Source organism: Aminobacter sp. 01T433 (genome assembly GCF_056398585.1).
The window spans coordinates 56,328-112,692 of sequence record NZ_JBFTPR010000017.1 but is presented as its reverse complement, the minus strand read 5'-3'; the positions used below and the strand labels follow the sequence as shown (position 1 = coordinate 112,692).

The 56,365-nt window shown below is 60.9% G+C and carries 56 protein-coding genes (2 of these 56 only partly in view); 43 read left to right on the top strand and 13 right to left on the bottom strand.

Annotated elements, in window-relative coordinates:
• From ntrC to hflX, 7 genes are all read left to right on the top strand, one after another.
• Positions 1-255 carry the end of a nitrogen regulation protein NR(I) gene (gene ntrC / locus AC1DLV_RS24405; RefSeq protein WP_476802637.1) on the top strand. The gene continues 1,203 nt to the left of window position 1, outside the view, so 255 of the gene's 1,458 nt are visible here — the last part of the coding sequence; the start codon falls outside the window, past its left edge; its stop codon occupies positions 253-255.
• Positions 256-336: 81 nt separating this feature from the next.
• Positions 337-2,673: a sensor histidine kinase NtrY-like gene (locus AC1DLV_RS24400; protein ID WP_476802636.1), complete on the top strand. Its 2,337-nt coding sequence runs from the start codon at positions 337-339 to the stop codon at positions 2,671-2,673.
• On the top strand, positions 2,663-4,024 hold the full coding sequence (gene ntrX, locus AC1DLV_RS24395; RefSeq protein ID WP_476802635.1) for a nitrogen assimilation response regulator NtrX: 1,362 nt from the start codon (positions 2,663-2,665) through the stop codon (positions 4,022-4,024). Before AC1DLV_RS24400 ends, ntrX begins: the two co-directional genes overlap by 11 nt.
• A 71-nt stretch (positions 4,025-4,095) precedes the next feature.
• Entirely contained in the window at positions 4,096-5,472 is a 1,377-nt protein-coding gene (gene trkA, locus AC1DLV_RS24390) for a Trk system potassium transporter TrkA (RefSeq protein WP_476802634.1), read from the top strand.
• A 77-nt stretch (positions 5,473-5,549) separates the two neighbouring features.
• Entirely contained in the window at positions 5,550-6,413 is an 864-nt protein-coding gene (locus AC1DLV_RS24385; protein ID WP_476802633.1) for a D-amino-acid transaminase, read from the top strand.
• Positions 6,414-6,552: 139 nt separating this feature from the next.
• Positions 6,553-6,798 (top strand): RNA chaperone Hfq, encoded by a 246-nt coding sequence (gene hfq / locus AC1DLV_RS24380; protein WP_006202172.1) that lies wholly within the window; start codon positions 6,553-6,555, stop codon positions 6,796-6,798.
• A complete protein-coding gene (gene hflX / locus AC1DLV_RS24375) occupies positions 6,799-8,190 on the top strand; it encodes a GTPase HflX (RefSeq protein ID WP_476836272.1) in 1,392 nt (463 codons plus the stop codon).
• A 6-nt stretch (positions 8,191-8,196) separates the two neighbouring features.
• Here the strand turns inward: hflX and mazG are convergent, their stop codons facing one another.
• Complete coding sequence (gene mazG, locus AC1DLV_RS24370; RefSeq protein WP_476802631.1) at positions 8,197-9,021, bottom strand: nucleoside triphosphate pyrophosphohydrolase; 825 nt, start codon at positions 9,019-9,021, stop codon at positions 8,197-8,199.
• A 167-nt stretch (positions 9,022-9,188) separates the two neighbouring features.
• Between mazG and crcB the strand changes: the two genes are divergently transcribed.
• The 6 genes from crcB to AC1DLV_RS24340 all read left to right on the top strand — a co-directional run bounded on the left by crcB (position 9,189) and on the right by AC1DLV_RS24340 (position 14,365).
• A complete protein-coding gene (gene crcB / locus AC1DLV_RS24365) occupies positions 9,189-9,566 on the top strand; it encodes a fluoride efflux transporter CrcB (RefSeq protein ID WP_476787121.1) in 378 nt (125 codons plus the stop codon).
• Positions 9,567-9,601: 35 nt separating this feature from the next.
• Positions 9,602-10,585, top strand: coding sequence for an RluA family pseudouridine synthase (locus AC1DLV_RS24360; protein ID WP_476802630.1), 984 nt, complete (start codon positions 9,602-9,604; stop codon positions 10,583-10,585).
• Positions 10,586-10,620: 35 nt separating this feature from the next.
• Positions 10,621-11,271: an HAD-IA family hydrolase gene (locus tag AC1DLV_RS24355; protein WP_476802645.1), complete on the top strand. Its 651-nt coding sequence runs from the start codon at positions 10,621-10,623 to the stop codon at positions 11,269-11,271.
• 118 nt (positions 11,272-11,389) lie between these two features.
• The gene (locus AC1DLV_RS24350) at positions 11,390-12,316 is read left to right on the top strand and encodes a DMT family transporter (RefSeq protein ID WP_476836271.1); all 927 of its coding nucleotides are present in this window, start codon (positions 11,390-11,392) and stop codon (positions 12,314-12,316) included.
• A gap of 2 nt (positions 12,317-12,318) precedes the next feature.
• A complete protein-coding gene (locus AC1DLV_RS24345) occupies positions 12,319-13,113 on the top strand; it encodes an ATP12 family chaperone protein (protein WP_476802628.1) in 795 nt (264 codons plus the stop codon).
• 211 nt (positions 13,114-13,324) lie between these two features.
• Positions 13,325-14,365: a glutamine synthetase beta-grasp domain-containing protein gene (locus AC1DLV_RS24340; protein WP_476802627.1), complete on the top strand. Its 1,041-nt coding sequence runs from the start codon at positions 13,325-13,327 to the stop codon at positions 14,363-14,365.
• Between the two features lie 147 nt (positions 14,366-14,512).
• Here AC1DLV_RS24340 and glnA read toward each other — a convergent pair whose 3' ends face one another.
• Together glnA and AC1DLV_RS24330 are read right to left on the bottom strand one after the other, a co-directional pair.
• Entirely contained in the window at positions 14,513-15,922 is a 1,410-nt protein-coding gene (glnA, locus tag AC1DLV_RS24335; protein ID WP_476802626.1) for a type I glutamate--ammonia ligase, read from the bottom strand.
• A gap of 44 nt (positions 15,923-15,966) precedes the next feature.
• Positions 15,967-16,305, bottom strand: coding sequence for a P-II family nitrogen regulator (locus AC1DLV_RS24330; RefSeq protein ID WP_091913600.1), 339 nt, complete (start codon positions 16,303-16,305; stop codon positions 15,967-15,969).
• A 327-nt stretch (positions 16,306-16,632) separates the two neighbouring features.
• On the opposite strand from AC1DLV_RS24330, the gene AC1DLV_RS24325 reads away from it, so the two are divergent.
• Complete coding sequence (locus tag AC1DLV_RS24325; protein ID WP_476802625.1) at positions 16,633-18,132, top strand: NAD(P)H-hydrate dehydratase; 1,500 nt, start codon at positions 16,633-16,635, stop codon at positions 18,130-18,132.
• 952 nt (positions 18,133-19,084) lie between these two features.
• Here AC1DLV_RS24325 and AC1DLV_RS24320 read toward each other — a convergent pair.
• Complete coding sequence (locus AC1DLV_RS24320; RefSeq protein WP_476802624.1) at positions 19,085-19,858, bottom strand: SDR family NAD(P)-dependent oxidoreductase; 774 nt, start codon at positions 19,856-19,858, stop codon at positions 19,085-19,087.
• A gap of 96 nt (positions 19,859-19,954) precedes the next feature.
• On the opposite strand from AC1DLV_RS24320, the gene AC1DLV_RS24315 reads away from it, so the two are divergent.
• Positions 19,955-20,590, top strand: a complete 636-nt coding sequence (locus AC1DLV_RS24315; RefSeq protein ID WP_476802623.1) for a TetR/AcrR family transcriptional regulator — start codon at positions 19,955-19,957, stop codon at positions 20,588-20,590.
• A 14-nt stretch (positions 20,591-20,604) separates the two neighbouring features.
• Here AC1DLV_RS24315 and AC1DLV_RS24310 read toward each other — a convergent pair whose 3' ends face one another.
• On the bottom strand, positions 20,605-21,405 hold the full coding sequence (locus AC1DLV_RS24310) for a DUF72 domain-containing protein (protein ID WP_476802622.1): 801 nt from the start codon (positions 21,403-21,405) through the stop codon (positions 20,605-20,607).
• A gap of 241 nt (positions 21,406-21,646) precedes the next feature.
• Here AC1DLV_RS24310 and AC1DLV_RS24305 point away from each other — a divergent pair, with 241 nt between their 5' ends.
• The gene (locus AC1DLV_RS24305) at positions 21,647-22,729 is read left to right on the top strand and encodes a hypothetical protein (RefSeq protein ID WP_476802621.1); all 1,083 of its coding nucleotides are present in this window, start codon (positions 21,647-21,649) and stop codon (positions 22,727-22,729) included.
• Positions 22,730-23,014: 285 nt separating this feature from the next.
• Positions 23,015-23,644 (top strand): MBL fold metallo-hydrolase, encoded by a 630-nt coding sequence (locus AC1DLV_RS24300; RefSeq protein ID WP_476802620.1) that lies wholly within the window; start codon positions 23,015-23,017, stop codon positions 23,642-23,644.
• Between the two features lie 55 nt (positions 23,645-23,699).
• Here the strand turns inward: AC1DLV_RS24300 and uvrA are convergent, their stop codons facing one another.
• A complete protein-coding gene (gene uvrA / locus AC1DLV_RS24295) occupies positions 23,700-26,624 on the bottom strand; it encodes an excinuclease ABC subunit UvrA (protein ID WP_476836270.1) in 2,925 nt (974 codons plus the stop codon).
• An 891-nt stretch (positions 26,625-27,515) separates the two neighbouring features.
• Here uvrA and AC1DLV_RS24290 point away from each other — a divergent pair.
• Together AC1DLV_RS24290 and AC1DLV_RS24285 are read left to right on the top strand one after the other, a co-directional pair.
• Positions 27,516-28,229, top strand: coding sequence for an aspartate/glutamate racemase family protein (locus AC1DLV_RS24290; protein ID WP_476802618.1), 714 nt, complete (start codon positions 27,516-27,518; stop codon positions 28,227-28,229).
• Between the two features lie 133 nt (positions 28,230-28,362).
• The gene (locus AC1DLV_RS24285; RefSeq protein ID WP_476802617.1) at positions 28,363-28,734 is read left to right on the top strand and encodes a nuclear transport factor 2 family protein; all 372 of its coding nucleotides are present in this window, start codon (positions 28,363-28,365) and stop codon (positions 28,732-28,734) included.
• A 362-nt stretch (positions 28,735-29,096) separates the two neighbouring features.
• Here AC1DLV_RS24285 and AC1DLV_RS24280 read toward each other — a convergent pair whose 3' ends face one another.
• Complete coding sequence (locus AC1DLV_RS24280; protein ID WP_476802616.1) at positions 29,097-29,471, bottom strand: MmcQ/YjbR family DNA-binding protein; 375 nt, start codon at positions 29,469-29,471, stop codon at positions 29,097-29,099.
• Positions 29,472-29,535: 64 nt separating this feature from the next.
• Here AC1DLV_RS24280 and AC1DLV_RS24275 point away from each other — a divergent pair, with 64 nt between their 5' ends.
• Positions 29,536-29,697, top strand: coding sequence for a hypothetical protein (locus tag AC1DLV_RS24275; protein WP_476802615.1), 162 nt, complete (start codon positions 29,536-29,538; stop codon positions 29,695-29,697).
• A 49-nt stretch (positions 29,698-29,746) separates the two neighbouring features.
• Here the strand turns inward: AC1DLV_RS24275 and AC1DLV_RS24270 are convergent, their stop codons facing one another.
• The gene (locus AC1DLV_RS24270; protein WP_476802614.1) at positions 29,747-30,715 is read right to left on the bottom strand and encodes a diguanylate cyclase domain-containing protein; all 969 of its coding nucleotides are present in this window, start codon (positions 30,713-30,715) and stop codon (positions 29,747-29,749) included.
• Positions 30,716-30,995: 280 nt separating this feature from the next.
• Here AC1DLV_RS24270 and AC1DLV_RS24265 point away from each other — a divergent pair, with 280 nt between their 5' ends.
• The 4 genes from AC1DLV_RS24265 to AC1DLV_RS24250 all read left to right on the top strand — a co-directional run bounded on the left by AC1DLV_RS24265 (position 30,996) and on the right by AC1DLV_RS24250 (position 34,448).
• Positions 30,996-31,304 carry an EthD family reductase gene (locus AC1DLV_RS24265; protein WP_476836269.1) on the top strand — a complete coding sequence of 103 codons (309 nt, stop codon included), beginning with the start codon at positions 30,996-30,998 and terminating at the stop codon, positions 31,302-31,304.
• A 206-nt stretch (positions 31,305-31,510) separates the two neighbouring features.
• Positions 31,511-32,098, top strand: a complete 588-nt coding sequence (gene ssb, locus AC1DLV_RS24260; protein ID WP_476802613.1) for a single-stranded DNA-binding protein — start codon at positions 31,511-31,513, stop codon at positions 32,096-32,098.
• A 261-nt stretch (positions 32,099-32,359) separates the two neighbouring features.
• Positions 32,360-33,859, top strand: a complete 1,500-nt coding sequence (locus tag AC1DLV_RS24255; protein WP_476802612.1) for an MltF family protein — start codon at positions 32,360-32,362, stop codon at positions 33,857-33,859.
• Positions 33,860-33,935: 76 nt separating this feature from the next.
• Positions 33,936-34,448 (top strand): ClbS/DfsB family four-helix bundle protein, encoded by a 513-nt coding sequence (locus tag AC1DLV_RS24250; protein WP_476802611.1) that lies wholly within the window; start codon positions 33,936-33,938, stop codon positions 34,446-34,448.
• A 120-nt stretch (positions 34,449-34,568) separates the two neighbouring features.
• Here the strand turns inward: AC1DLV_RS24250 and AC1DLV_RS24245 are convergent, their stop codons facing one another.
• Positions 34,569-35,198, bottom strand: coding sequence for a MarC family protein (locus tag AC1DLV_RS24245; protein WP_476802610.1), 630 nt, complete (start codon positions 35,196-35,198; stop codon positions 34,569-34,571).
• 252 nt (positions 35,199-35,450) lie between these two features.
• Between AC1DLV_RS24245 and gyrA the strand changes: the two genes are divergently transcribed.
• Positions 35,451-38,228 carry a DNA gyrase subunit A gene (gene gyrA / locus AC1DLV_RS24240; protein ID WP_476802609.1) on the top strand — a complete coding sequence of 926 codons (2,778 nt, stop codon included), beginning with the start codon at positions 35,451-35,453 and terminating at the stop codon, positions 38,226-38,228.
• Between the two features lie 110 nt (positions 38,229-38,338).
• Here the strand turns inward: gyrA and AC1DLV_RS24235 are convergent, their stop codons facing one another.
• On the bottom strand, positions 38,339-38,491 hold the full coding sequence (locus tag AC1DLV_RS24235) for a hypothetical protein (RefSeq protein WP_476802608.1): 153 nt from the start codon (positions 38,489-38,491) through the stop codon (positions 38,339-38,341).
• Positions 38,492-38,696: 205 nt separating this feature from the next.
• On the opposite strand from AC1DLV_RS24235, the gene coaD reads away from it, so the two are divergent.
• The 8 genes from coaD (at position 38,697) to AC1DLV_RS24195 (ending at position 45,021) form a co-directional block, all read left to right on the top strand.
• The gene (coaD, locus tag AC1DLV_RS24230) at positions 38,697-39,197 is read left to right on the top strand and encodes a pantetheine-phosphate adenylyltransferase (RefSeq protein ID WP_476782386.1); all 501 of its coding nucleotides are present in this window, start codon (positions 38,697-38,699) and stop codon (positions 39,195-39,197) included.
• 17 nt (positions 39,198-39,214) lie between these two features.
• Entirely contained in the window at positions 39,215-39,802 is a 588-nt protein-coding gene (locus AC1DLV_RS24225; protein ID WP_476802607.1) for a peptidylprolyl isomerase, read from the top strand.
• Between the two features lie 27 nt (positions 39,803-39,829).
• Complete coding sequence (locus tag AC1DLV_RS24220) at positions 39,830-40,345, top strand: peptidylprolyl isomerase (RefSeq protein WP_476802606.1); 516 nt, start codon at positions 39,830-39,832, stop codon at positions 40,343-40,345.
• 7 nt (positions 40,346-40,352) lie between these two features.
• The gene (locus AC1DLV_RS24215) at positions 40,353-40,802 is read left to right on the top strand and encodes a DMT family transporter (RefSeq protein WP_476802605.1); all 450 of its coding nucleotides are present in this window, start codon (positions 40,353-40,355) and stop codon (positions 40,800-40,802) included.
• On the top strand, positions 40,802-41,878 hold the full coding sequence (queA, locus tag AC1DLV_RS24210) for a tRNA preQ1(34) S-adenosylmethionine ribosyltransferase-isomerase QueA (RefSeq protein WP_476802604.1): 1,077 nt from the start codon (positions 40,802-40,804) through the stop codon (positions 41,876-41,878). Before AC1DLV_RS24215 ends, queA begins: the two co-directional genes overlap by 1 nt.
• Positions 41,875-43,014, top strand: coding sequence for a tRNA guanosine(34) transglycosylase Tgt (tgt, locus tag AC1DLV_RS24205; protein ID WP_476802603.1), 1,140 nt, complete (start codon positions 41,875-41,877; stop codon positions 43,012-43,014). The genes queA and tgt overlap by 4 nt, the downstream gene beginning before the upstream one ends.
• A 76-nt stretch (positions 43,015-43,090) precedes the next feature.
• The gene (locus AC1DLV_RS24200) at positions 43,091-44,065 is read left to right on the top strand and encodes a threo-3-hydroxy-L-aspartate ammonia-lyase (RefSeq protein ID WP_476802602.1); all 975 of its coding nucleotides are present in this window, start codon (positions 43,091-43,093) and stop codon (positions 44,063-44,065) included.
• 188 nt (positions 44,066-44,253) lie between these two features.
• Positions 44,254-45,021 (top strand): class I SAM-dependent methyltransferase, encoded by a 768-nt coding sequence (locus AC1DLV_RS24195; RefSeq protein ID WP_476802601.1) that lies wholly within the window; start codon positions 44,254-44,256, stop codon positions 45,019-45,021.
• Here AC1DLV_RS24195 and AC1DLV_RS24190 read toward each other — a convergent pair.
• Entirely contained in the window at positions 45,018-45,461 is a 444-nt protein-coding gene (locus AC1DLV_RS24190; protein ID WP_476802600.1) for a DUF4864 domain-containing protein, read from the bottom strand. The genes AC1DLV_RS24195 and AC1DLV_RS24190 overlap by 4 nt on opposite strands.
• 163 nt (positions 45,462-45,624) lie before the next feature.
• Here AC1DLV_RS24190 and AC1DLV_RS24185 point away from each other — a divergent pair, with 163 nt between their 5' ends.
• The 7 genes from AC1DLV_RS24185 to AC1DLV_RS24155 all read left to right on the top strand — a co-directional run bounded on the left by AC1DLV_RS24185 (position 45,625) and on the right by AC1DLV_RS24155 (position 52,270).
• On the top strand, positions 45,625-45,861 hold the full coding sequence (locus AC1DLV_RS24185; protein WP_109576006.1) for an Lrp/AsnC ligand binding domain-containing protein: 237 nt from the start codon (positions 45,625-45,627) through the stop codon (positions 45,859-45,861).
• Positions 45,862-46,014: 153 nt separating this feature from the next.
• Positions 46,015-47,427: a circularly permuted type 2 ATP-grasp protein gene (locus AC1DLV_RS24180; RefSeq protein ID WP_476802599.1), complete on the top strand. Its 1,413-nt coding sequence runs from the start codon at positions 46,015-46,017 to the stop codon at positions 47,425-47,427.
• Between the two features lie 17 nt (positions 47,428-47,444).
• Positions 47,445-48,386, top strand: coding sequence for an alpha-E domain-containing protein (locus AC1DLV_RS24175; protein ID WP_476802598.1), 942 nt, complete (start codon positions 47,445-47,447; stop codon positions 48,384-48,386).
• 12 nt (positions 48,387-48,398) lie between these two features.
• Complete coding sequence (locus AC1DLV_RS24170; protein WP_476802597.1) at positions 48,399-49,193, top strand: transglutaminase family protein; 795 nt, start codon at positions 48,399-48,401, stop codon at positions 49,191-49,193.
• Positions 49,194-49,226: 33 nt separating this feature from the next.
• Positions 49,227-49,958, top strand: a complete 732-nt coding sequence (locus tag AC1DLV_RS24165) for a proteasome-type protease (protein WP_476802596.1) — start codon at positions 49,227-49,229, stop codon at positions 49,956-49,958.
• Positions 49,959-49,987: 29 nt separating this feature from the next.
• Positions 49,988-51,400: a pyridoxal phosphate-dependent decarboxylase family protein gene (locus AC1DLV_RS24160; protein ID WP_476802595.1), complete on the top strand. Its 1,413-nt coding sequence runs from the start codon at positions 49,988-49,990 to the stop codon at positions 51,398-51,400.
• 93 nt (positions 51,401-51,493) lie between these two features.
• A complete protein-coding gene (locus AC1DLV_RS24155) occupies positions 51,494-52,270 on the top strand; it encodes a DeoR/GlpR family DNA-binding transcription regulator (RefSeq protein WP_476802594.1) in 777 nt (258 codons plus the stop codon).
• A gap of 31 nt (positions 52,271-52,301) precedes the next feature.
• Here the strand turns inward: AC1DLV_RS24155 and AC1DLV_RS24150 are convergent, their stop codons facing one another.
• Positions 52,302-52,835: a BA14K family protein gene (locus AC1DLV_RS24150; protein WP_476802593.1), complete on the bottom strand. Its 534-nt coding sequence runs from the start codon at positions 52,833-52,835 to the stop codon at positions 52,302-52,304.
• Positions 52,836-53,034: 199 nt separating this feature from the next.
• Positions 53,035-53,448: a BA14K family protein gene (locus AC1DLV_RS24145; RefSeq protein WP_476802592.1), complete on the bottom strand. Its 414-nt coding sequence runs from the start codon at positions 53,446-53,448 to the stop codon at positions 53,035-53,037.
• Between the two features lie 283 nt (positions 53,449-53,731).
• On the opposite strand from AC1DLV_RS24145, the gene AC1DLV_RS24140 reads away from it, so the two are divergent.
• The 3 genes in view from AC1DLV_RS24140 to AC1DLV_RS24130 are tightly spaced (each overlapping or abutting the next) and all read left to right on the top strand, a layout consistent with a single transcriptional unit that may run on beyond the window.
• Entirely contained in the window at positions 53,732-54,115 is a 384-nt protein-coding gene (locus AC1DLV_RS24140) for a GtrA family protein (RefSeq protein ID WP_476802591.1), read from the top strand.
• Entirely contained in the window at positions 54,108-55,067 is a 960-nt protein-coding gene (locus AC1DLV_RS24135) for a glycosyltransferase family 2 protein (RefSeq protein WP_476802590.1), read from the top strand. The genes AC1DLV_RS24140 and AC1DLV_RS24135 overlap by 8 nt, the downstream gene beginning before the upstream one ends.
• Positions 55,064-56,365: the 5' portion of a DUF6056 family protein gene (locus tag AC1DLV_RS24130; protein WP_476802589.1), read on the top strand. The gene runs 51 nt beyond the window's last position; 1,302 of the gene's 1,353 nt are visible here — the first part of the coding sequence; its start codon is at positions 55,064-55,066; its stop codon lies off the right edge, out of view. Before AC1DLV_RS24135 ends, AC1DLV_RS24130 begins: the two co-directional genes overlap by 4 nt.

Below are 56,365 nucleotides of genomic sequence, written 5' to 3'. Positions count from 1 at the left end.
GATCTGTCGGTCGGCCAGGCGGTCGAGCATTTCCTGCAGCGCTACTTTGCCATGTTCGCCGGCGACCTGCCGCCGCCCGGGCTCTACCAGCGCATTCTGGCCGAGGTCGAATATCCCCTTGTGCTGGCCTCGATGACGGCGACGCGCGGCAACCAGATCAAGGCGGCGGAGCTTCTGGGACTCAACCGCAATACGCTGCGCAAGAAAATCCGCGAACTCGGCGTCAACGTCTTCAAGTCGTCCCGGCCCGCCTGAGGCGACGAAAGCCAAACGTTAATCTGTCGAAAGCCTGCCGAAACATTTCGCTTGCGTCGAAAATGTTGCATAATCGCCACAATGCGTTGCATAGATGCGCCGCAATCAATGTCTCTACACGGCAGCATGGCGAGCCAGGCACAACCTCAGAACGAAACGCTCTTTCCCGAACGGGGCCGGCAGGAAGGTCGTCGCCTTCTTGCGCTTCCGGGCGTGGTGGCAATCGCCGCCGCGTTGGTTTCGGCTGCGGTCTCGTTCGCCATCCTCATCGGTGTCACGCCGATCACGCCTGATTCGACGACGACACTTGTGCTGATCGGCATCAACGCGGTGTTCGTCCTGATCCTCATCGGACTGATCGTCGTCGAAATCCAGCGCATCGCCATGGCGCGCCGGCATGGCAAGGCGGCCTCGCGGCTGCATGTACGCATCGTCACCATGTTTGCGCTGGTGGCGGCATTGCCGGCATTGCTGGTTGCCATCGTTGCGTCGATCACGCTGGATATCGGCCTCGACCGCTGGTTCGAGATCAGGACCAGGACCATCATCAATTCCTCGCTGTCGATCGCCGAAGGCTATGTCCAGGAAAACGCGCGAAACCTGCAGAGCACGACATTGTCGATGGCCAACGACCTCGACAATGCGCGCGCGCTCTACGGCCTCGACCGCAGCGGCTTCCTCGATTTCATGGGCAGGCAGGCGCAATTGCGTGCACTCGCCCACGCAGCGCTGATCAGGCCCGACGGTTCGTTTGTCATGAGCGCCAAGACGGGCGCTGACTTTGCCATGCCCGAGCCGCCGCAAGCGGCGGTGGCAGCTGCCGCCGACGGCAAGCCGGTGCTGATCGATCCAAGGACGCGCAATATCGTCGGCGCCATCGTCAAGCTGCGCGAGATCGAAGGGCTCTACCTCTACACGATCAGGCTGGTCGATCCTGATGTGATCAGGGCACGCCAGATCGTTACCGCCAACACAGATGAATATCGCGACCTCGGCGCTAACCGGCGCACGACGCAAATTGCCTTTGCGCTGCTTTATCTCGGCCTGACGCTGATCGTGGTCTTGTCGGCGATCTGGACCGGCATCGCGGTTGCCGACCGCCTTGTGCGGCCGATCCGCCAGCTTATCGGCGCCGCGGACGAGGTGGCGACCGGCAATCTCGACGTTTCGGTGCCTGTGCGCCAATCGGATGGCGATGTCGGCGCGCTCAGCGACACGTTCAACAACATGCTGCTCGAGCTCAAGTCGCAGCGTAACGAAATCCTGACCGCCAAGGACGTCATCGACGAGCGGCGACGCTTTTCGGAGGCCGTGCTTTCGGGCGTGACCGCAGGCGTCATCGGCGTCGATCCCTATGGCAGTATCACCATCGTCAATCCGTCGGCCGAGGAGATGCTGGCGATCTCGGCGTCCGAGTCGCTCGGCCAGAACCTGTCGATCCTGCTGCCGCATGTCGGCCGTGTCTTCGAAATCGGCCGCAAATCAGGCCGCGCCGTCTATCGCGAGCAGGTGACCTTTTATCGCGCCGGCGCCGAGCGTACCTTCAACGTCCAGGTGACGGTCGAGGAAGGCGAGAGTGAAGTCGGCGACAAGTCTTATGTCGTCACCATCGACGACATCACCGATCTTGTCACTGCGCAGCGCACCTCGGCCTGGGCGGATGTCGCCAGGCGCATCGCCCATGAGATCAAGAACCCGCTGACCCCGATCCAGCTGTCGGCCGAGCGTCTCCGCCGCCGCTACGGCAAGGTGATCACCGAGGACCGCGAGGTCTTCGACCAGTGCACCGAGACGATTATCCGCCAGGTCGGCGACATCGGCCGTATGGTCGACGAATTCTCCGCCTTTGCGCGCATGCCGAAGCCGGAAATGAAGGTAACCGACATTCGCGAGCCGCTGCGCGAGGCCTCATTCCTTGTCGAGGTCAGCCGTGCCGACATCGCCTTCGAACGCGACATCACAGCCGGTCCGCTCAAGGGAACCTTCGACAGCCGCCTGATGGCCCAGGCCTTCGGCAATGTCATCAAGAATGCTGCCGAGGCGATCGAGGCGGCAGAACGCCAGACCGGCGAACCCGGTGTCATAAGAATCCGAGCACGCCGGGACGGCAACTCGATCCGGATCGATGTCATCGACAACGGCAAGGGCCTGCCGCGCGAAAATCGCCAACGGCTTCTCGAGCCCTATATGACGACCCGCGAGAAGGGCACGGGCCTCGGCCTCGCTATCGTCAAGAAGATTGTCGAGGACCACGGCGGAAGATTGGAACTTCACGACGCACCAGCCGATTTCCACGGCGGGCGCGGCGCGATGATCAGCATGATCCTGCCTGCGACAGCCGAAGAGGCTGCGGCACCCAAGGGGGCCGGGGACACAGTGCAGGTCAGAGAAAACGAAAAGGTCAGAAATGGCATCTGATATTCTCATCGTTGACGACGAGGAAGACATCCGCGAACTGGTCGCGGGCATCCTGAGTGACGAGGGCCATGAAACCCGCACGGCGTTCGACGCCGACAGCGCGCTTGCCGCAATTGCGGACCGTGCGCCGCGCCTGGTTTTCCTCGACATCTGGCTGCAGGGGTCGCGGCTCGACGGGCTGGCATTGCTCGACGAGATCAAAACCTTGCACCCCAGCCTGCCCGTCGTGATGATCTCGGGCCACGGCAACATCGAGACCGCGGTCTCGGCGATCCGGCGTGGCGCTTACGATTTCATCGAAAAGCCGTTCAAGGCCGACCGGCTGATCCTGATCGCCGAGCGCGCGCTCGAAACCTCGAAGCTCAAGCGCGAGGTTTCCGACCTCAAGATGCGCAGCGGCGAAACGCACGACCTGATCGGCATGTCGTCGGCGATGAGCCAGCTGCGTCAAACCATCGATCGGGTCGCGCCGACCAACAGCCGCATCATGATCATCGGTCCGTCGGGTTCCGGCAAGGAGATGGCGGCACGCGCCATCCACGCTTTGTCGTCACGCAAGACCGGCCCGTTCGTTGCGCTCAACGCTGCGACCATCACGCCCGAACGCATGGAGATCGAGCTGTTCGGCACCGAATCAAACGGTGGTGAGCGCAAGGTCGGCGCCCTGGAAGAGGCCCATCAGGGCATCCTTTACCTCGACGAAATCGCCGACATGCCGCGCGAGACGCAAAACAAGATCCTGCGCGTTCTGGTCGAACAGCAATTCGAGCGCGTCGGCGGCACCAAGCGGGTCAAGGTCGACGTGCGCATCATCTCGTCGACCGCACAGAACCTGGAGGCGATGATCGCCGAGGGTCGCTTCCGCGAGGACCTCTACCATCGCCTTGCTGTCGTGCCGGTGATGGTGCCGGGGCTCGCCGAGCGCCGGGAAGACATTCCTTATCTCGTCGACAATTTTATGAAGCAGATGGCCAAGCAGGCCGGCATCAAGCCACGCCGCATCGGCGACGACGCACTGGCCGTGCTTCAGGCCCACAACTGGCCGGGCAACGTTCGCCAGCTGCGCAACAATGTCGAGCGGCTGTTGATCCTTGCGCGCAGCGACAATCCCGAGCAGCCGATCACCGCCGACCTGCTGCCGTCAGAGATTGGCGACGTCATGCCACGCGCGCCCAACCAGTCTGACCAGCACATCATGGCGCTGCCGCTCCGCGAAGCACGCGAGATGTTCGAGAAGGAATACCTCATCGCCCAGATCAACCGCTTCGGCGGCAATATCTCGAAGACGGCAGAGTTCATCGGCATGGAGCGATCGGCCCTTCACCGCAAACTCAAGTCGCTTGGCGTCTAGAGCATGATCGCTGAGCCGCGGATTTCGCGCCAAGACATGACCGTGCCAGCCAGACAGGATAGACGTCCCACATGCGCGTGATCATCTGTGGGGCGGGGCAGGTCGGCTACGGTATCGCCGAACGGTTGGCTGCGGAAAAGAACGACGTTTCGATCATCGATACGGCGCCTGAACTGATCCATTCGGTGCGCGATCAGCTCGATGTGCGTGGTTTTGTCGGCCACGGCTCGCATCCGGAGGTGCTGGAGGCGGCCGGCGCGCAGAACGCCGACATGATCATCGCGGTGACGCTTTTCGACGAGGTCAACATCGTCGCCTGCGAGGTCGCGCATGCGCTGTTCAACGTTCCGATGAAGGTCGCGCGCATCCGCTCGCAATCCTACCTCCAGCCGCACTACCAGGACCTGTTTTCGCGCGACCATCTGCCCATCGACGTGATCATTTCGCCCGAGCTTGAGGTCGGCGAGATGGTGCTTCGGCGCATCTCGCTGCCCGGCGCCACCGACGTGGTCCGATTTGCCGAAAACCACATCATCATGGTGGCGATCGAGTGCCTGGAAGATTGCCCTGTCATCAACACGCCGCTGGCACAGCTCAGCGAACTGTTTCCCGATCTGCCGTCGACAGTGGTCGGCATCACGCGCAGCGACCGGCTTTTCATCCCGCATTCGGCCGACCAGCTGGTGGCGGGCGATCTCGCCTATGTCGTGACGACCAAGGACCAGGTGCGCCGCACGCTTGGGCTGTTTGGGCATGAGGAGCAGGAGGCGACACGCATCGTCATCGCCGGCGGTGGCAATATCGGCCTGTTCGTCGCCCGCACGCTTGAACAGCGCCAGAGCCGCACCAAGATCAAGATTATCGAGGCGAACCGGGAGAGGGCGGTCAAGGTCGCCGACGAGTTGCGCCGCACAGTGGTGCTCAACGGCAGCGCGCTCGACCAGAAGCTCTTGATGGAAGCAGACATCCAGGATGCCGACCTGATGGTCGCGCTGACCAACAACGACCAGGTCAACATCCTGTCCAGCGTCATGGCCAAGCGTCTCGGCTGCAAAGGCAACCTCGCGCTCATCAACAATCCGTCCTACCACGACCTGACCAAGCCGCTCGGCATCGACGCACACGTCAATCCAAGTGCCGTCACCATTTCGCGCGTGCTCCAGCACGTGCGGCGCGGTCGAATCAGGCAGGTGCATTCGATCCAGCGTGGGGCTGCCGAAATCATCGAGGCCGAAGCGCTCGAAACCTCGCCTTTGGTCGGCACGCTGCTGCGTGATCTGGAGTTGCCCGACGGCATGCGCATCGGCGCGATTTATCGCGACGGCCATGTGGTCAAGCCGAGCGGTTCGGTGAAGATCAGGCCCAAGGACCGGGTCGTCATTTTCGCACTCGACAAGGCGGTCAAGCAGGTCGAGCAGATGTTCAGGGTCAGCCTCGAATTCTTCTGATCTGGACCAGCCATTTGCACATTGCCGCACGGCGCAAATCGTCTAGAACGCCGTAAAATCTCGAGGGTACGAAAACCATGCCGCGCATTGCCTATGTCAACGGGCGCTACGTCGCCCATTCGGACGCTTTTGTGCATATCGAGGACCGCGGCTACCAATTCGCCGACGGCGTCTACGAGGTCTGCGAAGTGGCACGCGGCTTCATCGTCGATAGCGTGGGGCACCTCAACCGGCTCGACCGCTCGCTTTCAGAACTCAGGATCGACCAGCCGGTCAACCGCGCCGTTCTCGTGCACATCATGCGCGAAGTCATTGCCCGCAATCGCGTCCACAATGGCATGGTCTATCTGCAGGTGACGCGCGGTGTTGCACCCCGCGACCACATCTTCCCGGCCAATGGTACGCGTCCAGCACTGGTGGTCACCGCAAAGCGAACCGATCCGGCAGCGGCCGCCAAGCGGGCGAGCACTGGTATCAAGGTGATCACCGTGCCTGAAAACCGCTGGGACCGCGTCGACATCAAATCTGTCGGGCTGCTGCCCAATGTGCTGGCACGCCAGCAGGCCAAGGATGCAGGCGCCCAGGAGGCGTGGTTCGTCGATGCCGACGGCAAGGTCACTGAAGGTGCCGCAACCAACGCCTGGATCGTTACCAAGGATGGCCGCCTGGTCACCCGTCCGGCCGACAGCGGCATCCTGCGCGGTATCACCCGCACCACGTTGTTTGCGGTCGCCGACAAGCTCGGCTTGAAGATCGAGGAACGCGGTTTCACCGTCGATGAAGCCAAATCGGCTCGTGAGGCCTTCATCTCGGCAGCGACCACCGTGATCATGCCGATCGTTGAGATTGACGGCCAGCCGGTCGCCAATGGGCACCCAGGATCGGTGGCCCTTTCCCTTCGGGAAGCCTTTTTTGACGTTGCGGAAAAAATCCAAGCCTGATAACCGCTTGGGCGTAAATGGTTAAATTCATCTCGTTCAGCTTGCCGCCCGTTGTGGCAAGGGGGTGTTTGCTCGCTTGACATGAGCCCAGTAATTTGGCGCATTGGCAGCAGACAGGGATCGGCGAAAGAAAAAAACAATGGCGGAACGATCGCAGAATCTTCAGGACCTGTTCCTGAATTCAGTTCGCAAGAGCAAAAACCCACTCACCATTTTCCTCATTAACGGCGTGAAATTGACCGGAGTTGTGACCTCCTTCGACAATTTCTGTGTTTTGTTGCGCCGTGACGGGCATTCGCAGCTCGTCTACAAGCATGCCATCTCCACGATCATGCCGAGCCAGCCGGTTCAGATGTTCGATGGCGAGGAAAGCCAGGGCGCCTGATTGGCACGCGACAAGCACGCCGGCACCAAGGCCGGTGACAGCAATGGACCCGAATCGGTAGGGGGCGACAACGCCCCCACTCGCGCTATCGTCATCGTGCCGGTGCTCACGCGCCAGCCCAAGGGTGACGACGACAGCGCGCGTCCGCGGCTGCAACGTTCGGCCGAGGCTCGTCACGACGAGGCCGTCGGACTGACCCGCGCCATCGATTTGGAACCCGTTCACACAGCGATCGTCACACTCAACGACCCGCGTCCGGCGACATTGCTGGGCAGCGGCAAAGTCGAGGAATTTGCCGCGATCGTAAAGGAACGCGGCGCGGAGCTGGTCATTGTCGATCATCCGCTGACGCCCGTGCAGCAGCGCAATCTTGAAAAAGAGATGAACGCCAAGGTGCTCGACCGCACCGGGCTGATCCTTGAGATCTTCGGCCGGCGCGCACGCACCAAGGAAGGCACGCTGCAGGTCGAGCTTGCCCATCTCAACTACCAGAAGGGCCGGCTGGTCCGCAGCTGGACCCACCTTGAGCGCCAGCGCGGTGGCGCGGGCTTCCTCGGCGGCCCCGGCGAAACGCAGATCGAATCCGACAGGCGCGCGCTGCAGGAAAAGATCATCAAGCTCAAGCGCGAGCTGGAGACGGTGGTTCGCACACGCGACCTGCACCGCGCCAAGCGCCGCAAGGTGCCGTTCCCGGTCGTCGCCATCGTTGGCTACACCAACGCCGGCAAATCGACTTTGTTCAACCACCTGACCGGTGCCAGCGTCCTGGCCGAGAACATGCTGTTTGCGACGCTCGATCCGACCTTGCGCCGGGTGCGTCTGCCGCATGGCACACCGATCATCCTGTCCGACACCGTCGGTTTCATCTCCGACCTGCCGACGCATCTGATCGCTGCTTTCCGCGCGACGCTCGAAGAGGTCATCGAGGCGGATCTGGTGATCCATTTGCGAGACATCTCCGACCCCGACACCGCCGCCCAAGCCAACGATGTCGAGCGCATCCTGTCCGATCTCGGCGTCGATGCGGCGGACACCGATCGTGTCGTTGAGGTCTGGAACAAGATCGATCAGCTCGACGAAGGCAATCGCGAACGGCTGCTTTCCGACAGTGCCGACGGCCGCAAGACGCCGCCGATCGCGATTTCCGCCATCACGGGCGAGGGCATTCCAACCCTCACCAGCCTGATCGAGCAACGCGTTTCGGGCGAACTTGAGTCGATCGAGGTTACGCTTGAACCCAGCCAGCTCGGGCAGATCGACTGGCTCTACCGCAACGGCGATGTGGTTTCGCGCACCGATAATGACGATGGCAGCGTGTCGATGACACTCAAGGCCACCGCCTCCGCGCGCGACGAGATCGCCAGCAAAATATCGCGAAAAAACAAAGGCTAAGACGGCTTACTTGGCTGTCTTGGCCTGCTGCCACAGCGCTTCCATCTCGTCCAGGGTGGCAGCTTCAAGACTGCTGCCGGCTTCGTCGAGCGCCTGTTCGATGTAGTGGAAGCGCTTGCGGAACTTGTCGTTGGTTCCGGCAAGGGCAGCCTCAGAGTCGAGTTCCAGGTGCCGGCCAAGATTGACCAGCGCAAACAGCATGTCGCCGAATTCGTCCTTGACCGCAGCCTGATCGCCCTTGGCCATCGCCTCGCGAAGCTCGCCGATCTCTTCTTCGATCTTGTCGAGGATGGGTGCGGCTTCGCCCCAGTCGAAACCGACGCGTGCAGCCTTTTCCTGCAGTTTCAACGCACGGGTAAGTGCTGGCAGCGCGACTGGCACACTGTCCAAAAAGCCATGGCCGTGATCTTCGGGATCCAGCCCGCGGGCGAGCCGTGCCGCGCGCTTCTCAGCCTTTTCCTCCGCCTTGATCTTTTCCCACATGCCCTTGGCCGAGCGCGCCTCACGCGCCTTGGCGTCGCCAAAGACGTGCGGATGCCGCCGGATCATCTTGGTGGTGATGGCCTGCACCACGTCGCCGAAGCCAAATTCGCCGGCCTCCTCCGCCATCTGAGCGTGGTAGACCACCTGCAGCAGCAGGTCGCCCAATTCCTCGCGCAAGTGATCGATATCGTTGCGGGAGATGGCGTCGGCTACCTCGTAAGCTTCCTCAATGGTGTAGGGCGCGATGGTCGCGAAATTCTGCTCGATGTCCCACGGGCAGCCGGTTTCCGGCTCACGCAGGGCGGCCATGATCTCGATCAGGCGGGAGATGTCTTTGGAAGGTTGCATGACCGGAATGCTATAGCCCGGCAGCCATCGACCCAACAGGGGCTTCGCGAGCCTCGCGCTTGTCCACATGTTGTTTTGGTCCCGCAAGCCCGGCCTGCTGGCCCATTGGGGGCGCCAAGGCTACGCTTCATCTATTGACCGGCCTTTCGCCGCAGGCAGGAAATCCCATGCTTCATCTCACTCTCGTTGCAATCGGCGGTGCCATCGGTGCTTCGCTGCGCCATCTCGCCAATCTTGTCGCGCTGCGCCTTGCCGGACCGAATTTTCCATGGGGCACGATGGCGATCAACATCGTCGGCTCCTTCGCCATGGGCTTGTTCGTCGGCTTCCTTGCGCGCCGGTATGGCACGTCGAACGAACTCAGGCTTTTCGTCGCCACCGGCATCCTCGGCGGCTTTACGACTTTTTCGGCATTTTCACTGGATTTTGCCACTCTGTGGGAGCGTGGATCGACGCTTCCAGCCTTTGGTTATGCGTTTGCCAGCGTCATATGCGCCATTCTGGCGCTGTTCTTGGGAATGTGGCTCGCAAGAAGCGTCGGCTGATGCTATTGGGCCGCTTCGAAAAGGACGATTGAAAAATGGCTGGCGTTGAACAGATCACGGTGGAAGCCGGCGAAACGGGCATGAGGCTCGACCGCTGGTTCAAGTCCCATTTCCCGGGGCTCGGCTTCGGCCACCTGCAAAAACTGCTGCGCTCGGGCCAGATCCGGGTCGATGGCGGCCGGGTCAAGGCCGACACGCGTGTCGAGCCCGGCCAGACGATCCGCATCCCGCCGCTTGAGGTCGACAAGAAGAACAGCGGCCCGCTGACCGCCCGCACCATGCGCGATCAGGACGATGGCGATGTGCTGGCGCAGATGCTGATCTACGAAGACCCCAAGGTCTTCGTGTTCAACAAGCCTGCTGGCCTTGCCGTACAGGGCGGCTCAGGCATCGTGCGCCATCTCGACGACATGCTTGAGGCCTGGCGCAGCAAGAAGGGCGAGAAGCCGCGCCTGGTGCACCGCCTCGATCGCGACACGTCGGGCGTGCTGGTCGTGGCGCGTACGCGTCTGGCGGCGATGAAACTCGCCGAAGCCTTCCGCGCACGCGAAACCAAGAAGACCTATTGGGCGCTGGTCAAGGGCGCGCCGCCCAAGCGCGAAGACAAGATCTCGACCTGGCTGATCAAGGAACAGACGCCCGACGGCGACCGCATGCGCGTCGCCAAGCATGGCGAAAAGGGCGCTGACCATGCGGTTACATATTACCGTGTGCTCGAGCAGGCGGCCCAGACCATGACCTGGCTGGAAATGGAGCCTTACACCGGCCGCACGCACCAACTGCGCGTACATGCCGCCTATATTGGCTGCCCGATCATCGGCGATCCCAAATATTTCGAACACGACACCAACTGGGAGTTCCCAGGTGGTCTGCAGAACAAGCTGCATCTCCATGCGCGCCGCATCGTCATCCCGCATCCCGACAAGGGTGTCATCGACGTCACGGCTCCAATGCCGCCGCATATGCGCCAGAGCTGGAACCTGATCGGCTTCGACGACGAAAGCGGGGAGCCGGCGTGACGGCAATCTCGTTGGGTGACGGCACATCCATTTCGCTGAAGCTCGTCTTGTTCGATTGCGACGGAACGCTGGTCGACAGCGCCGACATCATCCACGCCTCCATGGTGACGACCTTTCGCGAGGCCGGCCTGCCGGAGCCGACAACCGAAGCGACCAAGAGCATCATCGGGCTGACGCTCGACCTCGCCATCGCGACCTTGCTCGACCGCCCGCTTGACGCAGAATGCGGTCGCCTCGCCGAGCGCTACAAGGAGCATTTCATCGCTTCGCGCCATCTGCCGACCTTCCAAGAGCCACTTTATGATGGCATTGCCGAGCTGATCGAAACGCTGGCCAAGCGCGACGACGTGCTGATTGGCATGGTCACCGGCAAGTCGCGCCGGGGCGTGCAAAGGGTTCTGGAAACCTACGGTTTCGAGCGGCATTTCGTGACCATTCGCACCGCCGACGATTGCCCATCCAAGCCGCATCCGGCGATGGTGCTGGAATGCTGTGCCGAAACCGGCATCGATCCGGATTCGACCTATGTGATCGGCGACGCCATCTATGACATGCAGATGGCGAGGAGTGCGGGTGCACAGGCAATCGGCGTTTCCTGGGGTTACCACCACCGCGACGGCCTGTTTGCCACTGGCGCGCATGCCGTGCTGACCACGCCAAGCGAGCTGCTTACTCTTATCGACTAGCTGGACCAGTTGCTGGGCGGCGTCCTGCTTTATGTTGCCGCCTGTCTTGCGCCGCTCAATGCAAGATCACGCCGGCATTCGATTATCTGGATCGCGCTCGGCGAGCGTGGAGAAATTCATGACAGCCACAACGCAGCCATTGGATCGTCGCGACAGCATCGATGCGGCTGCTGTCGCGTTCATGCTTTTGCTGACGATGTCGTGGGGCATGAACGGCGTCGCGGCCAAACTCGCCACGACCGGCTATAATCCGATTTTCCTCAACGTGGCGCGCTCGGGCATCGGCTGCGTCTTGGTGTTCCTGTGGTGCCTTTATCGCCGGGTTCCACTGTTTAGCAGGGACGGTACATTGTGGGCCGGCATCGCTGCCGGCCTGCTATTCGGCGCCGAGTTCATCCTGGTTTTCGTCAGCCTCGAATACACAACGGTCGCGCGCAACTCGCTTTTGGTCAACACGATGCCGTTCTGGATCCTGATCGGCGCGCATTTCTGGCTTGGCGAGCGGATGTCGATGCAGAAATTTCTCGGCCTGCTTCTGGCTTTCGGCGGTGTAGCGGTGGTCTTTTCCGACAAGCTCGGCGCGACAGGTTCATCGACGCTGGTCGGCGACCTGTTGAGCCTGATGGCCGGGTTGCTTTGGGCATTGACGACTTTGGTGATCAAGGGCTCGAAGCTGTCGAGCGCCGGTGCCGAAAAAGTGCTGCTCTATCAGCTGGTCGTGTCCGCGCTCATGGCGATGCCGCTGGTATCGCTTGCCGGTCCAGCGATCCGCGATGTCTCGGCCGTCGCCACCGGGGCGCTGCTGTTTCAGGCTGTTTATGTCGTTGCGTTTACCTATATTCTCTGGTTCTGGCTGATGCGGCGCTATCCTGCGGCGGGCCTTTCCAGCTTTGCCTTTCTGTCGCCGGCTTTCAGCGTGATATGCGGCTGGCTGGTGCTCGGCGAGCCGTTGACCTTGAACATTTTTCTGGCGCTCGGCCTGATCGTGGCCGGGCTGATGATCGTAAATCGGCCGTCGCGGAAAAGCGCGCCGGCAGCGGAGTAAAGATGCGAGACATTCTGAGCGACCTCGAAACCAGCGACGGCTTGTCCGATCCCGACCCGATCCGCCGTGCGCAAAGCACGTTGCGCAAGCAACTGCCCAAGCGTTTCTATGAAACGGCCTCGGTTGCGGCTGTGGACGAAGGCCATGCCGTTCAACTCGATGGCAAGACCGTGCGCACGCCGGGCAGGGCGTTGCTTGCCCTGCCGACCGCAGCCGCGGCACAGCTAGTCGCCGACGAGTTCGCAGTCCAGGTCGAGACCATCGACCCCTTCACCATGCCGGTCCTGCGCCTGGTCAATACGGCCATCGACGGTGTCGCCACCGACCCGCAGGCTGTGCTCGAGGATATCTTGCGCTTTTCGTCGTCCGACCTGCTTTGCTATCGCGCTGATCACCCGGAACGGCTTGTCGAGCGGCAGGCCGAGGCATGGGATCCGATCATCGATTGGGCGCGGGCGTCGCTCGGCGCGCATTTCCTCGTGGGCGAAGGCGTCATGCATGTCGAGCAGCCGCGCACGGCGATCGCAGCCCTCGGCGTTCACCTGTCGCAGCGCGCCGAGCCGATGCGCCTGGCGGCACTGCACCTGATGACCACTTTGACCGGCTCAGCCCTTTTGGCGCTGGCAGTGGAGATGGGTGAAATCAGCGCCGAAGAAGCCTGGACTGCCGCCCATGTCGACGAGGATTGGCAGATCGAGCATTGGGGTCAGGATTCCGAAGCCGTCGCCCGCCGCGCCAACCGCAAGCGCGACATGCTGTCGGCGGTGGCGCTGCTTGAGGCGCTGAAGGCCGACTGACACGCTCGCCGAGCACTCGGCAAGCCGCCGCCCAGCTCTTGTGCAGAATGTCAGCGCCGCTGTCTTAATCTGCCTATTTTTTGAACATCCCCGTTTTCTACGCCTTCGACTTCAGGCGCGGATGCGGGGATTTTCAATTGGCACGAGGCTTGCATCTCTTACCTCGACAAACGCCGCCAATGGCAGACAGGCACGACACTGAGAGGTTAGCATGACGAAGTACAAGCTCGAGTATATTTGGCTGGACGGATATACTCCCGTGGCCAATCTTCGCGGGAAGACGCAGGTCAAGGAATATGCCGAATTCCCCAAGCTGGAGCAGCTTCCCTATTGGGGATTTGACGGCAGCTCGACCATGCAGGCGGAAGGCAAGAGCTCGGACTGTGTCCTGAAGCCGGTTGCCGTGTATCCCGACCCGGCGCGCATCAATGGCGTGCTGGTCATGTGCGAAGTCATGATGCCGGATGGCGTCACGCCGCATGCGTCGAACACCCGCGCCACCGTGCTTGAGGACGACGGCGCCTGGTTCGGTTTCGAGCAGGAATATTTCTTCTACAAGGACGGCCGTCCGCTTGGCTTCCCCGAAACCGGGTTCCCGGCGCCGCAGGGCCTGTACTACACCGGCGTCGGCTATCAGGCCGTTGGTAACATCGCGCGCCAGATCGTCGAGGAACATCTCGACCTCTGCCTCGCCGCCGGCATCAACCACGAAGGCATCAATGCCGAAGTGGCCAAGGGCCAGTGGGAATTCCAGATTTTCGGCAAGGGCTCGAAGAGGGCCGCCGACGAGATGTGGCTTGCTCGTTACCTGCTGCAGCGCCTGACCGAAAAATACGGCATCGACATCGAATATCACTGCAAGCCGCTGGGCGACACCGACTGGAACGGCTCGGGCATGCACGCCAATTTCTCGACCACCTATATGCGCGAGAAGGGCGGCAAGGCCTATTTCGAAGCGCTGATGGCGGCATTCGCCGATGCCCGTGCCGATCACATCGCGGTCTACGGGCCTGACAATCATCTGCGCCTGACCGGCAAGCACGAGACGGCGTCGATCGACGTCTTCACCTGGGGCGTCGCCGACCGCGGCGCATCGGTGCGCGTGCCGCATAGCTTTGTCCGTGACGACTATCGCGGCTATCTCGAAGATCGCCGCCCGAACTCGCAGGGCGACCCCTACCAGATCGCCTCGCAGATCCTGAAGACGATCGCAGAGGTACCAACAAGCTTCGAGAAAAAGGCGGCTGCGTAAGCGCTTTCAGGCAGGCACTAAAGAAAAACCCGGGGGCGACCCCGGGTTTTTTGTTTGCTTGGAGGTTCGCCGGGCGAAGCCCAGACTTCTGCGCAAACAAAAAGCCCCGGATTGCTCCGGGGCTTTTGTCGTCATGATATCAGGTGCTTACACAGAATAATACATGTCGTATTCGACCGGGTGCGGGGTCATTTCGAGGCGCATGACCTCGGCCATCTTCACTTCGATGAACGAGTCGATCTGGTCGTCGTCGAAGACGCCGCCGGCCTTGAGGAAGCCGCGGTCCTTGTCGAGGCTCTGGAGCGCTTCGCGCAAGCTGCCGCAAACGGTCGGGATCTTCTTCAGCTCCTTGGCCGGCAAGTCATAGAGATCCTTGTCCATCGGCTGGCCGGGGTGGATCTTGTTCTTGATACCGTCGAGGCCGGCCATCAGAAGCGCAGCAAAGCAAAGATAGGGGTTTGCGCCTGGATCGGGGAAGCGGACCTCGACGCGCTTGGCCTTCGGCGAGTTGCCGAACGGAATGCGACACGAGGCCGAACGGTTGCGCGCGGAATAGGCGAGCAGCACGGGAGCCTCATATCCTGGCACCAAACGCTTGTAGGAGTTGGTCAGCGGGTTGGTAAAGGCGTTGATCGCCTTGGCGTGCTTGATGACGCCGCCGATGAAGTAGAGGCAGCTTTCCGAAAGCCCGGCATATTCGTTGCCGGCAAAGGTCGGCTTGCCGTTCTTCCAGATCGACATATGGACGTGCATGCCCGAGCCATTGTCGCCGAAAATCGGCTTCGGCATGAAGGTGGCCGTCTTGCCGTAGGCATTGGCGACCTGGTGCACGACATACTTGTAGATCAGCATCTTGTCGGCGTTGCGGACGAGAGTATCGAACTTGATGCCGAGCTCGTGCTGGGCAGCCGCCACCTCGTGGTGATGCTTTTCGACGCGCACGCCCATCTCGGACAGAACGGTCAGCATCTCCGAGCGCATGTCCTGGCAGCTGTCGATCGGCGGCACCGGGAAATAGCCGCCCTTGACGCGCGGGCGGTGGCCGAGATTGCCGGTCTCGTAGTCGGTGTCGTCGTTGGACGGCAGTTCGGTCGAATCGAGCTTGAAGCTGGTGTTGTAGGGGTCGGCCTTGTACTTGACGTCGTCGAAGACGAAGAATTCGGCTTCCGGGCCAACGAAGATGGTGTCGCCGATGCCTTCGGCCTTGAGGTAGGCTTCGGCCTTCTTGGCGATGCCGCGCGGATCGCGGTTGTAAGCCTCGCCCGAAACCGGGTCGAGAATGTCGCACAAAATGACCATGGTCGACTGGGCGAAGAACGGGTCCATGTGGACCGTGTCCATGTCGGGCATCAGCACCATGTCGGACTCGTTGATGGCCTTCCAGCCGATGATCGACGAACCGTCGAACATGACGCCGTCGGCGAACATCTCTTCTTCGACTTCGGCGATGTCCATGGTGACGTGATGGAGCTTGCCCTTCGGATCGGTGAAGCGCAGGTCAACGAACTTAACGTCGTTGTCCTTGATCTGCTTCATGATGTCTTTGGCTGTCGTCATAATGTTTCCCTGTGACGTTTAGATGAGAATGAACTGATGCGAGGTCAGATGGCGTCGATGCCGGTCTCGCCGGTGCGGATGCGCACGACTTCCTCGATGTTGGAGACAAAAATCTTGCCGTCGCCGATGCGGCCGGTCTGGGCCGCCTTGCGAATCGCTTCGATGGCGGCTTCCACCGATTCGTCGCCGAGCACGACTTCGATCTTCACCTTGGGCAGAAAGTCGACGACGTATTCGGCGCCGCGATAAAGCTCGGTATGGCCCTTCTGGCGGCCAAAACCCTTGGCTTCGGTGACCGTGATGCCTTGCAGGCCGGCTTCCTGAAGCGCTTCCTTCACTTCGTCGAGCTTGAACGGCTTGATGATCGCTTCGATCTTTTTCATGCGAATATGGCCTCCGATGCCGTAACTCAGGGGTGATGCACCCACTCGCGCATCTTTCAAGCACGAAGCGTGCCAAGTCGAGTGGCTGCGATGACTTTGTTCGGTTTGCCCAGTTGGCAGCCGAAGACGCAGCGATTGGACCCGATTTCAGCCGGCAGGTCGAGATGCGCACAAAATTTCATCGCTTCGCACGCCGCTCGTCTGCACAAAAAAGCAGCAAAATGCTCATGATTTGCACAGCGTGAGCCATGCTCATTGCCGTTTGGGTGGGATGCGGCGGCGTGCTAACTCTCAAGCAGCTCTCAGAAAAGATCCGGGATGGCCGCCATGGCGTTTGAACTTCTGACCCCAAGCGAGATGGCCGAAGCCGACCGGGTGACGATCGCTGCCGGGCCGGTGGATGGCATTGGCCTGATGCGGCGGGCAGGGGCTGCCATCGCAGCTCTCATTCTCTCCCGATTTCCGGGGGCTTGTCCGGTTCATGTGTTGTGCGGGCCGGGCAACAATGGCGGCGACGGTTATGTCGTTGCGCGCCTGCTTGCCAAAAGCGGCGTCGATGTCATGCTTTTTGCAACCGCCAGCCCGCGCGTCGGCAGCGATGCGGCACTTGCTGCCGCCGAATGCCCGGTCGCTGTTCGGCCTCTTGCGGCGTTCGCACCCGAGGCCGGCTCAGTGGTGGTCGATGCGCTCTACGGTGCGGGGCTGTCCAAAGCGCTGACGGCTGATGTGCTGGCGGCGATCGAGCGGACGACCGAAGCGGGCGCGCCTGTCGTTGCGGTCGATCTGCCATCAGGCGTGTCGGGGGCGTCGGGCGAGGTCCTGGGCGGCGCGTTCACGGCCACCGTGACCGTGACCTTCGCGCGCAAGAAGCCAGGGCACCTGCTGTTTCCCGGCCGGTCGTCTTGTGGCGAAATCAGTGTCGCCGACATCGGCATCTCTGACACCACCATTGCGACCACAGGCACGCGCTGTTTCGAAAACAATCCGGCACGGTGGCAACATCTGTTTCCCACACCCGCCAACGATGCCCACAAATACAGCCGCGGCCATGTCGGCGTCTTCTCAGGCGGCCCGTCGGCAACGGGTGCCGCGCGCCTGTCGGCAATGGCTGCGGCACGCGCTGGCGCCGGTGCGGTCACGGTTTTGTCGCCGGGCACAGCATTGGCCGCCAACGCTGCCCACCTGACGTCGATCATTCTCCGGCGTTCCGACACGCTCGCCGCTGCCTTGGCTTTTCTCGGTGCGCGCAAGCCCGAGGTCCTGGTCTACGGCCCCGGCCTTGGCCCCGAGCCGGAGGTCGGCCGCTTCGCGCTTGAACTGATGTCAGTTGCCGAGGGGCGGTTTGGCGCGCTGGTGCTCGATGCCGACGGCATCACCTCGCTGTCACATCAGCGCGCGGCCTTCTTTGAGGCGGCGAAACGGCTAAATGCACCGAGCCTTGTGCTGACGCCGCATCACGGTGAGTTCGGCCGCTTGTTTCCCGATATTGCAGCAGACGGCAAGCTGTCCAAGCTGGAGCGGGCGCGGGCGGCTGCAAAACGCGCCCATGCGACCATCATATACAAGGGCCCGGACACGGTGATTGCCGCCCCAGACGGGCGGGCGGCGATCAATACCAACGGCACGCCGCTTCTGGCGACCGCCGGCTCGGGCGACGTGCTGTCAGGCATCGTTGCCGCACTTCTGGCGCAGGCGATGCCACCCTTCGAGGCCGCATGCGCTGCGGTGTGGATGCATGCCGAGGCAGCGCGCCGTTTTGGGCCTGCGTTGATTGCTGAAGACCTGCCGCTGGCGCTAAGGGAGGTGCTGGCGGAGTTGAGTGCGTAGGTCTGCAAGCGATGCGGTGAGAATCGAACTTCGCATTAGCGGCCGTCATCCCGGCCGAGCGCCGCGAGAGCCGGGATCCATTGACCGGCGCGGCCGGGCGCTGATTTCGCTATTCCGTTCCTGAAGATCGCCAAGACGAGGACCCGGCCGTGCTTGGCGATTTTCAAGTCAATGGGTCCCGGATAACCTGCGCTTCGCTCCGGTTTCCAGGATGACGGCGTCTGCGCTGGCGCCACACTTCTTCACCGCCACGCTCGCTTTTGCGCCTGGCCATTGTCAAAGAGCACTCCCTTGCGGGAGGCAGTTCGGGAAGCGGGGCGCGAGGCCGTGCCTTCCGATAATTGATTAGTGGCGCGACATTCGCGCCCCGCTCGGTGTTCTTGCCCCGCTCAGTCGCCTCGGCTTTCACCGCCAGCCGCCGCAAGGCCCGGGCTTGGGGGCTCATCACCCAGTGGGAGAACCGACCTCCCACCAGCCCGGCACCGGCGCTTCCCCCCGATGCCCGGTGCGCACCGGGGTCCCGTGGAAGATCGCGATGATGATGATACGGCAGGTGGAGAGGGCGTGGAAAAGCGATGGCGGCTATCCACGGTGGTTGCTGACAGATGGTGACAACAATCCGTGCCTTACGAAGCCAACCTTCCCCGTCTCATTCCTTCGCACCCCCCCCTCTGGCCCCTGCCGGCCATCTCCCCCACAAGGAGGGAGATCACGCCGTCATCGGCGCCCAGGCCAATCACTAACGTTGCCATCCGCAGCCCGGTAATCTGCAACTTTGCAGGATGGACGCTGTCGGTGACGCGACTAATCTCCCTCCTTGTGGAGGAGATGGCCGACAGGGGCCAGAGGGGGGTGCGAAGGAATGATACTGTGAAAGTCAGGAGCCAAGAAACAGATCGTGGAACACGTCTCCACGCCTCGCGAAGTACGGGGCGCGGAATGGGCTCATCGATCAGGCGTTTGTGCCGCCGTCGATAGTGAGGGCTGCACCGGTGACGAAGCGGCTTTGCGGACCGGCAAGCCATGCCACCAGGCTGGCAATGTCGTTTGGCGAGCCGAATTGCGGGATGGCCATCAGGCTGCGCTGATAGTCGGCGATATCACCTTCGGCCGGGTTCATGTCGGTCTCGGTCGAGCCAGGGTGGACGACATTGACGGTGATGCCGCGCGGCCCGAGATCGCGCGCCAGGCCCTTGGTCAGCCCGACCAGTGCCGCCTTGCTGGCCGAATAGAGGCTGATGCCTTCGAACGGCACGCGATCGGCGAGATTGCTGCCGATGGAGATGATCCGGCCGCCTTCGGCCATGACGCTTGCCGCTGCTTTCGAGGCGATGAAGGGCGCACGGAAATTGACGGCCATGGTTTCATCAAGCTGTTCCAGCGTCACCGTGTCAATGGTTCCGGCGTGCCAGATGCCGGCACTGTTGACCAGTATGTCGAGACGCCCGAAGGCCTGGACGGTCCTGGCGACGGCAGCTTCAACGGCTGTCGCATCGGCATTGTCGGCTTGGATCGCCATGGCGCGACGGCCGAGCTCTTCGATCTTCCTGACGATGGCTTCGGCCTTTTCAACTGAACGAACATAAGTCAGCGCGACGTCGGCGCCGGCGGCGGCGAGCCGCGTCGCAATGGCCGCGCCGATGCCGCGGCTGCCGCCAGTGACCAGTGCGACCTTGCCCCGGAGTTCGATCTGGGGGAGTTCGGTCGTATCGCGATGGGAGGACATGATCTATCTTTCTGTATTGGTCGATACAAAAAAGATGGCACCCTTGCCGAATGCGGTCAAGGTCTTTATGTACCGATCATAACAGAAAGGTTTTCGATGTCCCAGAAAGGACGGCCACGCAGCTTTGACCGCGATGCTGCCTTGCGCCAGGCGATGCGGGTGTTCTGGCAAAAGGGTTATGACGGCGCATCGCTGTCGGAACTGAAGACGGCGATGGGCATCAATTCGCCCAGCCTTTACGCCGCCTTTGGCTGCAAGGAAGCGCTGTTCCGCGAGGCGGTCGATCTCTATGGTGCGACGGAGGGGAGCGACATCTGGGGCGCCTTCGATCGCCCGGGCACTGTCCGGGAGGCGGTGGCGGATTTCCTGCGTGCTTCGGCAAGGGCCTTCAGCGAACCCGGCGATCCCAAGGGCTGCCTGATTGTGCTCGGCGCGCTCAATGTCAGCGAAACCAATATCGAGGTGTTCCGCGATCTCAGCGCTCGGCGCATGTCGAGTGCGCGCGACCTGGCCGGCCGGCTGAAACTGGCGGTGGAGCAGGGCGAATTGCCGGAGACTGTCGATTGCGAGGCGATTGCCGCGTTCTATCTCGCCGTCCAGCAGGGCATGTCGGTACAAGCACGGGACGGCGCCTCGCGCGAAGCCCTGCTCGCGGTCGCCAATGGTGCGATGGTCGCCTGGGATGGATTGACTTCCGGGACTTCAGGCTCCGGGAGACATGCCGTAGCCTGAAGTCCCAAAAGCATCTAGCCGTTGATCCGCTTCATGAATGCCATGGCGCCGAAGGGCGCACGGACTTTGCCTTCAGTGATGAAGTAGACAAACACGTCGCGCGGCTTGACCGGCGCCTCTGCAGTGGGATCGGCGCGGGGCAGGTCGGCGGGAGTGCCACCGGCAGACCAGATTTTCGCACGCTCGGTCCACTCGTCGAGGCCCTTTGACGTGTAGCAGTCGTGATTGTCGTCGCTGCCGGTCTGCAGCCGCGCATAGATAAAATCGCCCGTGACATCGGCGATAGCCGGATATTTGGCGTGGTCGGCATAAACGATGGCGACATTGTGCTTCCGGGCCAATGCGGCGAATTCCGGGACGACGAAGGAATCGTGCCGCACCTCGACCGCATGGCGTAGTTTCACGCCGTCCTGCTTTTCCGGCAGAAGCTTGAGGAAGGCACCAAAATCATCTTCGTCGAATTTCTTGGTCGGCGCGAACTGCCACAGGATCGGTCCGAGCTTCTCGCCAAGAGCTGCCACACCTGACCCCAAGAACCGCGCCATCGACTCGCCAGCCTCGCCGAGCACGCGGCGGTTGGTGACGAAGCGGTTGCCCTTGAGCGCATAGACAAAGCCGTCGGGGGCCTCGTTCGCCCATTTGAGGAAGGTCGGCTCCTTGAAGGACGAATAATAGGTGCCATTGACCTCGATGGTCGGCACCTGCTGAGTGGCAAACTGCAGCTGCTTCGCCTTGGACAGCTTTTCGGGATAGAACGTGCCTTCCCAGGGCTCGAACGTCCAGCCGCCCATGCCTGCACGGATTTTTCCGGTCATTGTTACCATCCCTACGAATACGTCGCCAAATGTCGGCCATTACTAGCCGAAGTCGCAGGGCAGGTCACAGATGCAGTTGCGCATGGCTACATCATACTGACAAAATTTCTGTATCCGCCGAAATGGACGGCCGAGCCACCATTGCCGAGCGCTTCAAAAGCTTGAATGAAGTTTTACGATTCATTTGCTGCTGATGGCTATGTATTTGTTCCAAGCTATCATAGCGCAAAGGATAAATACATTGTCCACGTCTGCAATAACAACTTCGATCCAGCACTCGCCACCTTTTTCACTTCAGGCACGCCTTGGCCTCGTCGCCGCAGCATTGGTCACTCTGCTGTGCCTGGTGACATTCGATGCTGTCGTCAACGATCGCACGCTGCTCGAAAAGGACAGGGGGGACTGGTCGATGGCAGGCTTGGTCAGGCCCATCGTGACATTCTTTGCGGCCTGCCTGCTCGTCCTTGGCTTGCGGCCCCACCCATCGACGGCGCGCCCGATTGAAAACCAATCGGGATTGCTCGGCGTGGCGTATGTCATGGGGGCAGTGCTGATGCTCACCACGGCAAGCGTGATTTTCGCACCTCAGATACTGTTTGAGATGGTGCGCGAAGGGCAGACGGTCAGCAACCTCACCGAGTTGGCCTTCCTGATCGCACTTGCCGGCCTCGGCGCTGCCGGATGGCGCGCGCGCCGCGACCGGGCACGGGTGTTCGGCGTTCCGGTGCCATTGATCTTCGTGGCGATGTTTGCCGTCACCTTCCTCATTCTCATGGAGGAAATGTCTTGGGGCCAGCATTGGATCGGCTGGTCGGCCGGGCCGATGTTCGAAGGCAACGCCCAGAACGAGACGAACCTGCACAATTTCGCCACCTACAGGTTCGAAGCCGCCTACTATTCGGCCGCGTTCGTGTTCTTCGTCGCCTTGCCGGCATTCTGGCCAACAAAGGTCAGTGGCTTGTGGCGGCAGGTGGAGGGGTTCGTTCCACCAAAACTGCTCGCGCTGGCGAGCCTGCCGCTGACCGGCTTTCTCTTCGAGGAATGGAGCATCGTACCCTATCAGGTCTGGTTCTTCATGGGATCGCTGATCGCCCTGCAACTGGCAGCCGAACTTCGCCACGAGCGGCCCGCGCTCCGGGCAGCCGGGCTGGTCATGGCGATGCTGCTTCCGGTTTCCCAGCTGGTTTTCGTCTTTGGCGGGCACCGCATGCTGGACGGCTACGAGTTGTCCGAGATCCGCGAACTGCTGATCCCCGCTATCATCGCTGCTTATGGCTGGTGGCTGTTTTCAAGCCGCGCCGACGCAGGCCGGTTGGCGGGGTGACCGGCAGGCTTGCCTTCAGCTGTGGTGGCAATTCGATCGTGTTCAGCTTGTTGCGTCGTTCATGCGCACTTCGAAAACCGGTTGCAAGATAAGATCAGTTAACTTATTTTGAAACCGGTTGCATTATGCAACCGCCATGACTGCGCCGGCGTGAGCAGAGGAAAATCCACGTTCGGAATGAACCAGCCCCGGACGGCTGCGTCGTCGACCATATGGCGTTTGAAGCTCACGCCACTTAATTGAGACATGCGAGGCAGCGTGCAAGATGTTGAAGGAGATGGAAGGATGAACGCCTACGCCTCAATCGCCATCACGCCGATCCTTGTTGCCGATTTGAACGTCGAGGGCGAGCGGATGCCAGTCTACGTGCACGTCATCAATCATCCCGATGCGCGCATACTGGTCGACACCGGCATGACGGAACTGCACCCGGCGGTAGTGGCCGCCTTCGATCCCTGCCTCTATCCACTGGACAAGCAAGACTTCGACCTCGCCAGCATCGACATCGTCGTCAACACGCACCTGCACGCCGACCATTGCGGCGGCAACCACCTCTTCGCCGGCAAGCCTATCTACGTCCAGCGTCGTGAGCTCAACGATGCGCACAGCGACGAGAACGAATACCCCATTCGCGAGTGGGTCGACGCGCCCGGCGTGCGGTATGTGCCGGTCGACGGCGAATTCGAGCTGCTTCCCGGGCTCAGGCTCGTCCCGGCGCCAGGCCACACAGCCGGCATGCAGGTCGTGGTGGTCGAGACTGGCGGGCGCCCGGTCGTCGTTGGCGGCGACGTGGCGGTTTGGTTCGGCGAACTCGACGAGCCGAGCAGCGAAGGCCAGCTGCGGGTGCTCGCGCTCGACCCCGAACTGGTCTGGCTCGCGCACGAGCACGAGCCGTGGCGCCCCCGCACCCTATAGGCGGGCGGGGCAGGCGCGCTAGTAGCTAGCGCAGCCGTAAGGCGCTGCGTAATCGCTATTCCGCCGCCTCGCGTTTCCTTCCCCCCGGGCGGCGCTCCAGAAGTTCCTTGAGGAACTGGCCGGTGTAGCTGCGCGGTTCGGCGACAATGTCTTCTGGCCGGCCTGAGGCCACCAGCTCGCCGCCGCCGTCGCCGCCCTCGGGCCCGAGGTCGAGCACCCAGTCGGCGGTCTTGATGACCTCGAGATTGTGCTCGATCACGACCACCGTGTTGCCCTGGTCGACCAGCTCGTGCAGCACTTCGAGAAGCTTGGCGATGTCGTGGAAGTGCAGGCCGGTGGTTGGTTCGTCGAGGATGTAGAGCGTCTTGCCGGTCGCCTTGCGCGACAATTCCTTGGCCAGCTTGATGCGCTGGGCTTCGCCGCCCGACAGCGTGTTGGCCTGCTGGCCGATATGGATATAGCCAAGCCCGACCTGGTTGAGCGTCATCAGCTTGTCGCGCACGACGGGCACCGCGGCGAAGAACTCGACGCCTTCCTCGACGGTCATGTCGAGAACGTCGGCGATCGACTTGCCCTTGAACAGCACGTCAAGGGTTTCGCGGTTGTAGCGCTTGCCGTGACAGACGTCGCAGGTGACGTAGACGTCGGGCAGGAAGTGCATCTCGATCTTGATGACGCCGTCGCCCTGGCAGGCCTCGCAGCGGCCGCCCTTGACGTTGAAGGAGAAGCGGCCCGGCTGATAGCCGCGCGCCTTGGCCTCCGGCAGCCCGGCGAACCAGTCGCGGATCGGGGTGAAGGCGCCGGTGTAGGTCGCCGGATTTGAGCGCGGCGTGCGGCCGATCGGCGACTGGTCGATGTCGATGACCTTGTCGAGGAATTCGAGGCCCTCGATGCGGTCGTGCTCGGCCGGGTGTTCGCGCGAGCCCATGATGCGGCGCGACGCCGCCTTGAACAGCGTCTCGATCAGGAAGGTCGACTTGCCGCCGCCCGACACGCCTGTCACGGCGGTGAAGGTGCCGAGCGGGATCTCGGCGGTGACGCCCTTCAGATTGTTGCCGCGCGCACCAACGACCTTGATGCGCCTGTTCTTCTTCAGTTCGCGCCGCACGGCCGGCATGGCGATCTCGAGTTCGCCCGACAGATATTTGCCGGTGATCGAGTTCGGATTGGCCATGACCTGCTGCGGCGTGCCTTCGGCGATGATGCTACCGCCATGGATGCCGGCGGCCGGGCCCATGTCGACGACATAGTCAGCCGTCAGGATCGCGTCTTCGTCATGCTCGACGACGATGACGGTGTTGCCGATGTCCCTGAGGTGGCGCAACGTGTCGAGCAGACGGGCATTGTCACGCTGGTGCAGGCCGATCGACGGCTCGTCGAGCACGTAGAGCACGCCAGTGAGGCCAGAGCCGATCTGCGACGCCAGGCGGATGCGCTGGCTTTCGCCGCCCGACAGCGTGCCGGAATTGCGCGACAGCGTCAGATATTCGAGGCCGACATCGTTGAGGAAGCGCAGCCGCTCGCGGATTTCCTTGAGGACGCGAACGGCGATCTCGTTCTGCTTGTCGTTGAGGGAAGCGGGCAGCGCCTCGAACCAGGCGTTGGCCTTGCGGATCGACTGCTCGGTGACTTCGCCGATGTGCTTGCCGGCGATCTTGACGGCCAGCGATTCCGGCTTGAGCCGATAGCCATTGCAGGCAGGGCAGGGCGTGGCCGACATGAAGCGCTCGATCTCCTCGCGCATCCAGGCGGATTCGGTCTCTTTCCAGCGGCGCTGGAGATTGGGGATGACGCCTTCGAAGGTCTTGGTTGTCTTGTAGGAGCGCAGGCCGTCGTCATAATTGAAGGTGATTTCCTTCGCGCCGGTACCGTGCAGGATCGCTTCTTGCGCTTCCACCGAAAGGTCGCGCCAGCGGTCGCCGATCTTGAAGCCATAGACCTTGCCGAGCGCTTCCAGCGTCTGGCTGTAATAGGGCGAGGTCGACTTGGCCCAGGGCGCAACAGCGCCTTCACGCAGCGAGACGTGGTCTTCCGGAACGATCAGTGCCGGGTCGATGGCACGCTGGTTGCCGAGGCCGTCGCAGGTAGGGCAGGCGCCGAACGGATTGTTGAAGGAAAACAGCCGTGGCTCGATCTCGGGGATGGTGAAACCCGACACCGGGCAGGCAAACTTCTCCGAGAAAAGAATGCGTTCGTGGGTTTCGTTAGCGGATTTGTTGACAGCGTCCACGCCGGTCTGGCTGGCGTCCAGCGGCTTGTCGGCGAACTCGGCGACAGCCAGGCCCTCGGCGAGCTTGAGCGCGGTCTCCATCGAATCGGCGAGACGGGTGGCAAGGTCGGGCCGCACGACGATACGGTCGACGACGACGTCGATGTCGTGCTTGTACTTCTTGTCGAGCGCAGGCGCTTCGCCGATCTCGTAGAAGGCGCCGTCGATCTTGACGCGCTGAAAGCCCTTCTTCTGAAGCTCGGCGAGTTCCTTTTTGTATTCGCCCTTTCGGCCACGAACGATGGGCGCCAGGATGAACAGGCGGGTGCCCTCTTCGAGCGCCAGCACGCGGTCGACCATCTGCGAAACCGTCTGGCTCTCGATCGGCAGGCCAGTGGCCGGGGAATAGGGCACGCCGACACGCGCAAACAGCAGGCGCATATAGTCGTAGATCTCGGTGACCGTGCCGACCGTCGAGCGCGGGTTCTTCGAGGTCGTCTTCTGCTCGATCGAGATCGCCGGCGACAGGCCGTCGATCTGGTCGACGTCGGGCTTCTGCATCATCTCGAGGAACTGGCGGGCATAGGCCGACAGGCTCTCGACATAACGGCGCTGGCCCTCGGCATAGATGGTGTCGAAGGCGAGCGAGGATTTGCCCGAGCCCGACAGGCCAGTCATGACGATCAGCCGGTCGCGTGGCAGGTCGAGATCGATGTTCTTGAGATTGTGTTCGCGCGCACCGCGAATGGAAATGTACTTGTGATCGGCCATTGCCGCGCCGCCGCCTCAAATCTGGAATTGCTCGGAGTGGCGGGTTTGCCCGACCATCCCCTCATGTAGGTATTTTCGCCGCCCGGTCGAGAGGCGTCGTCACCAAATGCGTTTAAGCGCCTTTGGCACGCAGGGGCAAGTGAAAAGAACAAAGGCCGAACGACCTCCTGACAACGGTATGGCAGGAGCATTGGCTGAGGCCGGACGTGGGAATCGGCCCTGCGATCACATCTTTTCCCCCTCTAACAATTGTAGTTGACGTAGCGGAATCGGAGATGCAAACTCCTGACGTCGCCTGATGCCGAGCCTCCTCTGAGGGCTCCTCACCATGCTACGGTCGGTCTGCGAGACGCCGCAGACACGCGAGTTGAGCAGCAGGCGAACAAACGGTGCAACTGACGTAGGAGCTAGGCATGACTCCACCGGACAGTCCCAAAAGGTTCCGCTAACAAGCCGGAGCCGCAGCAGGCGCAGGTGCCTGACTTTCCCTTAGTGCAAAGTTCTTGCAAACCGCGACCCGTTGATCCCCCTACAATTTGAAACCATTGGTCGGATCGTTGGCCAAGCCACGAAGCATCCGAGAGAGCAAGCCGGTAAACCACTCCCGGCAGTCAAGGGTATAACCCGACAACAGGCCCCGTGCGCTCCTGGGAGCGGCGGGGCCATTTTTTGGCCTACAGCGCCGCGCGTCCTCTTGGACGCGCAAGGACGCTGTAGCGCTTTGAATTGGTGCATGATCCTTTCCGAAAATCGATTCCGATTTTGGGGGTCATGCACTAGGAATTGTGCAGCGATTTCCTGCTGGCAATCCCTTGCGCAGCAGCCTTGCGATGCCATTCTGCGTTGCACAAGCCGTGGATGGGAGCGACGGCAAAGCCGGGGGAAGTTGTCATGACAGTTCGCCAGACAAGGCTGATCGGGTTGCTGGGCGGCATGAGCTGGGAATCCAGCGCGCTCTATTACCGGCTGCTGAACACTGCCGCGCATCGCCGCATGGGCGGGCATCACAATGCACGTTCGCTGATGTTCACACTCGACTTCGACGAGCTCAATGCGCTTGCCGCCCAGGGCGACTGGAAAAAAGTGGCGGCCGTGATTTCGGACGCGGCGCGCAGCCTGGAAAAGGCCGGTGCCGAATTCGCCATGCTGACGGCTGTCACGGCCCATACCGTTGCCGACCAGGTGGCGGAGGCGATCGGCATTCCGTTGCTGCATATCGTTGATCCGACAGGTGAAGCGATCCGCGCCAAGGGCCTCGCGCGCGTCGGGCTTTTGGGCACGCGTTATACGATGGAGCTGGGCTTTTTCACCGAGCGGATGCGGAAACAATTTGGCATCGAGGTGATCGTTCCGCCCGAGGACCAGCGCGCGGCGTTGCACCGGATCATCATAGATGAACTGACCCTTGGCGTGATCGAAGAAAAGTCGAAGCGGGCGCTTTGGCAGATCGCAAACGACTTAGGCGCCCTAGGTGCCCAGGCCGTCGTCGTCGCCTGCACCGAGCTGCCACTCTTGCTTGACATGGATGCCTATCCGATGCCGGCCTTCGACGTGGTGAAGCTGCATGCCGAGGCGGCGGTGGAGCGGGCGTTGGGGGAGAGCTGAGGCTGGCAACACTCACCAAAGTCACACACTGGATGGCGCTCGGCGCAAAACCCGAACATAATCAAGAAATGCTCGAGCCGTTGCTGAACGCACAAAGGGCGGCGTAAGGGCTCTGATTGGTAGGGGGCGCGCGATGGAAATTCGATCGTTACTGACGGAGTTGAACGACGCATTCAACGCGCATGATCTCGATCGCATTATGGCGTTTTTCGCCGACGACTGTATCCTGGAGATGCCAAGGGGAACCGCGCCATGGGGGGCGCGTTTCGAAGGCAAATCGAGCGTCCGAGAGGCCCTGGCATCGCGCTTTGAGGGCCTGCCTGATGTCCACTACGGCAACGGTGAGCACTTCGTGGATTCGACCGCCGACACTGGCATCTCGAAATGGACGCTGACTGGTACGACACGCGACGGGGTCCGAAAGGAAGTCCGAGGCTGTGACTTCTACACGTTTCGCGACGGGAAAGTGATCCGCAAGGACTCTTACTGGAAGATTGTGGAGTGAAGCGTGGGCCTGAGCCGGCGACATGCCGCGCCGCCCTGAACTTCTAGATCAAAGGGCACCCGTCAGACGGGCGGAGTGATCATCTCGGCATGTGGTGCTAGCTCGCAAGGCTGTTGTGCCAATGCTCTATGGCCTTGCAGAATTCACCCATGAACACTCCCGAGAATAGCGGGGCAGTCTCACCGTCTGGCGTGAACTCATAAAAGGCGTCTGATTCATCCGTGCCCCATGTACCCAGATATTCGCCGTCTGCGGTCACAACTGACCCGTCGTCACCCAAGTTGATCTTAAATCGCATGGCAGATGTGCTCGGTTAGAGGCAGCATGTCCGGAGGACATCGGTCGGGTTGTTCAGGGAAAGCCTATTGGGTCTTCGTTATCTCATAGCTCTTGTCGATAAGTGCGTAGATAGCGCTATCTTTGACCGAACCATCCAGGAGCACTGTGATCCAGTTCTCCTTGTTCATATGGTAGCCGGGAAAGATGCTTTTCCTGTCGATGAGCGAACCGATCAGCGCGGGGTCGCACTTCACATCCAGTATGTCGACAGTTCCTTCGCCTGCGATCCCCAGCTTCTGTTTAGGAACAATCAGCAAAGCAGCATACCATTTCGCATTGCTCTTATTCCGCAAAATGGCGTTGTTTGGAAATTTGGGCCAAAGGAACTCCGGCTCAGTTCCGTATTGTGTTTTCACATAGTTGAGGACCGTATTTAGACCGGGACTGTCGAATGCCATTTCTCATCTCCCTTTCAGAAGGCGTCGCACGACTAATTCAATCCCGCCTCATAGGTAATCAGACATGGCACTCACCGACAAGCAGCAGCGCTTCGTCGCCGAATGCCTCGCCGATCTGAACAGAGTGCGATACGCGCAAAGGTATGGCGTGCTGAGCCTTGGCGTACAGCGGCTCGGCGCTGGAAGCGGAGAAGGGGCCAGCCTGCCGACGCGAAATGATCGATGATGGTGGCTAAACAAGAAAGTCGAACAACGAAGCGAATTGGCCATTTTCGCTAGATCGCAATGTCAGTATTTCGCGGATCCGTTGCGACGGCGCGTGGTGGCGTCGCTTGGTTCCCTAGATGCTGCCCGATCAATTCAGAGCGGACGTCGATGAGATCGCCGCTGGATTTTGCTGCGTACATCAGCCTGTCGGCCTGGTCCAGAAGCGCGTCGAACGACACGCCAGCCGACGCTTCGGCCAGTCCGATCGCGGCACCGACCTGGATCAGGTTTTCGTCGATCGTGATGAGTTCCGCGATCGCTTTTGCCAAATCGAAGAAGCGGGCAAGCGAGAACGGGTCACCGGCCTCGTAGGAAGACACAATCCCGAACTCGTCGCCGCCAAGGCGGGCGACGAAATCCCCTTTGTTGCCCCACGCGACGAGCCTGCTGGCGATGACCTGAAGCAGCCGATCGCCTGTCGAATGTCCGAACCTGTCATTGACCCGCTTGAAGCGATTGAGGTCGATGTAAGCCAGGAACAGCCGGCTTTCCGACGACAAATTGGCCAATGCGCCGCGCAGGTGCGTTTCGAAGGAGGACCGGTTTTGGATGCCGGTCATCACATCGACTTGCGCGGCATGCAAGATCGCCTGCTCGAACGCCTTGCGTTCGGAGTTGTCGAGGAGGATCTCGATGTCGAAGCTCTCGCCGGCAATCCGTCGCCGCTGCGCACTTATGAGCGTCGGTATGATGCGCCCGCTCGAGTGCTGCATTTCCACTTCAGCGAGCTCGTAAAAGCCCTGGGTTTCAAGCAGCTTCATCCTCTCGCAGCGTGCCGGATCGTCGATCGAATAGGGCAGGTCGACCCCGAGAGGCTGTCCGTCAATCTCGTCCCATGTCCGTCCTATCATGCGGAGATAGGCCGGGTTCACCTTGATGTAGCGAGCGTTATGCTCGATCGTCGAAATCGAAAACGGCACCGGAGACAGCTCGAACAGATCTCGCAAAGCCGCATCGAGAACATCTTCTGAGATCATCACCCAACGGCCACCCGCTCGCACCACGATGACCAAATGGGTACCGCCGGCCTGTTAAATATCGCTGAATAGCCGGGAAACAGAAGCTGTGGCATAGTCGTTTTGTCGATTTGAACTGCTTGGCGACCGAAAACAGTGCTTCGCTGCTGGCGTGGTCACGCAGCATTGTTAGCGCGACAAACACCCTTCGACCTTGCGTGCATTCCAGGCGCATTTCGTTTTCCTGCGACGAGGGCGCATGCGACACTCCCTTGATGTCAGGCAATCAAGGGGAAGCAAAATGGCCAAACTGGTTGTGATGTACAAGACGCCGACGGATACCAAGGCGTTCGACAGGCACTATCTCGAAACGCACATTCCGATCGCAAAAACGATCCCGGGTCTTCGAAAATACGAAATCAGCCAAGGTCCAATTGCGACGCCGGACGGCCCCTCGGGCTATCATTTGGTCGCAACCCTGCATTTCGACGACCTCGCCGCCATTCAGCACGCTTTTGCGAGCCCCAACGGGCAAGCCGCAGCAAAGGACGTTCAAGGCTTCGCAACGGCCGGAGTTGACATGTTCTTGTTCGAAGATCGGGAAGTCTGATCCGCGGGAACTGCCCACGCCAGCGAATGCATGCATCAGGGACGCTTGCCATTTGTCGCCATTGACGCTAGAACAAAAAAGGAACAAAACTATTTGTGGACAGCATGTGCTTTTCCGCCGGCGGGGGCGCATGCATGTGGGCGATGGGCTAATGTGCGCCCTCACATTTTCTTGGAATTGGTTTCGGACGAGCGCGGAGCGGTGTCATGGCAGGTAGCGTCAACAAGGTCATTCTGGTCGGCAATCTGGGTGCTGACCCTGAAATCCGCCGGCTCAATTCCGGCGAGCCGGTGGTCAACCTGCGCATCGCGACATCGGAAAGCTGGCGCGACAAGAATTCCGGCGAGCGCAAGGAAAAGACCGAGTGGCATCAGGTCGTCATCTTCAACGACAACCTCGCCAAGGTCGCCGAGCAGTACCTGAAAAAGGGCATGAAGGTTTACATCGAAGGCCAGCTCCAGACCCGCAAATGGGAAAAGGACGGCATCGAACGCTACACCACCGAGATCGTGCTGCAGAAGTTCCGTGGCGAACTGCAGATGCTCGACGCGCGCGGCCAAGGTGGTGATGCCGGCTACAGCGGCGGCGGCGGTGGTGGCCAGGTCGGTTATGGCGGCGGCCAAGGTGGTGGTGGCTATGGCGGCGGTGGCGGCGGACGTGGTTCCGACTTCGGCCAGTCGAGCCCGACCGACGGCTACGGCGGCGGACGCGGCGGCTCAGGCGGCGGCGGTGGCCGCAGTGGCGGCCAGGGCGGCGGTTCGTCGCGCGATCTCGACGACGAAATCCCGTTTTGATGACAATCGCTCGGGTGTGCGATGGGCTTCAAGCTCATCGCACACCCGGCGAGCTTGGGCTGCTGGTGTAATGCGGTTGGCCGCCAGCCAGAGTGCATTTGCGGTCAAGCGCCTCTCGATTGGCGCGCGCGGTGAACGATATGTGGCGCCGGCAAGATAGCCGGCGGTTTTGACGGGGCATTCGGCATCTGGGCGGTGCCATCAGGGCTGTGTTTGACAGCCGCGCGGTTCTCGATTGGGCAACGATCCGTGGGGGCGTGTATGGTTGACGGATGGGCTTTAAGCGCGCGCAGCGCAAAGACGCTGTGCTCAGTTGTCGTTGGCTTTTTGACCTTGCTTGTGGCGTCGACAACGACGAGCCTGGCGCAGTCGAACGATCCCGTGCGGCCTCCGCTTGTCTCCAAACATCTCGGTGATCTCGATAAAATGGCTGAGCGGCGGGTGGTGTGGATCATCGTGCCGTTCAGCAAGACGATCTATTTCGTCGATCGGGGGCAGCAGTTCGGAACCGCCGTCGAGTTTGGCCGGGCGCTGGAACAGCAGCTCAACAAAGGCAAGAAGAAAGAGGTCGACAAGATCCGGGTCGGCTTTGTTCCCTTGCCGCGTGATCGCCTTTTGCCGGCGCTCAACGAAGGGCTCGGCGACATCGTCATGGCAAACCTCACTGTCACCGAGGCACGCCTGTCGCAGGTGGCTTTCACCGAACCGCTTTATGGCGAGGCGAGCGAAGTCCTTGTCACCGGTCCGGCAGCTCCTGCTATCGCGTCTGTCGCCGACCTCTCCGGGCAAGAGGTTCGGGTTCGGCTCTCCAGCAGCTATTCCGAGCATCTGGCAGCGTTGAACGCGGATTTCGAGAAGAATGGCCGCGCGCCCATTCAGATCAAGCCGATCGACGAGAACCTGGAAGATGAAGATCTGCTCGAGATGGTCAATGCCGGCCTGTTGAGCTGGACCGTCGTCGACAAGCACAAGGCCGATATCTGGGCGAAGGTTTTTACCGATATCGTGGTGCGATCCGACATCGTTGTTTCGGACCATGACCAGATCGCCTGGGCGATCCGCAAGGACAGCCCCAAGCTCAAATCCGTGCTCGACGATTTCATCAAGACGCATCGGATCGGAACCACTTTCGGCAATATCATCCGAAACAATTACTACAAGAGCGACAAGATGCTGAAGCGCGCCTATGCGCCGGCGGATGTCGAGACATTCAAGACGCTGGTCGAGATCTTCCGCAAGTATGGCGGAGCCTATTCCTTCGACTATCTGATGCTGATGGCGCAGGGCTACCAGGAATCGCAGCTCAATCAATCGTTGCGGAGCCCGCGCGGTGCGGTCGGCATCATGCAATTGCTGCCGTCGACCGCTGCAGACAAGTCGATCAACATCTTGGGCATCGACAAGGATGAGGACAGGAATGTCGAGGCGGGTTCCAAATACCTCCGCTACCTGATCGACACCTATGTCAATGACGAGGGTATCACGCCTCGGGATCGGGTGCTGCTGGCGTTTGCCGCCTACAATGCCGGTCCGGCGAATTTGCGGAAATTCCGATCCAAGGCAAAAGACATGGGGCTCGACCCGAATGTCTGGTTCGGCAATGTCGAGAATTCGGCAGCCGAGATCGTCGGCCGCGAAACCGTCCAGTATGTCAGCAACATCTACAAGTACTACGTCGCCTACGATCTTCTGGCCCAGCGCCTGGCGACGCAGAATGGCGGCAGCGCAAATGTCGAGAAACCGGCTTCGTCATCGAACTGAATTTGGATCGCAATCCGCATCATCGTAGCGGCCAACGTGACGCTGACCGTGGCCGCCGGGGCGGCAAGGGCAAAACATGACAATCCCGCAGACCAAGGCCGAGCTGCTCTCGGCCATCAACTCCAGCTACGACAGGCTGGCGCGGGATCTTGCGACCATACCAAAACATCTCGCCTCGGATGCGAAGCTGGAGGGACACGCAAAGGGCTCGATGATGAGTGTCCGCGACCTGGTCTCGTATCTCATTGGCTGGAACGAGCTGGTACTCAAATGGCATGCGCGCAAGCGTGCCGGAGAGACCGGCGACTTTCCGGAGACGGGATTCAAGTGGAACGAACTCGGGAAACTGGCGCAGAAGTTTTACGGCGACTATGCGGATCTGCCGTTCCCGACGCTGCTGGAGCGTCTTGCTGATACCAAGGCGCGGATCGTGGTGCTGGTGGAAAGCTACAGCGACACTGAGCTGTATGGATCGCCATGGTACGAGAAATACGCAATGGGCCGGATGATCCAGTTCAACAGCTCGGCGCCTTACGCGAATGCGCGCGGCCGGCTGCGCAAGTGGAAGAAGACGAAGGGGTTGGCCTGATCGGTTCGTCGGGATAGTCGTTTTAGGCAGGGCGATCGCGAAAGCCCATGGATCTGGACATGGCGATCGCCTTGGTGAAATCGTCTGTCTCGCGAGGCCAAGATTTCGTCCGATCGCAAGCTACATCGCCGCCAGTTCCTTGATGCCGTCGGCGACGAACTGCACCGCGAGTGCGGCGAGAATGACGCCGAGCAGGCGGGTCAGGATCGAACGGCCCGTCTGGCCGAGAAACTGGTCGATGCGCTCAGCCAGGATGAACACCAGGTAGGTCACCGCCAGGCAGGCAAGAATGATGAGCACAAGCGCCGCTTGCCCAGCCCATCCCTGGAACGAGCCGGAGAGCAGTACAGTGGCCGATATGGCGCCCGGGCCGGCGATCAGCGGAATGGCGAGCGGGAAGGCGGCGATGTTGTGGATATGGTCACGCGTGATCGCGACATCCGAGATCTTCTCCTTGCGGTCCTGGCGCTTTTCGAAAACCATCTCGAAGGCGATGAAGAACAGAAGGAAGCCGCCGGCCACGCGGAAGGCAGGCAACGTAATGCCGAAGACGGTGAGGATCGCCTTGCCGGCGACGGCGAAGATGGCAAGCACGACAAAGGCGATCACGCTTGCCCGCACCGAGACCTGCAGGCGCTGGTCGCGGTTCATGCCACGCGTCACCGCCAAAAACAGCGGCGCCAGGCCTGGCGGGTCGATGGTTACGAGGATGGTGACGAAGGCATTGAAAACAGTGTCGAAAAGCGGCATTCGGCATCTCCCCGGCGAAAGCAGGCTAACCCGAGCGCGTCCGCAGCGCCAGAGCCATTGCGCATGATTGATGTGCGATGCACGCGCAAAGGCCCAACAGAGCTGCCGGACTAACTGTCGCGGATCATGTCTCGGCGGCTATCCTTTTGATATCTAATCTCAAATCAACGTTGGAAAAGCGCGGCCAAAATTGGTCATTCGCAGGCCATTCCTATATAAGGAGCAAATGATTCCTAACATGCGTGATCAAAGTTGACCGACCAGAAATCACCGCGCGGACCTGACGGTCCCTCCGGCATCGAGCCGATTTCCATCATCGAGGAGATGCAGCGCTCCTATCTCGATTACGCCATGAGTGTGATCGTGAGCCGCGCGCTGCCCGACGTGCGCGACGGCATGAAGCCGGTGCATCGCCGCATCCTCTATGCCTCGCATGAGAGCGGCTACCACTGGAACCGCAAATATGTGAAGTCCGCGCGCCCTGTCGCCGACGTGATGGGTAAATATCACCCGCACGGCGACGCTTCGATCTATGACGCGTTGGTGCGCATGGCGCAGGATTGGTCGATGAGCGTGACGCTGATCGACGGGCAGGGCAATTTCGGTTCGATCGATGGCGATCCGCCCGCAGCGATGCGCTACACCGAAGCGCGCCTGACCAAAGTCGCGCACGAACTGCTCGAGGATATCGACAAGGATACTGTCGATTTCCAGGACACCTACGACGCCTCTGGTCAAGAGCCGCGGGTCCTGCCTGCACGGTTTCCAGCGCTTCTGGTCAATGGCGCGGGCGGCATCGCCGTTGGCATGGCCACCAATATCCCGCCGCACAATCTGGTCGAGATCTGCAACGGCACGATTGCCGTCATGGAAAACCCTGCAATCGACCTACCTGAGCTGATGGAGATCATTCCCGGTCCGGACTTCCCGACCGGCGCGCTGATCCTTGGACGCTCGGGCATCTACAATGCCTATTCGACCGGCCGTGGCTCGGTCATCATGCGCGGCAAGGTCAATATCGAGCAGCGGGCGGGCGACCGCGAGTCGATCATCATCACCGAAGTTCCCTATCAGGTGAACAAGGCGACGATGATCGAGAAGATGGCCGAACTGGTGCGCGACAAGCGCGTCGAAGGCATCTCCGATATCCGCGACGAGAGCGACCGCCAGGGCTACCGCGTTGTCATCGAGCTCAAGCGCGATGCCAATGCCGAGGTCATCCTCAATCAGCTCTATCGTTTCACCCCGCTGCAGACTTCGTTTGGCGCCAACATGGTGGCGCTCAATGGCGGCAAGCCGGAAGTGCTGACGCTGCTCGACATGCTGAAGGCGTTTGTTACCTTCCGCGAAGAGGTGATCAGCCGACGCACCAAGTTCCTGCTCAAGAAGGTGCGCGACCGCGCGCATGTCTTGGTCGGCCTGGCGATCGCCGTTGCCAATATCGACGAGGTCATCAAGCTGATCCGTGCCGCGCCCGATCCGCAGACGGCGCGCGAGCAGTTGATGACGCGGCGCTGGCCGGCATCCGATGTCGAGTCGCTGATCCAGCTGATCGAAGATCCGCGCCACCGCATCAATGAAGATGGCACGTATAATCTTTCGGAAGAGCAGGCCCGCGCCATTCTCGAGCTGCGCCTGCAGCGCCTGACGGCACTTGGCCGTGACGAAATCGCCGACGAACTGAACAAGATCGGCGCCGAGATCACCGACTATCTCGACATCCTGTCGTCACGCGCCCGCATCCAGCAGATCGTCAAGGACGAGTTGATTGCCGTGCGCGACGAGTTCGGCGTGCCGCGCCGCACGGAGATCACCGACGGCGGCGCCGACATGGACGACGAGGACCTGATCCCGCGCGAGGACATGGTCGTCACCGTCAGCCATTCCGGCTACATCAAGCGCGTGCCGCTGTCGCTCTACCGGGCGCAGCGCCGCGGCGGCAAGGGCCGCTCGGGCATGTCGACGAAGGACGAAGATTTCGTCACCCGCCTGTTCGTGGTCAACACGCATACGCCGGTGCTGTTCTTCTCCTCGCGTGGCATCGTCTACAAGGAAAAGGTCTGGCGCCTGCCGATCGGCAATCCGCAATCGCGTGGCAAGGCCTTGATCAACCTGCTGCCGCTCGAACAGGGCGAACGCATCACCACGATCATGCCGCTGCCCGAGGACGAGGCGCAATGGGCCGAACTCGACGTGATGTTCGCAACCACGCGCGGTACGGTGCGCCGTAACAAGCTTTCGGACTTCGTCCAGGTCAACCGCAATGGCAAGATCGCCATGAAGCTGGAGGAAGAAGGCGACGAGATCCTCGGCGTCGAAACCTGCACCGACAATGACGATGTGCTTTTGACCGCCGATTCCGGCCAGTGCATCCGCTTCCGCGTCGACGACGTGCGCGTGTTCCAGAGCCGTAATTCGGTTGGCGTGCGCGGCATCAGCATGGGCGAGGGCGACCGCGTCATCTCGATGGCCATCATCGAGCATGTCGAGGCGAGCCCGGCGGAACGCGCCGCCTATCTCAAGCGTTCGGTTGCCGAGCGGCGACTGGCTGCGGGCGCTGCTGCTGGAGAGGACGAAGAGATCGCGCTGACCAACGAGGAAGTCGGCGAAGAAGCCGACATCTCCGAAGAGCGCTATCAGTTCCTGAGCCAGCACGAGCAGTTTGTGCTGACTGTCACCGAATATGGCTATGGCAAGCGCTCGTCGTCCTACGATTTCCGCCTGACCAACCGCGGCGGCAAGGGCATTCGCGCCACCGACGTGTCGAAGGCAGCGGAAATCGGCAAGCTGATCGCGACCTTCCCGGTCGGCGGCGACGACCAGATCATGCTGGTGTCGGATGGCGGCCAAGTGATCCGTGTGCCGGTCGAGGGCATTCGCTTTGCCAGCCGCGCCACCAAGGGCGTGACCATCTTCAATACCGCTGATGGCGAGAAGGTGGTTTCGGTCGAGCGGATTTCTGAGCCGCAAGGCGAGGACGAGGCTGACGAAGCGTCCAATGGCGATGCCGCGGCGAGCGAAGAAAGCTGATCTTGGCCCACGCCAAACAGGCTTTCTGTTCAAGGCGTTAGGCAGGGATATTCAAGAAAAGAAAGAAGCGGCGCCGAGGCGCCGCTTTTGCCTGGAGGGGCAGAAACTGTTCAACGCGGCGTGCGCGGGTTGCGCCAGCCGGGAAGTTGGATGCGCGAGGTCTGCGCCTTGGTGCGAACGCGATGAGCCTCATGATGGAGGCTGAAAGCAGTGGCAACGAGCATGGCTACGGTCATGGCGGTGGCGAGCAAATAGATCATCATGGCGCTGTCCTCCTGCTCGAAACAACGGACGAAACGCCGTTTGGTTTCATCGACTATGGAGATGATCTATTCACATCCGCTTGAACTGATCCTGAAATTGCCGTTCATGGCGCATTCATTTCGTAAACCAATCGCCGGCCCCAAGCGGGGCACTTGGCGGCAAAGCGCGCTTCCACCTTCGGCGCCGATGTTCTAGAAGCAGCCTATGATTGATCGCATTGCCATCTATGCCGGGTCTTTCGACCCGCTCACCAACGGCCATCTCGACGTGCTCAAGGCGTCGCTGGCGGTCGCCGACGTCGTTTATGCTGCAATAGGCATTCACCCCGGCAAGAAGCCGCTGTTTTCGTTCGAAGAGCGCGTGGCGCTGATCGAGGAAGCGACGAAAGCCGAATTCGGCGAAGATGGCGGCCGCATCAAGGTCGTCGCCTTCGACGGGCTGGTGATCGATGCGGCGCACAAGCATGGCGCCTCGATCATGATCCGTGGCCTGCGCGACGGCACAGACCTCGACTACGAGATGCAGATGGCGGGCATGAACGAGACCATGGCGCCGGAACTGCAGACGGTTTTCCTGCCAGCGAGCCCTTCGGTTCGCACGATTACTGCCACACTTGTCCGCCAGATAGCCTCGATGGGCGGCGACATCCGTCCTTTTGTACCGGCGGCGGTCGCCGGTGCGCTTACGGCCAAATTCGCGAAATAATTTCGGAGTATCGGAAAATGCAGCTCAGGAAGCTTGCCTCGTCCTTCGTTGTCCTCGCCGGCCTGCTGGCCGGATCGGTTGCGGCCTTTGCCGCGGAGCCGGAGAACACCATGATCATTACGCTCAAGGGTGGCGACGTGACGGTGGCGCTGCGCCCCGACCTGGCGCCCAAGCATGTCGCCCAGATCAAGGAGCTGGTGCGTGAAGGCGCTTATGACAATGTCGCCTTCCACCGTGTCATCGACGGCTTCATGGCCCAGACCGGCGACGTTGAATTCGGCGACATGAAGGACGGCTACAACGCCGCCCGCGCCGGCACCGGCGGCTCGAAGCTGCCCGACCTGCCGGCTGAGTTCTCCAAGGAACACTTCAAGCGCGGCGTCGTCGGCATGGCGCGTTCGCAAGACCCGAATTCGGCGAACTCGCAGTTCTTCATCATGTTCGACACCGCATCCTCGCTCGACGGCGAATACACCATCGTCGGCGACGTCGAGAAGGGCATGGAATTTGTCGACGGCATCAAGAAGGGCAATGCGGCCGACAACGGGTCCGTCAGCGACCCAGACCGCATGATCAAGGTCCGCATCGCCGCGGACGCCAAGTAAACCTAAAACGAAAAGAGGATATTCATCATGGCCGAGATCAAGGATCGCGAAAACGCGCTGATCATGGAAACCACCAAGGGCAAAGTGGTCATCGAACTTCTGCCGGACCTGGCGCCCGGCCATGTCGGCCGCATCAAGGAACTGGCACGCGAAGGCGCATATGACGGCGTCGTGTTCCACCGCGTCATCGACGGCTTCATGGCTCAGACCGGCGACGTCAAATTCGGCAAGTCGGGTGGCAAGGACTTCAATCCCAGCCGCGCCGGCATGGGCGGTTCGGACAAGCCTGACCTGAAGGCCGAGTTCTCCAACATGAACCACGCCCGTGGCACCTGCTCGATGGCGCGTTCGCAGAACCCGAACTCGGCCAACTCGCAGTTCTTCATCTGCTTCGACGATGCCGGTTTCCTCAACCGCCAGTACACGGTGTGGGGCCAGGTCATCGAAGGCATGGAAAATGTCGACAAGATCAAGCGCGGCGAGCCGGTGCAGGATCCCGACAAGATCGTGTCGATGAAGGTCGCTGCGGATATCGCGGAGTAACATGACAATGACGGGCGTTCTCTGGTCGCTTCTCGGCGTGCTGGCGGGCGCCTTCATTGCCATTCAGGCACCGATCAATTCGCAGCTGGCGCGTGGGCTCGGTGTGCCCGTCGCGGCGGCTGCGATTTCGTTTCTCGCCGGCGCCATCGTGCTTGGCATCGTCACCTTGGTGACCACGCGTGCGCAGGGTGTTGCCATCGACTGGCGCGCGCCCGCGCCCTGGCTGTTCGTGGCCGGCGGCGCGCTCGGCGCGGTCTATGTCACGAGTTCGGTGCTTTTGACCCCGCGCATCGGCGCTGCGGCACTGATGGCATTCCTGGTTGCGGGGCAGCTGCTCGCCGGAATGCTTGTCGACAAAGCCGGCTATCTTGGCGTGGCCGTCCGCGAAATTTCCATGGGCCGCATCGTCGGTGCCATGCTTTTGCTCGCTGGAGCAATGATGATCCGTATCTACTGATGCGTGTTGACCTTTTCGATTTCGAGCTTCCCGAAGAACGGATCGCGCTGCGCCCGGCCGAACCGCGCGATTCCGCGCGCATGCTGGTGGTGCGGCCAAAGGAACAGCTCGCTGACCTGAGCGTAGTCGACCTGCCGTCACTGCTTGAACCAGGCGACGTGCTGGTGCTCAACGACACGCGCGTGATCCCGGCACAACTCAAGGGCACACGCGTGCGCGGCGAGGCCTCGGCCCATGTCGACGCAACGCTACATATGCGCGTCGGCCCCGACCGCTGGCTCGCCTTCATGCGGCCCGGCAAGCGGGTTGCCGTCGGCGACCGCATTCATTTCGGCCATAGCGGCGAGGTCTGCGCCATCGGCCAGCTCGACGCCACGGTGATCGAGAAGGGCGAGGCGGGCGAGGCGCTGCTGGCCTTCGATTTCTCCGGTGCCGCACTCGACGAGGCGCTGCACGCGGTAGGACACATTCCGCTGCCGCCCTATATCGCTTCGAAACGTCCCGACGATGCACGCGACCGTGAGGACTATCAGACAGTCTATGCCAGGGAGGAGGGCGCTGTCGCGGCCCCTACCGCCGGGCTGCATTTTACGCCCGAGCTGTTTGCCCAGCTGGACGCCAAGGGTGTCCAAAAGCAGTTCGTGACGCTGCATGTCGGCGCCGGCACCTTCCTGCCGGTCAAGGCCGACGATACGGCCGCACACAAGATGCATTCGGAGATCGGCCATGTCTCCGAGGAAACCGCACGCGCGCTCAACGCCGCCAGGGCACGGGGCAACCGCATCGTGGCTGTCGGCACCACCTCGCTTCGGCTGATGGAGAGTGCGGCGCGCGCCGACGGCACCATCGACGCGTGGTCGGGACCGACCGACATCTTCATCACGCCCGGCTACCGCTTCAAGTTCGTCGATGCGCTGATGACCAATTTCCATTTGCCGCGCTCGACCTTGTTCATGCTCGTTTCGGCCTTTGCGGGGCTGGAACGGATGCAGAGCGTCTATGCCCACGCCATTTCCAGCGGCTACCGCTTTTATTCCTATGGCGATGCCAGCCTGCTGTTCAGGAACGACCGATGAGTGAAGAGTTCAAGTTCAACGTGCTTGCCACCGACGGCAAGGCGCGGCGCGGCGAGATCACCATGCCGCGCGGTACAATCCGCACGCCGGCCTTCATGCCAGTCGGCACCGGCGGCACGGTCAAGGCGATGTATATGGACCAGGTGCGCGGCGTCGGCGCCGACATCATCCTGGGCAACACCTATCATTTGATGCTTAGGCCAGGTGCCGAGCGGGTGGCCCGGCTTGGCGGCCTGCACGATTTCGCCCGCTGGCCGTATCCGATCCTGACCGATTCCGGCGGTTTCCAGGTGATGTCGCTGTCCAAGCTGCGCAAACTCAGCGAAAAGGGCGTTACCTTCCGCTCGCATATCGATGGCGCTGCCTACGAGATGTCGCCGGAACGCTCGATCGAGATCCAGGACCTGCTTGATTCCGACATCCAGATGCAGCTCGACGAGTGCACCGCATTGCCCGCAACGCCGAAGGAAATCGAGCGCGCGATGGAGCTTTCGCTGCGCTGGGCCGAGCGCTGCAAGACAGCCTTTGGCGACCAGCCGGGCAAGGCGATGTTCGGCATCGTCCAGGGCGGCGACATTCCTGACATGCGCGTGCGTTCGGCGCAGGCGCTTAAGGGCCTCGACCTCAAGGGCTATGCTGTGGGCGGCCTGGCCGTCGGCGAGCCGCAGGCGGTCATGCTCGATATGCTCGACATCACTTGCCCGGAACTGCCTGCGGAAAAGCCGCGCTACCTGATGGGTGTCGGCACGCCCGACGACATCATCAAATCGGTGGCGCGCGGCATCGACATGTTCGACTGCGTCATGCCGACCCGCGCAGGCCGCCACGGCCTGGCCTACACCCGTCGCGGCAAGGTCAATCTGCGCAACGCACGCCATGCCGACGACCCGCGTCCGCTGGACGAGGAAAGCGATTGCCCGGCCGCCCGCGACTACTCCCGCGCCTATCTGCATCATCTGGTGAAGTCGGGCGAGTCGCTGGGCGCCATGCTTTTGACCTGGAACAACCTGTCCTACTACCAGCAGCTCATGAGCGAGATCCGCGCGGCGATCGAGGCCGGGCAGTTCGTCGATCGTTCGGCGGAGATCACCGAAGGCTGGGCACGAGGCGATTTGCCGGTACATCCCACGCGCTGAGGTAAGCGGAGGCGAATTCGCCCTTCAGCGGGAGCCCGTGAGCAGCTACATTGGCTGGATGTCACAGGGGCGCCAAATGATTGCAACGTTGCGAATTCCGACCTTTGAGGACGTACGAGCCGCGCAGGCGCGCATATCAGGCGAGGCGCATCGCACGCCTGTGCTGACCTCGCGCACCGCTAATGCGATGGCGGGCGGCGAACTGTTCTTCAAGGCCGAGAATCTGCAGCGGGCAGGCGCGTTCAAGTTCCGTGGCGCCTACAACGCCGTTTCCGCGCTCGATGCGGATGCGCGCCGGAAGGGCGTCGTCGCCTATTCGTCCGGCAACCATGCCCAGGCGCTCGCCTATGCGGCGACGCTGCTTGGCGCACCGTCCGTGATCGTGATGCCCAAGGATGCGCCCGAGATCAAGGTTGCGGCGACCAGGGGCTATGGCGCGGAGGTCGTGTTCTTCGACCGCTACAAGGATGACCGCGAGGCGATCGCGCGCGGAATCTCCGAGGAGCGCGGCATGGCGATGATCCCGCCCTTCGATCATCCTGACATCATCGCCGGCCAGGGCACGGCGGCGTTGGAATTGATCGAGGACGCCGGGCCGCTCGATATCCTTCTTGCGCCGCTGGGCGGCGGCGGACTGCTTGCCGGCTGCGCCCTCAGCGCCAAGGCGCTGGCGCCAAGCTGCCGCGTCATCGGCGTCGAACCGGAGGCCGGCAATGACGGCCAGCAGTCGCTGCACAAGGGCGAGGTGGTTCGCATCGCACCGCCCAAGTCGATCGCCGATGGGGCGCTGACGACGTTCGTCGGCGACCACAATTTCCCGATTCTGCAGGCCAAGGTCGACGACATCGTCACCGTCAGCGACGCGCAACTGGTGTCGACGATGCGTTTCTTTGCCGAACGCATGAAGGTCATCGTCGAGCCGACAGGCTGCCTGGGTGCTGCTGCGGCGCTCAACGGTGTCGTCGACTGCGCGGGAAAGCGCGTCGGCATCGTGCTCAGCGGCGGCAATGTCGATCTAAAGGCATTGAGCGGGTTTTTCGCTGGTTCCTGAGATCAGAGGCGGCGCACGCAGTGTTCCTTGGCGCAAGGCGTGGTGTCGGCGCCACAGGCACAACGCAAAGCTCTCGAGCTGAAGAATTCGCTGCTGGACTGAGCAAGCAATTCCGTCTTATGGCGCTGGTCATGCTTGACCTCGCGAAGGTCGGTGGCAATTGCTGAAAGTCGGTAAGGGGCGCACGTGTGAACAACAGATACGGAACGCTTGCCTCCTGGGTCTACAATCTCGACAAGCCGGTGGGCCGCTCTTTCGGCGACATCGAATATTATCGTGAACGTCTTTCGGGCTGCGCAGGTCCTGTGCTCGAGCCTGCCGTCGGCAATGGCCGGTTCTTCGTTCCGATGCTTGAGGCGGGCATTGATATCAAGGGGTTTGATCCGTCCGAAGAAATGCTTGGCTACTGCCGCACGGCTTGTGAGGAGCGCTCGCTCGACGTCGAGCGGGTCAGTCGCGCGACGTTCGAAGACTTCGACCATGAGCGCAGCTTGGCGGCCATCGTCGTACCACTGGGCTCGTTCCAGCTGATCACCGATGTGGCTGCGGCCAAATCGGTGTTGCGGCGGTTCTTCCAGCACTTGGCGCCGGGTGGACGGCTGATGATCGATCTCGACGCTATCGGCGGCTTCCTGGGTGAAGGTGGCCGGGTGCGCAGCTGGACGACCGAGGATGGCGATCTGCTGACGCTGACCGACACGCGCGTTTCCACCGACTACATCGCGCAAACGACGGTGACGCATCTGCGCTACGAGTTGTGGAAGGACACCAAGCTCGCCGATACCGAGCTGGAACTGTTCAGCCTGCGCTGGTGGGGCGTCGAGGAGTTTGCCATGGCGCTGCGCGAGGCGGGTTTCGTCGACGTTGTCGCCTCAGGCAACTATCAATATGGCCGCGCGCCACAAAAGGACGACGAAACCATCAGCTTCGAGGCGCGTCGTCCGGTCGAGCGCTAGGTACTCAGCGAGTTCGCTGCGCGCAAGCTGACGCCGGTGATGCGCCAGACGCCGTCGGGCTGCAGTTCGAGCGTGTAGACGGCCTCATAATCCTTGCCGTCCGCACCGACGATGATCACCTGCTGGATGATCGCAGACGGGCTCGTTTCCTTGGACTTGCCGAAGGAAAAACTCTGCGGCTTGTGTACCGGCTTGTAGGCCCCGACGACCATGCTCATGAAGGTGTCGAGTGTGGGGAAGATGCGCTTCACATTGGGCGCGGCGTAGCCATAGGCGCCGGCATCGTCGCCCGTGCGAAATGCATGGAACTGGCCGGAGATGCTGTCCTGCGCCGCCTTGGTCTCGGCATCGCCGGCAAGCGCTGGCAAGGCGAAAAACAGCGAAACAACAATGATTGCCGCACAGCGCATCATGACGTCTCCCACGTCGTGGCGGGCCATTGGCCGGTGCCACCATCACATTGTATCATACGCAAGCGGTGCGGCTGCGGTTTCAGGCGAATGCGCGATTTGTCTCTGGAACGTTGCCAGGCATTGGCTTGAAAGCGCTGGTGGGTTCTGCGACAAGACCGGCAACAAGGGCAAGCCCGGAACGGATGACGCGATGAAGACCTTTTTCGTGCAGATCAAATGCGAACTCGGCAAGGCCTATGAGGTGGCGAGTGCGCTGGCGGATGCCGAGATAGCTTCGGAGATCTATTCGACGGCTGGCAATTTCGACCTCCTGGTGAAGTTCTATGTCGACGACGAGGAAGACATCGGCCACTTCGTCAACGAAAAGGTCCATGCCATCGGCAATATCAGGGACACGTTCACGACCGTGACCTTCCGCGCGTTCTGAGCGCGGAAAGGGCAGGGACGCGCCCAAATCCCCGCCTTTTTGCCGAAACATTGGGCAATTTCTCGAATATGAAGCCGGCTGCGCCTGAAACCGGCGATTGCGCTTGATTTTCTCCCATGAGGTCATTTCACTGACCACATGGGGAGTTAGCCAGTGGTCGCGTTCGATGAAATGCTCCCGGCCGAAGCCGGATTGAGAAAACCCTACGAAGCCTATGACAGCTGGCTGAAAAACCAGGACCCCGCACGGCTAACCGAAAAGATGCGCGATGCCGAGCGCGTGTTCCGCAAGACCGGCATCACCTTTGCCGTCTATGGCGAACAGGATGCTTCTGAACGGCTGATCCCCTTCGACATCGTGCCGCGGATTATTTCCGGCAATGAGTGGCGGCGGCTGACGCAAGGCATCGAGCAACGCGTGCAGGCGCTCAACGCCTTTCTCGACGACATCTATCACCGCCAGGAGATTTTGCGCGCCGGGCGTGTGCCGCGCGAGCTGATCGCCACCAATGAAGCCTTTTTGCCCGAGATGATCGGCGTCAGGCCGCCGGCGGGTGTCTACACCCACATCATCGGCGTCGATGTCGTGCGTATCTCGGAAAACGAGTTCTACGTGCTCGAAGACAATGCGCGCACGCCATCGGGGGTCTCCTACATGCTGGAGAACCGCGAGACGATGCTGCAGCTCTTTCCCGAGCTGTTCCAGCGTATCAAGGTGCACCCCGTCGAGAACTATCCGCAACTTCTGCGCCAGTCACTGTCGGCGGTGCGGCCGAACGGGGTGAGCGGTGCGCCGACGATCGCGGTGCTGACACCGGGCAGTTTCAACTCTGCCTATTTCGAGCACGCATTTTTGGCCGACCAGATGGGCGTGCAGCTTGTCGAGGGACAGGACCTGCGCGTTGTCGACGGGCGCGTGGCGATGCGCACCACCGAGGGATACAAGCAGATCGACGTGCTCTACCGCCGCGTCGACGACGCCTATCTCGATCCGCTGACCTTCAAGCCGGATTCGGCCCTTGGCGTGCCCGGCATCATGGACGTCTACCGCGCCGGCAACATCACCATTGCCAATGCACCGGGCACCGGCATCGCCGACGACAAGGCGATTTACTCCTACATGCCCGAGATCATCGAGTTCTACACCGGGCGCAAGCCAATCCTGGGCAATATCCCGACCTGGCGCTGCTCCGAGCCCGACAGCCTGAAATATGTCCAGGAGCACCTCACCGAGCTGGTGGTCAAGGAAGTGCACGGCTCGGGCGGCTACGGCATGCTGGTCGGGCCGGCTGCCTCCAAGAAGGAATGCGAGGAGTTCTCGAAAAAACTCGCGGCGCGGCCTTCCAACTACATCGCCCAGCCGACGCTGTCGCTGTCGACCTGCCCGATCCTGACCGAGAAGGGGCTTGCGCCACGCCATGTCGATCTCAGGCCGTTCGTGCTGGTTTCCGACCGTATTCGCATCGTGCCAGGCGGCCTGACACGGGTAGCGCTCAAGGAAGGCTCTCTGGTGGTAAACTCGTCGCAAGGCGGCGGCACGAAAGATACCTGGGTTTTGGACGACTGAGGGGACGCTGACAGTTCATGCTTCTGGGACGCACCGCCAACGGCCTCTACTGGATGAACCGCTACATCGAGCGGACCGAGAATATGGCACGGCTGATCGATGCCGGCCTGCGCATGGCGCTGACCCGCAGCCAGGATGCCTCGGAGGAATGGAACTCGGTGCTGCTTTCGGCCGGAGCCGCCAGTGCGTTCGCCGCCAAACACAGCGACTACACGGCAGAAAACGTCGCCGATTTCCTTTTACGCGACATGTCGAACCCGTCGAGCGCGGTCGCGGCCATCGAAACGGCCCGCAACAATGCCCGCATGGTGCGCACAGCGCTAACCCGAGAAACCTGGGAGAGCATCAACGAAGCCTGGATGTCGCTGAAGCGCATGCTGGCATCTCCGATCGACCAGCGCGAACTGCCCGGCGTGCTCGACGCGATCAAGCGCGAGACAGCACTCATCCGCGGCTCGTTCTACGGCACCATGCTGCGCAACGAGATCTTCGATTTCGCCCAGCTCGGCACCTATGTCGAACGCGCCGACAACACCGCGCGCATCCTCGACGTCAAATACTACGTGCTGCTGCCGTCGGTTTCGTGGGTGGGCTCGTCGCTCGACAACTACCAGTGGGAGTCGATCTTGCGGTCGGTTGCGGCGCACAGGTCCTATCGATGGGTCTATGAGGCCGAATACAAGCCGGCCAACATTGCCGAATATCTGATGCTCAATGCGCGCATGCCCCGTTCGCTGGCCTTCAGCTACCGTTTCCTCGCCGAGCATCTCAAATATCTCGGTGAGGACTATGGCGCCAAGCACCCCGCGCAAGAGATCGCCGAACGAACCTATGCCAGGCTGCGCGGCACCGAGATCAAGGACATTTTCGAAACCGGCCTGCACGAGTTCCTGGCCGACTTCATTCAGGACAACAACCGGCTCGGCGATCAGGTCGCCCAGGATTTCGGCTTCTATTGATCGGATAGGAAGATGCGGCTCAAGGTCAGCCACCGCACCGAGTACAATTACGACGAGCCGATCCGCTATGGCCTGCAGCGTGTGCGCCTGTGGCCGGTGAGTGGACCGGCGCAAACGGTGCTGACCTGGACGTTGCGGATCGAAGGCGCGCGTGAGGAAGTGCGATTTCTAGACCAGTTCGGCAATGACACCCGACTGCTCAGCATCGACGGTGAGCCGCACACGATCAGCATCGTCGCCGAAGGCGAGGTGGAGACCAACGAAACCACAGGCATTTCGGGGCCGCATCGTGGCTTTGCGCCACTGTGGCTGTTCGAGCACCAGACACCGCTGACCGCCCCGGGTGCAGCGATCCGCGACCTTGCGGCTGATATCGGGGAGGGTGGCGAACTGGAGCGGCTGCACGCCTTGATGGCGACGATCCAGCAACGCGTGGCCTACGTGACCGGCACGACCGACTCCCGCACGACCGCCGAAGAGGCGCTTGAGAAAGGTACGGGCGTTTGCCAGGACCATGCTCATGTCTTTGCCGCCTCGGCCCGGCTGCTCGGATTTCCGGCGCGCTACGTCAGCGGCTATCTGATGATGAACGATACGATCGAACAGGTGGCGAGCCACGCCTGGGCGGAGGCCTATGTCAGCGGCCTGGGCTGGGTCGGCTTCGACGCTGCCAACGGCGTGTCGCCCGATGGACGCTATGTGCGCGTGGCTGTGGGGCGCGACTATCGCGAGGCGATGCCGATTTCGGGCATTCTGATCGGGAACGCCCAGGAACGGCTTGCAGTCCACATCACCGTAGAGCAGTAATCCGGCATAGAAGCGTTCGCCGGACTGGAATCGATGACCTATTGCGTCGGCCTGAAGATTGATCGCGGCCTGGTGTTCATGTCGGACACGCGGACCAATGCCGGGGTCGACAGCATCTCGACCTTCCGCAAGATGCGGATATGGGAACTGCCGGGCGAGCGCGTGGTCGTCTTGATGTCTGCAGGCAATCTGGCCACTACCCAGGCCGTGGTCAGCCTGCTCGACGAACGGACGAAGGCAAAGGCCGAACGCGCGCCGACGCTGCTCGAAGCACCGTCGATGTACCAGATCGCGCGGCTGGTCGGCGACACGGTCAAGGAAGTGATCGCCCAATCCGCACTGGGCGGCCAGACGGCGGATTCGGCATTCAACGCCTCGTTCATCCTCGGCGGCCAGATCAAGGGCAGCGAGCCCAGGCTGTTCATGATCTATCCCGAGGGCAATTTCATCGAATGCAGCGACGACACGCCGTTCTTCCAGATCGGCGAGACCAAATACGGCAAGCCGATCATCGTGCGCGCTTATGACAAGACGATGAGTTTTGCCGAGACGGTCAAGCTGCTTTTGGTGTCGTTTGATTCGACGTTGAAATCGAACCTGTCGGTCGGGCTGCCGCTCGACCTGGCATTCTACGAAAAAGACAGCTTCAAGATTGGTTTGAAAAAGCGCATCGGCGCCGACGATCCCTACTACAGGAGCGTGTCGGAGGGCTGGTCCGACGCGCTGAAGGCGGCGTTTCAAAGTCTGCCTGATTTCATCGAATAGGCCCTGCAAACGCGCATCGGAGGACGACCATGGACAACAACGAGTTTCGTCATTGGTCGGTGAAGGCGGCCGAATGGGGCGCTGACTACCGCGTCGGATTGCGCGACCGACCGGTGCGGCCGGATATCGAGCCAGGCACGATTTTCGGCGCGATCGCCGCCAGCCCGCCCGAAGAAGCGGAACCAATGGAGGATATCTTCGCCGAATTCGAGGCGACGATCGTGCCAGGCATGACGCATTGGCAGCATCCGCGGTTTTTTGCCTACTTTCCAGCCAACGCAGCGCCAGTTTCAGTGGTGGCGGAATACCTCGTCAGCGCCATGGCAGCGCAGTGCATGCTCTGGCAGACCTCGCCTGCGGCGACGGAGTTGGAAACCCGGGTCGTCGACTGGATGCGCCAGGCGCTCGGCCTGCCTGACGATTTCACCGGCGTCATTCAGGATTCAGCTTCCTCGGCAACGCTCGCGGCGGTGCTGACCATGCGCGAACGCGCGCTCGACTGGCAGGGCAACAAATCAGGGCTTTCGGGCGGACCGCGGCTACGGATCTATTGTTCGGAGCACGTGCACACCTCCATCGACCGCGCCATCTGGGTCGCCGGCATCGGCGAGGAAAACCTGGTGCGCATTCCAACCGGCGGACGCTTTCGCGCCATGTCGGCGACGGCACTCGAGGCGGCAATCGTTGAAGACCGCAAGCAAGGTTTTCTGCCGGCCGGGATAATCGCTTGTGTCGGTGGTACCAGCGTCGGCGGGACCGACGACATCGGAGCTGTCGTGGATGTTGCCAGGCGCCACGGCCTCTACACCCATGTCGATGCGGCCTGGGCAGGTTCGGCGATGATCTGCCCGGAGTTCCGCCACTTCTGGGCCGGTGTCGAGGGGGCAGATTCGATCGTCTTCAATCCGCACAAATGGCTTGGCGCGCAGTTCGACTGCTCGATCCAGTTCATCCGCGATCCTGAAAGCCTGGTGCGGACGCTGGCCATTCGGCCGGAGTTTTTGAAGACCCAAGGCCGCGACGGCATCACCAATTATTCCGAATGGTCGGTGCCGCTCGGCCGGCGGTTCAGGGCGCTTAAGCTGTGGTTCCTGCTGCGCGCGCATGGGCTGGAAGGCTTGCGGGCGATGATCCGCAACCATGTGTCGTGGAGCGGGAAGCTGGCCGAACGGCTGGGCCGCGAGCCTGATTTCGAGATCACCAGCGAGCCGATGCTGTCGCTGTTTTCCTTCCGCCACGTGGCCGCAGGCGTTGCCGATCTCGACGAGCACAATCTCGCGCTGGTCGAAGCGATCAACCGCGATGGGCGCATCTACCTGACCCAGACACGCCTCGATGGCCGCGCCGTGATCCGCTTCCAGGCGGGGCAGTTCGAATCAACAGAGGCCGATATCGACCATGCCTTTAAGGTGATCACCGAGCTCGCCCGCACCACAAGGTAGAAGCACGGCGCTTCGATATGGCTTTCGAAGTGCCTTTTCACTGCTTTCGTTTTCCCTTATCCTTGGGAAAAACGAAATTCGGGGAATGCCAAAATGTATCTTTCGCCGCGCCAGTCCGAAATCATCCAACTCGCCAAGGACAATGGGCGCGTGCTGGTCGACGATCTGGCAACGCATTTCCAGGTCACACCGCAGACCATCCGCAAGGATCTCAACGACCTGTGCGACCAGCGCCTGCTGAGCCGCATCCATGGCGGCGCGCTGTTTCCCTCAGGTATCGAGAACCTGGAATACGAGGCGCGGCGCAAGATCGCCGCCGACGAAAAGGACGCCATTGGCCAGGCGGCCGCGCGCCTCATCCCCGACAATGCGTCTTTGTTCGTCAATATCGGCACGACGACGGAAGCCGTCGGCAAGGCGCTTCTCGACCACAAGGGGCTGATGGTCATCACCAACAACATCAATGTTGCCAACAGGATGCGGGTTTATCCTGATATGGAGGTGGTGATCGCGGGCGGGGTGGTGCGCGGTTCGGACGGTGGCATCGTCGGCGAAGCGGCGGTCGATTTCATCCGCCAGTTCAAGGTCGACTATGCCGTGATCGGCGCGTCGGCGATCGACCATGACGGCGCGCTGCTCGATTTCGATTTTCGCGAAGTGAAGGTGGCGCAGGCGATCATCGCCAATGCGCGCCATGTCATTTTGGTTTCGGACCGGACCAAATTTGAACGCACCGCACCGGTTCGTATCGCCCATCTGTCGCAGATGGACACCTTCATCACCGACCATTGCGACATTCCGAGCATTCGCAAGATCTGCGCGGAATCGGACGTCCAGCTCGTCGAAACGAAAAGACCCGCGTCGGAGTGAACGCGGGTCTGATGGAGCCGTAAGCCCTTGCCTAGTAGGGCGAGCGGCACTGCTGGCGTGGGCCGCTGTTGGGCTGGAAGGTGTTGTCCGAGGCCCGATAGGACCGGTAGCGGTCATAGCACCACTGGACATGCGCATTGCCGCTGGGTTGGACATATGTCGGCTGGCTAGCGATCGCGCTGCCGACAATGGCGCCGCCGACAAAGGCACCGGCCGGGTACCACCAGCCATTGTAGTGACGATAGCCCGGACGGTAGTCGCGATACCCATGATAACCGTTGTAATATGCACCCCGGGCTACGGGATGAATATGGGCGTTGGGGTGATAGCGTACGTTCGGATGATAGCGGACGTTAGGATGGTAGTGGACATTGGGGTGGTAGCGGACGTTGGGGTGGACGTGAACCGGTCGATGCACATATCCATGATAAGCAACATTTTCGATCACAGGGTCGCGCTTCGGCGGCATGGGAAAATAGACCGTGGCGGCAACAGGGACCGCGCTCGCTAGCGCAAACGACGCGGCGATGGCGGTTGCCATCAATCCTGAAATCACCTTGTTCATCGTTGTCTCCTCACAGGGCCTAAGTCCCTTGCCCAATCAACGGTCAGGCTGGGGCGTTTGTTCCTGCAACGCCGTGGCGGAGGCCGTATCCTTCAAGGTGAGGCCTGTCGCGACCGGAGACTATGAGCGACGCGTGCGATCCTACCACGGCGAAGAATACCCCCACCGAAAGGGTGCGGGTATGCAGCTTGTCGCGCCTTCAGCCATAGGGCGTGTAGCATTGCTCGCGCGGGCCGTTGTAGGGCTGGAAGCTGTTGTCGTAGGCCCGGTATGACCGGTAGCGGTTGTAGCACCATTGCACATGAGCGTAGCCAACGCTGGGAACAACATAACTGTAAGTCGGCCCTTCGTCATAAAACGAACCGCCAAAGAGAGCGCCAGCAAAGAAGCCATGATGAAAATGGTCATGGTCATGGAAGAAAGCATGGCGGCCTCCGCGCATATCAAAGTCGCGACCTCCACGATGGTCGGCAAACGCCATATTGCGCGACGGCCCGGCGTGCATTTGCATGCCGTTGCCGGCAAAATGTCCGCCCCCTCCACCTGAACGCATCATCATTTCCATGCCACGTGCGGCAGCAGGTGCTGCCGATGCCACGGCAAAAGAGGCCATGACAGCCGCGGCCGCCAGGCCTGAGGTGATCCTACGCATGATCGTCTCCTCAGGAGAGTTAGTTCGACTGGTAAATAAACGTTTGGGAGGGGCGGAAACGTCCTGTGGCAAGGCAGGGCGAACAGACCGCAAGGCGGCGTCTGGTGATTGCGGTCGGGGTGAAAACATGGCGAGCGCATGGGCGTCTGGACCCGCTTGTTATGGCCCAAGCATATCCGGTTGTGGTTTGAACGGCTGAATGCTAACTGCTTTGCAAATATAAAGAGTTCTCTCGAACTGAACGATGTTCATGCTGAAATCGTCAATCGGCCGCTTTGCAATAGTGGGAGTGATTGCCACCCTCACGCATCTATGCGTCGCGGCATTCTTGCTCAACTTCGTGCCATCAATGCATGCCGTTGTGGTTAACACCATAGCATTTTGTGTCGCTGTTTTTGTCTCATACTTGGGGCATTCACGATTCACGTTCAAGCGAGAGGGCTCCGCGTGGAAGTATTTCCTCACCAGCGTTATGGGACTGCTGATCAATAATTCGATCGTTATCGCTGCAGGCTTCTTCATTCCATACAAGATGCTGTGTATCGCCGCTGGAACGCTTATGGCACCAGCTTTTGTTTACTTGGTTTCAAGTCGATGGGTATTTCAAAGGCGTCAACAAAATGGATAATCGACCTCAAGTAATATCTAATACCGCACGTATAACGATAATAGTTCCAGTTAAAAACGAAGAAGAATCAATTCCGCATTTCGTGGAGCAATTTACCGCGCGAGTTCCAGGCGCAATTGCTCAGTTTAGCTTTCTCTTTATTGATGACGGCTCGACCGACAATACGATTGAGGTGCTTCGGAAAATTTGCCTTGAAGATCCGCGGGTTAACTACCTCAAATTGACGAGAAACTTCGGCAAAGAAGCCGCAATGACTGCCGGCATTGATCACGTCGATTGCGATGCGGCGATCATCATGGATGTCGACCTTCAGGACCCTCCTGAGATCATTCCGGCGCTTATCGAGAATTGGCAAAACGGCTACCACACCGTGTTTGGCGTCCGGTCGCGGCGAGACGCGGACACCAGGTCAAAGCGTGTTACGGCCGGTCTCTTTTACAGAGCCTTCAACTCGGCATCACATCTGCCGATTCCTAGCGACGCAGGCGATTTTCGGCTCATCAGCAAGAAGGTCATCGAGGCGCTTCGCCTCTTGCCCGAACGCAACAGGTTTATGAAGGGCTTGTTCGCATGGCCTGGATACTCGTCAATCGGCGTGCCTTATGAAAGGCCAGCCCGAGCCAAGGGCGAAACAAAGTTCAACGTTTGGAAGCTTTGGAACTTCGCAATCGACGGCATCGCCAGTTTCAGTACCGTTCCATTGAGGATATGGACGTATTTTGGAATGGTCGTTTCATTTGCGGCTCTGCTGTACATGTTGCAGGTAATTTTCAAAACCTTGATCTTCGGCAATGAAACGCCAGGATATTCCTCGCTCATGGCCGCAATTTTGTTTTTCGGGGGTGTTCAGCTTATTTCCGTTGGCGTTCTCGGCGAGTACATCGGCCGGCTGTATATCGAGGCCAAGGGGCGTCCGACATATCTCATTGAAGAAGATTCACGAGCTGTATGAAAGCCCTGTTTGTTCAATACTTCGCGCGCGCGGACGAAAATAATTCCCTTTCACCGGCACTAATCGCTCTCGCGGCATTGCTGCTGCTGATTTTATTCTCAGCAACCATTACCTTCTCTCCCATAAACGGCGAAGATTATGCCCTTGGGCTCATCGACAATGGCCAGGGCATTGTCGAGCGTCTTTCTTGGTTTGCCGACCACGCCTCACGTCAGTGGTGGGGCTGGAACGCACGACTGGGTGAGATGTTCTCCATTTTTTGGCTGGCAATGCCAAAGGTCTGTTTGAATGTAACAGCCATCTTTTCGCTGGTCATATTTTCCGCCATTACTTCCGTTTTGGCGTTAAAATCGACCAAATTGGACAAGACATTTCTCCTTACTTGGGCGATTTCTCTGGCGCTCGTCTATATCTTGTGGCCGCGCTACGAGATTTTTTTCTGGCGCACCACGGTAGCCGGATATTTGCTCCCGCTTATATTTGTCATGCTTCTGGTCGCGATCGTATCAGTCCGTCCGCTAACCGGGCTTATCTACAACAGCAAAGTGCTGTACGGCCTGAGCGCCTTTTTGGCGATCCTGTGCGGCCTTAGTTTTGAGAACTTGCCGCCGCTTTTGGTTATTTATGTTGCGGCCAATTCGTATTTTTCCGCCGAGGACCGGAGCAGACGAGAATACGCAATGAACGATGCTGGAATTATTCTGGCATTGTGCGTTGGCTGGGTTGCATTGATGCTTGCGCCATCAACTTCTCTTCGCACGGAGTGGTACCGGGATCATCTAGGCTATGCCCCAACGGCCTGGTATTGGGTTCGGCGGGTTGGGGATGTCATCGGCAGGTTTGCAGTATCGTCTGGCATCATATCCGTACTGGGTTTTGCGGCCCTTGGCCTGCTTGTCCGAAAGAACGGGATCAACAGTCAACGCGATATCCTGGTCCTTCTCATACCCGCGATCCTATGCGTGATATCGATGGTTGCTGCACCTTACACGGAGCCTCGTGCTTTCGCCTTTGCATGGATTGTTGCGATCGTCACGTGCACGCGATTTTTAATTCAGTTCGCCAACAAGAATGCATTCATTGCAATCTACATATTTGCGCTGGGGAATGCTGCGGTGACGCTGCCGTTCTACATCGACTTTCACCAAAAAGTCGCCGAACGGGACGCCTATATACGGCGAAACATTGGCTCCGAAGCATGCGAAACCGGTCTCCAGATATCGCCTATTGTCACTTACGCATGGTCAGGCCGTCTGCAAAATCGAGATGGTTGGGTGAGGGCGATGCTTCCCTTGGTG

Excerpts from the sequence above, each read along its gene's own strand:
- AC1DLV_RS24400 (WP_476802636.1), top strand. The coding sequence starts at position 337 with ATGCGTTGCATAGATGCGCCGCAATCAATGTCTCTACACGGCAGCATG.
- ntrX (WP_476802635.1), top strand. The coding sequence starts at position 2,663 with ATGGCATCTGATATTCTCATCGTTGACGACGAGGAAGACATCCGCGAA.
- trkA (WP_476802634.1), top strand. The coding sequence starts at position 4,096 with ATGCGCGTGATCATCTGTGGGGCGGGGCAGGTCGGCTACGGTATCGCC.
- AC1DLV_RS24385 (WP_476802633.1), top strand. The coding sequence starts at position 5,550 with ATGCCGCGCATTGCCTATGTCAACGGGCGCTACGTCGCCCATTCGGAC.
- hfq (WP_006202172.1), top strand. The coding sequence starts at position 6,553 with ATGGCGGAACGATCGCAGAATCTTCAGGACCTGTTCCTGAATTCAGTT.
- mazG (WP_476802631.1), bottom strand. The coding sequence starts at position 9,021 with ATGCAACCTTCCAAAGACATCTCCCGCCTGATCGAGATCATGGCCGCC.
- crcB (WP_476787121.1), top strand. The coding sequence starts at position 9,189 with ATGCTTCATCTCACTCTCGTTGCAATCGGCGGTGCCATCGGTGCTTCG.
- AC1DLV_RS24360 (WP_476802630.1), top strand. The coding sequence starts at position 9,602 with ATGGCTGGCGTTGAACAGATCACGGTGGAAGCCGGCGAAACGGGCATG.
- AC1DLV_RS24350 (WP_476836271.1), top strand. The coding sequence starts at position 11,390 with ATGACAGCCACAACGCAGCCATTGGATCGTCGCGACAGCATCGATGCG.
- AC1DLV_RS24345 (WP_476802628.1), top strand. The coding sequence starts at position 12,319 with ATGCGAGACATTCTGAGCGACCTCGAAACCAGCGACGGCTTGTCCGAT.
- AC1DLV_RS24340 (WP_476802627.1), top strand. The coding sequence starts at position 13,325 with ATGACGAAGTACAAGCTCGAGTATATTTGGCTGGACGGATATACTCCC.
- glnA (WP_476802626.1), bottom strand. The coding sequence starts at position 15,922 with ATGACGACAGCCAAAGACATCATGAAGCAGATCAAGGACAACGACGTT.
- AC1DLV_RS24330 (WP_091913600.1), bottom strand. The coding sequence starts at position 16,305 with ATGAAAAAGATCGAAGCGATCATCAAGCCGTTCAAGCTCGACGAAGTG.
- AC1DLV_RS24325 (WP_476802625.1), top strand. The coding sequence starts at position 16,633 with ATGGCGTTTGAACTTCTGACCCCAAGCGAGATGGCCGAAGCCGACCGG.
- AC1DLV_RS24320 (WP_476802624.1), bottom strand. The coding sequence starts at position 19,858 with ATGTCCTCCCATCGCGATACGACCGAACTCCCCCAGATCGAACTCCGG.
- AC1DLV_RS24315 (WP_476802623.1), top strand. The coding sequence starts at position 19,955 with ATGTCCCAGAAAGGACGGCCACGCAGCTTTGACCGCGATGCTGCCTTG.
- AC1DLV_RS24310 (WP_476802622.1), bottom strand. The coding sequence starts at position 21,405 with ATGACCGGAAAAATCCGTGCAGGCATGGGCGGCTGGACGTTCGAGCCC.
- AC1DLV_RS24300 (WP_476802620.1), top strand. The coding sequence starts at position 23,015 with ATGAACGCCTACGCCTCAATCGCCATCACGCCGATCCTTGTTGCCGAT.
- uvrA (WP_476836270.1), bottom strand. The coding sequence starts at position 26,624 with ATGGCCGATCACAAGTACATTTCCATTCGCGGTGCGCGCGAACACAAT.
- AC1DLV_RS24290 (WP_476802618.1), top strand. The coding sequence starts at position 27,516 with ATGACAGTTCGCCAGACAAGGCTGATCGGGTTGCTGGGCGGCATGAGC.
- AC1DLV_RS24285 (WP_476802617.1), top strand. The coding sequence starts at position 28,363 with ATGGAAATTCGATCGTTACTGACGGAGTTGAACGACGCATTCAACGCG.
- AC1DLV_RS24280 (WP_476802616.1), bottom strand. The coding sequence starts at position 29,471 with ATGGCATTCGACAGTCCCGGTCTAAATACGGTCCTCAACTATGTGAAA.
- AC1DLV_RS24275 (WP_476802615.1), top strand. The coding sequence starts at position 29,536 with ATGGCACTCACCGACAAGCAGCAGCGCTTCGTCGCCGAATGCCTCGCC.
- AC1DLV_RS24270 (WP_476802614.1), bottom strand. The coding sequence starts at position 30,715 with ATGATCTCAGAAGATGTTCTCGATGCGGCTTTGCGAGATCTGTTCGAG.
- AC1DLV_RS24265 (WP_476836269.1), top strand. The coding sequence starts at position 30,996 with ATGGCCAAACTGGTTGTGATGTACAAGACGCCGACGGATACCAAGGCG.
- ssb (WP_476802613.1), top strand. The coding sequence starts at position 31,511 with ATGGCAGGTAGCGTCAACAAGGTCATTCTGGTCGGCAATCTGGGTGCT.
- AC1DLV_RS24255 (WP_476802612.1), top strand. The coding sequence starts at position 32,360 with ATGGTTGACGGATGGGCTTTAAGCGCGCGCAGCGCAAAGACGCTGTGC.
- AC1DLV_RS24250 (WP_476802611.1), top strand. The coding sequence starts at position 33,936 with ATGACAATCCCGCAGACCAAGGCCGAGCTGCTCTCGGCCATCAACTCC.
- AC1DLV_RS24245 (WP_476802610.1), bottom strand. The coding sequence starts at position 35,198 with ATGCCGCTTTTCGACACTGTTTTCAATGCCTTCGTCACCATCCTCGTA.
- AC1DLV_RS24235 (WP_476802608.1), bottom strand. The coding sequence starts at position 38,491 with ATGATGATCTATTTGCTCGCCACCGCCATGACCGTAGCCATGCTCGTT.
- coaD (WP_476782386.1), top strand. The coding sequence starts at position 38,697 with ATGATTGATCGCATTGCCATCTATGCCGGGTCTTTCGACCCGCTCACC.
- AC1DLV_RS24225 (WP_476802607.1), top strand. The coding sequence starts at position 39,215 with ATGCAGCTCAGGAAGCTTGCCTCGTCCTTCGTTGTCCTCGCCGGCCTG.
- AC1DLV_RS24220 (WP_476802606.1), top strand. The coding sequence starts at position 39,830 with ATGGCCGAGATCAAGGATCGCGAAAACGCGCTGATCATGGAAACCACC.
- AC1DLV_RS24215 (WP_476802605.1), top strand. The coding sequence starts at position 40,353 with ATGACGGGCGTTCTCTGGTCGCTTCTCGGCGTGCTGGCGGGCGCCTTC.
- queA (WP_476802604.1), top strand. The coding sequence starts at position 40,802 with ATGCGTGTTGACCTTTTCGATTTCGAGCTTCCCGAAGAACGGATCGCG.
- tgt (WP_476802603.1), top strand. The coding sequence starts at position 41,875 with ATGAGTGAAGAGTTCAAGTTCAACGTGCTTGCCACCGACGGCAAGGCG.
- AC1DLV_RS24200 (WP_476802602.1), top strand. The coding sequence starts at position 43,091 with ATGATTGCAACGTTGCGAATTCCGACCTTTGAGGACGTACGAGCCGCG.
- AC1DLV_RS24190 (WP_476802600.1), bottom strand. The coding sequence starts at position 45,461 with ATGGCCCGCCACGACGTGGGAGACGTCATGATGCGCTGTGCGGCAATC.
- AC1DLV_RS24185 (WP_109576006.1), top strand. The coding sequence starts at position 45,625 with ATGAAGACCTTTTTCGTGCAGATCAAATGCGAACTCGGCAAGGCCTAT.
- AC1DLV_RS24175 (WP_476802598.1), top strand. The coding sequence starts at position 47,445 with ATGCTTCTGGGACGCACCGCCAACGGCCTCTACTGGATGAACCGCTAC.
- AC1DLV_RS24170 (WP_476802597.1), top strand. The coding sequence starts at position 48,399 with ATGCGGCTCAAGGTCAGCCACCGCACCGAGTACAATTACGACGAGCCG.
- AC1DLV_RS24165 (WP_476802596.1), top strand. The coding sequence starts at position 49,227 with ATGACCTATTGCGTCGGCCTGAAGATTGATCGCGGCCTGGTGTTCATG.
- AC1DLV_RS24160 (WP_476802595.1), top strand. The coding sequence starts at position 49,988 with ATGGACAACAACGAGTTTCGTCATTGGTCGGTGAAGGCGGCCGAATGG.
- AC1DLV_RS24155 (WP_476802594.1), top strand. The coding sequence starts at position 51,494 with ATGTATCTTTCGCCGCGCCAGTCCGAAATCATCCAACTCGCCAAGGAC.
- AC1DLV_RS24150 (WP_476802593.1), bottom strand. The coding sequence starts at position 52,835 with ATGAACAAGGTGATTTCAGGATTGATGGCAACCGCCATCGCCGCGTCG.
- AC1DLV_RS24145 (WP_476802592.1), bottom strand. The coding sequence starts at position 53,448 with ATGGCCTCTTTTGCCGTGGCATCGGCAGCACCTGCTGCCGCACGTGGC.
- AC1DLV_RS24140 (WP_476802591.1), top strand. The coding sequence starts at position 53,732 with ATGTTCATGCTGAAATCGTCAATCGGCCGCTTTGCAATAGTGGGAGTG.
- AC1DLV_RS24135 (WP_476802590.1), top strand. The coding sequence starts at position 54,108 with ATGGATAATCGACCTCAAGTAATATCTAATACCGCACGTATAACGATA.